Origin of the sequence: Roseovarius sp. (genome assembly GCF_040223625.1) — a bacterium.
GTDB lineage: Bacteria > Pseudomonadota > Alphaproteobacteria > Rhodobacterales > Rhodobacteraceae > Roseovarius.
The window spans coordinates 1-57,003 of the sequence record NZ_JAVKFX010000063.1 but is presented as its reverse complement, the minus strand read 5'-3'; the positions used below and the strand labels follow the sequence as shown (position 1 = coordinate 57,003).

The following is a 57,003-nucleotide window of genomic DNA, read 5'->3' as shown; positions in this document are numbered from 1 at the left end:
TCAACACGCCCGACGACCTCGAGGGTCTGCCGATGCGGATGCCGAAGATCCCGGTCTGGATCGACGTCTGGGAAGAGCTGGGTATCCAGGCGGTGGTGATCCCGTCGTCGGATATCTACCTGGCCATGCGCACGGGGCAGGTCGAGGCGCATGAAAACAGCCTGGCCTCGCCCTATACCCGCCAGATGTGGGAGGTGCAGGATTACATCATCGAGACCTCGCACCTGTCGTTCCCGTGGCACTGGGTCGCCTCGGCGCAGTGGTGGGACGGTCTGACCGAGGAGCAGCGCACGGCGATTGCCGAGGCGGCCGAGGAGGCGCGCCAGCACGGCACGCAGGTCGAGAACGAGAAGGATGACTTCTATCGCGAGGCCCTGATGGAGAAGGGCATGGAGTTCATCGAGGTCGACCAGGCGCCGTTCCGCGAGAAGGCCGCGCCGGCCATCGAACGGGCGATGTCGGGCATGGCCGACACCGTGCAGCCCGATATCGAGGCCAGCATCGAGGCCGCGTCGGAATGAGTGACGCCGACGGGCGCCGGCGCCCGTCCCTCGTGACGCGGGGGGCGGGCATACTGGAGAGCGTCGCCATGGTGCTCATGGTGGCGCTGGTCCTGTCGATCTTCTACTCGGTCGTGGCGCGGGAGGTGTTCAAGCTTTCCGTGCCATGGGCCGAGGAGGTGGCGGCGGGGCTTCTGGCGTGGAGTGTCATGCTGGGGGCCGCGGCGGCCTGGGGCCAGCGGCGGCATATCGTGATCGACGTGCTGCTGCGGCGGATCGCGCTGGGCGCACGGGTGTGGATCTCGGTGGTGATCGAGTGCGGCGCGCTGCTGTTGTTCTACGTGATCGCGCGGGGCGCCTACCTGATGATGTTCGCCAGCGCCAACAACACCACGACCGCGCTGGGCATCTCCTTCACCTGGCTTTACCTCGCGCTGTTGATCGGGACGGTGGCGATGATCCTGTTCAGCCTGGCCTACCTTGTCAGCCTGATCCGCAACGGTAAGGCCGTGATCGGCCAAACGGAAACGAAGAGCGAATGGACTACCTCCTGATATTTCTCGGTGTGATGATCTTCCTGTTCGCCGTGGGCGTTCCGGTTGCGATCTCCATCGGGCTGACATGCCTCGTGGTGCTGGTCGTGCAGGGCGGGATCGAGAAGATCCCCGAAGAGCTGTTCGCGATGCAGATGCTGAGCGGGATGAACAATTTCCCGATCATCGCGGTGCCGTTCTTCATATTGGCCGCGTCGCTGATGAATACCGGGTCGAGCAATGCGCGGCTGTTCAATTTCGCGACCGCGCTGGTGGGGCCGATCCGGGGCGGGCTGGGGCATGTGAACGTGCTGGCCAGCGTGATCTTTGCCGGGATGTCGGCCACGGCGGTGGCGGACGTGGCCGGGATCGGGCAGCTCGAGTTGAAGGCGATGAAGGAGCGGGGCTATCCGCAGCGCTTCTCGGTAGGGATCACCGGGGCGGCGTCGATCATCAGCCCGGTCATTCCGCCCTCGGTGGCGCTGGTGGTCTATGGGTGGCTCTCGGGCACGTCGATCGCGGCGCTGTTCATGGCGGGTGTGATCCCCGGCATCATCCTTGCGGTGGGCATGTCGCTGACGGTTCTGCTGACCTCGTTCTGGCTGGACCTGCCGGGCACGCAGCGGGTGCCGGGGGCGGAGCTCTTCCGCCTGTTCCTGAAGGCGGTGCCGCCGCTGCTGACGCCCTTCATCATCATCGGCGGCATCTGGAGCGGGATCTTCACGCCGACCGAGGCGGGGGCGGTGGCCTGCATGTATGCCTTCCTGCTGGGCGCGGTGATCTATCGCGACGTGACGCTGGCGGAGTTCGTCGAGGCGCTCAGGCGGACGGTGCGGTTCACCTCGGTGATCCTGTTCATCATCGCCATTGCCACCTTCTATGGCTGGCTGCTGGTGCGGGTGCGGATCCCGCAGGAGCTGGCGATGGCGCTGCTGGACCTGAACCTTGGCGAGACGCAGGCGATCCTGCTGATCCTGCTGTTCTTCCTGGTGATCGGCTGTTTCATGAGCGTGGTGGAGGCGGTGCTGATCTTCACGCCGATCTTCATGCTGACGGTGCAGTCGCTGGGGATCGACCCGGTGTGGTTCGGGGTGCTGATGGTGATGACCCTGTCGGTGGGGGTGATCACGCCGCCCTTTGGCAACGTGCTGTTCGTGCTGACGGAATTGACGGGGATGCCGTTCGAGAAGGTGGTGGTGGCGATCCTGCCGTTCCTGGTGCCGATCCTGCTGACGCTGCTATTGCTGGTGTTCGTGCCGTCGCTGGTGACGTTTTTGCCGGACGTGATGCACTAGGGCAGACCCGAGAACAGGAGAGGACAATGAGCGTACATTCCGGGAGCGGGAAACTGACGGCCATGTCGCTGGCGGGCCGGCGGGGGGAGACGCCGCTGGTGGGGCTGACGGCCTATACCGCGCCGATTGCGGCGGTGATGGACGAGGTGGTGGATTTCATCCTCGTGGGCGACTCGCTGGCGATGACGATCTATGGCGAGAGCTCGACCGTGGGGGTCGATCTGGACACGATGATCCGGCACGGGCGGGCGGTGGTGAAGGCCACCAGCCATGCCTGCGTGGTGGTGGATTTGCCGTTCGGATCGTATGAGGCGTCGCCCGAGCAGGCGTTCGCCTCGGCGAGCCGGGTGCTGATGGAAACCGGCTGTGACGCGGTGAAGCTGGAGGGCGGGGTGGAGATGGCCCCGACGGTGGCGTTCCTGGTCAAGCGGGGCGTGCCGGTGATGGCGCATATTGGCCTCACGCCGCAGGCGATCAACACCCTGGGCGGGTTCCGGACGCAGGGCAAGGACGAGGCCGCCGTCGAGATGCTGGTGGCCGATGGCCGCGCGATGGAGGAGGCGGGCGCGTTCTCGATCGTGATCGAGGGGGTGATGGAGAGCGCCGCGAAGGCGGTGATCGCGGCGACCAGCGTCACCACCATCGGCATCGGGGCGTCGGCCGAGTGCGACGGGCAGATCCTCGTGGTGGATGACGTGATCGGCCTCTTCGCGGCGTTCAAGCCCAAGTTCGTGAAGCGCTATGCCTCGATCCTCGGGGATATCGAGGGGGCGATTGCGGAGTTTGCCGAGGAGGTTCGGAGGCGGGAGTTTCCGAGCGAGGAGTTCTTGTTCGGAGCGGGGAAATGACCATGGATATCACGATCACCGAAGTGGCCCCGCGGGACGGGTTGCAGAATGAAAAACACGCCGTCAGCACCGAGCAGAAGATCGAGCTGATCGGGCGGATCGCGAAGGCCGGGATGAAACGGTTCGAGGTGACCTCCTTCGTGTCGCCGCGGGCGGTGCCGGCGATGGCGGATGCCGAGGAGGTGGTAAAGGGGGTGCCCGGCCGGGAGGGCCTGATCATCGAGGCGCTGGTGCCGAACCAGCGCGGGGCCGAGCGGGCGGCGGCGCTGGGCTTGGATGAATGGGTGTGTTTCGCCTCGGCCAGCGAGAGCCATTCGCAGGCCAATTCCAATAGCTCGACCGAGGAGGCGCTGGCGCGCTTGCAGCCGGTGATCGAGCTGGCCCGGCAGGAGGGCGTGGTGCCGGTGGGGGCGATTGCCACCAGTTTCGGCTGCCCGTTCGAGGGGGATGTGCCGGTGGCGCGCGTGGTCGAGGTGGCCAAGCGCATGGCGGATATGGGTGTCGAGACGATCAAGCTGGGCGACACGATCGGGACGGCGTGGCCGGCCCGGGTGCGCGAGCTGGTCAGGGCGATGCGGGAGGCGTTGCCGGAGACGGAGCTGGTGCTGCACCTGCACAACACGCGGGACATGTCGCTGGCCAACGTGCTGACCGGGATGGCCGAGGGGGTGGACCGGTATGAAAGCGCTTTGGGCGGTGTCGGCGGCTGTCCGTTCGCGCCGGGGGCGACGGGGAACGTGGCGACCGAGGATTTGGTGCATTTCCTGCATCTGGAGGGGCACGGGACGGGACTGGACCTGGGCCGGCTGATCGAGGCGGGGCACTGGTTCGAGACGGTGCTGGAGCGCAAGCTGCCGGCGCATCTGCTGCGGGCCAAGCCGGTGGGCGAGACGGTCGAGCTGGCCAGTACGCGGCGCGCGACGGGCTGAGGGCCCGGAGACGGAGAAGGAGTTGGCATGAGCCTTCGAGGCATCCAGGTGATCGACCTGACCCGGATTATTTCCGGACCGTTCTGCACGCAGTTGCTGGCGGATTTCGGGGCGGACGTGATCAAGATCGAGACGCCCTCGGGCGATCCGCTGCGCCTTCAGGGGAAGGGGCGGGACGGGCTGAGCTGGTATTTCGCCAGCTACAACCGGAACAAGCGGTCGGTGGCGCTGGATCTGCGGAGCGAGGCGGGGCTGGAGGTGCTGCGCGAGATGATCCGGGGCGCGGATGTGCTGGTGGAGAATTACCGCGCCGGGGTGTTGGCGAAGATGGGGCTGAGTGACGAGGCGCTGGAGGAGCTGAACCCGAAGCTGGTGGTGTGCCATATCAGCGGGTTCGGGGCGGACGGGCCTTATGCGCAACGACCGTCGTTTGACTTCATCGCGCAGGCGATGAGCGGGTTCATGGCCGTAAACGGCAACCGCGAGGACGACCCGCAGCGCAGCGGGGTGCCGATTTCGGACCTGGTGGCAGGGCTTTACGCGGCGCTGGGCGTCTCGGCGACGCTGGCGGGGGCGCGAGAGGAGCGGAGGTTCCGGAGTGTCGATGTGGGGCTGACCGACAGCCTGATCAGCCTTTTGAGCTACATGGCGAGCGATACGCTGGCCGCGGGCAAGCCGCCGGAGCGGAGCGGGAACGATCACCCGCTGGTGGCACCCTACGGGTTGTTCCAGACGGCGGATACGCCGATCGCGATCGCGCCGAGCAACGACATGATCTTTGCGCGTCTTCTCAAGGTGTTGGGGCGGGAGGAATTGCTGACCGATCCGCGGTTCGACACGAATGACAAGCGGATGGCGGACCGGTCTGCGATCCGGGCCGAGATCGAGCCGATTTTCCTGACCGACAGCTGTGCCAACTGGATCGACCGGCTGAACGAGGGCGGGGTGCCCGCCGGGCCGGTGATGTCGGTGCCCGACGTGTTCGAGGACCCGCAGGTGCAGCATCGCGAGATGGTGGTCGAGGTGCCCCATGGGGAGCATGGGAATGTGCGGATGCTGGGGTTTCCGGTGAAGGTCAGCCCCGAGGGCTGCGAGATGCGGCATCCGGCGCCGGAGCTGGGCGAGCATGGCACTGCCGTGCTGCGGGCGCTGGGCTATTCGGCGGAGCGGATTGCCGAGCTGCGGGCGAGCGGTGTGCTGGCCGGCGGGGGCGAGACGGCCAGCGGGGCGTGAGGCCCGTCAGCCGGGGTGTGAGACCGGCGGGGTCGGTGGTGGCCGATCCCGTCGGTATCAGGGGGCGTAAGCCTCAGGCCGCGTGGGCCGGCTTGGTGAAGGCCGGGGCCGAGCGGCGGAAGACCGCGCGGAACAGGTCGCGGATATAGGCGGCGCGGTATTCGCGGGCGGCTTCGAGCAGGTCGTGGGTGTCTTTGTCGTACATTTCAGTGCCTCTTGGGGGGTATTGCGTCTTGCCCCATGCATATAGAAATTCTGCACCGCAGCATAACCCCGCAATGCGGCAATGCCGCATTGCAAGGATTGCAATTCACCCTTTGTTAAGAATGGTTAATGAATTGCCTTTTCGATGGCGGATTCGAGCTTGTCGGTCAGCTCGTCGAGCTGGGCGTCGGAGATGATGAAGGGCGGGGCTAGCATCACGTGGTCGCCATGCTTGCCGTCGATCGTGCCGGACATGGGGTAGCAGACCAGCCCCTCGGCGAAGGCGGCCTTCTTGATCTTGGCGGAGATGCCGAGGGAAGGGTCGAACGGGTCCTTGGTTTCGCGGTCGGCGACGATCTCGATGCCGTGGAACAGGCCGCGGCCGCGCAGGTCGCCGATATGGGGGTGCTGGCCGAAGCGGTCGGCGAGGCGGTGCATGAGCTTTTCGCCCTGGGCGCGGACGCGCGGCAGGAGGCCACGGTCGAGAATGGCGGAGACCACGGCGAGGCCGGCGGCGCAGGCTGTGGGGTGGCCGTTATAGGTGTGGCCGTGCTGGAAGAAGCCGGTGCCGTCTTCGATGGTCTTGTAGATTTTCGCGCTGCAGAGCATGGCGCCGATGGGCTGGTAGCCGGCGCCGAGCCCCTTGGCGATGCAGGTGATATCGGGGGCGATGCCATCCTGTTCGCAGGCGAAGAGCGTGCCGGTGCGGCCCATGCCGCACATCACCTCGTCGAGGATCAGGAGGATGTCGTACTGATCGCAGATTTCGCGGATGCGCTTGAAATAGCCGGGCGCGGGGGTGAGCGTGCCGGCGGTGGCGCCGACGACGGGCTCGGCCATGAAGGCCATGACGTTTTCCGGGCCAACGCGGAGGAGTTCGTCTTCGAGGGCCTGTGCGGCGCGCTGGCCGTAGGCTTCGAGGCTCTCGCCCTCATGGCGGAGGCGGTACTCGTAGCAGGGGTCGATATGGGTGACGTCGAGCAGGAGGGGGCCGAATTGCGCCCGGCGCCATTCGTTGCCGCCGGCGGAGAGGGCGCCGATGGTGTTGCCGTGGTAGCTTTGCTTGCGGGAGATCAGGCGGCTGCGCTGGGGCTGGCCTTTTTCCACCCAGTATTGGCGGGCGAGCTTGATCGCGGCCTCGGTCGCCTCGGAGCCGCCGGTGACATAGTAGACGCGGTCAAGATCGCCGGGGGCGTTGGCGATGAGCAGGTCGGCCAGTTGCTCGGCCGGCTCTGACGTGAAGAAGCCGGTATGGGCGAAGGCGATCTGGTCGAGCTGGGCCTTCACCGCGGCGATGATCCCTGCGTCGTTGTGGCCGAGGCAGGAGACCGCGGCGCCGCCCGACGCGTCAAGATATCGTTTACCGGCGGCGTCGATCAGGTAGCAGCCTTCGCCGCCCGTGGCGACCGGGGCGTTGAGGCGGGTGTGGCGCGGGAAGACGTGAGACATTCGGCAGGCTCCTGCAGGGGATCGGGCGGTTCGTCGGCAGTATTGCGCGGCGGGCGGGAGAGTCCAAGAGGGTGGCTGATTGGCCCAGTGTCGTTGCATATGGTTGCAGAATTTCCTTACGCACCGAACGGTGTGGTCAAATTGGCCGGCCGGGGCGGACGGTTAAGCCCCTTTCCATACAAAGCTTCCCTTGTCGGAACCACGGCTTCGGCGCTAAACTCGACCTGACGAGACAGGGAGGGTTTCGGAAATTATGCAGGATTTCGGGGAGGCATTTGCGCTGGCGTTCGGCCTTGTGCTGTCACCGACCGGCGATCTGCTGGAGATCGTCGGGCTGTCGCTGCGCGTCAGCCTGACGGCGACGGCGGTGGCCTGCCTGCTGGGCCTTCCGCTGGGCGCGCTGCTGGCGGTGACGCGGTTCCCGGGGCGGGGCGCGGTGCTGGTGGCGATCAACGCGCTGATGGGGCTGCCGCCGGTGGTGGTGGGCCTGCTGGTCTATCTCAACCTGTCGCGGGCGGGGCCGCTGGGGTTTCTGGGCCTGCTTTACACGCCCACGGCGATGATCATCGCGCAGACCATCCTGATCACGCCCATCGTGGCGGCGCTGTCGCGGCAGATCCTCGAAGATTTGAATGCCGAGTATGCCGAGCAGTTCCGGTCGCTGTGCCTGAGCCGGTGGCAGAGCGTGCAGGCGCTGTTGTGGGACGGGCGTTATGCGCTGCTGACGGTGGGGCTGGCAGGCTTTGGCCGGGCCGTGGCCGAGGTGGGCGCGGTGATGATCGTGGGCGGCAATATCGACCACCTGACACGGGTGATGACCACGGCGATCGCGCTTGAGACCTCGAAGGGGGAACTGGCGCTGGCGCTGGCGCTGGGGATCATCCTGATGGCGATTGCGCTGGGGGTGAATGCCTTGGTGCAGTCGCTGCGGATGTCGGCGGAAAGGCGGAATGTTTATGCGTGACCTTGTTTTTCCCGATGTGGTGCCGCGGACGGAGACGGACCTGATGCCGCTGGAGCTTGAGGGGGTGCGGCTTTGCCTTGATGGCAAGGCGGTGCTGGATGGTGTGGACCTGCGGTTGAATGGCACGGGATGCACGGTGATCATGGGGCCGAACGGGGCGGGCAAGAGCCAGCTTCTGAAGCTGATCCACGGGCTGAAGCGGCCGGATGCGGGGCGGATTTCGTGGAACGGTCGGGCGGCCGCGGCGGTGACGGCACGGCAGGCGCTGGTGTTTCAGAAGCCGGTGCTGTTGCGGCGGTCGGTGGCGGCGAACGTGGAGTTCGTGCTGAAGGCGCGGGGGCGGGACCGTGGCTTGCGGGACGGGTTGCTGGAGCATGTGGGCCTGCTGGACAAGGCGCGGCAGCCGGCGCGGCAATTGTCGGGCGGCGAGGCGCAAAGGCTGATGCTGGGCCGGGCGCTGGCGACGGAGCCGGAGGTGCTGCTGCTGGACGAGCCGACCGCGAGCCTTGATCCGGCCTCGGTGCTGGCGATCGAGCGGATCATTTTGCGCGCGCGGGAGCGGGGGGTGAAGGTGATCCTCGTGACCCATGACACCGGCCAGGCGCGGCGGATGGCCGACGAGGTGGTGTTCCTGCATCGCGGGCGCATCCTCGAGCATGTGCCGGCGGACGAGTTCTTCCCGGAGCCTGCGACCAGAGAGGCACGGGATTACCTGAACGGCAGGATTGTCGTTTAACATCGACCAGAGGAGTTTCCATGAAAATCAGAACGCTGATGGCCGCCGCCCTCGTGGCGCTGGCCCCTGTTTCCGCTGTCGCCGACGAGGCGATCATCGTGCAGTCGACCACGTCGACCGCCAATTCGGGGCTGTATGACTACCTGCTGCCGATCTTCACCGACAAGACCGGGATCACGGTCAACGTGGTGGCCGTGGGCACCGGGCAGGCGATCAAGAACGCGGCGAATTGCGATGGTGACGTGCTGCTGGTGCATGCCAAGCCGGCGGAGGAGAAATTCGTGGCGGAGGGCGGCGGGACCGCGCGGACCGACCTGATGTACAACGATTTCGTCATCGTGGGCCCGGCGGAGGACCCGGCGGGGGTTGCGGGGATGAGCGATGTGGAGGCGGCGCTGACCAAGATCGCCGAGAGCGAGGCGTTGTTTGCCTCAAGGGGCGACGATTCCGGGACGCACAAGAAGGAGAAGGCGCTGTGGGAGGCCGCGGGTGTGGCGCCGGGCGACGGGTCGGGCGAATGGTATCGCGAGACGGGTTCGGGCATGGGCGCGACGCTCAATGCCGGGATCGGCATGGGCGCGTATGTCATGACCGACCGGGCGACGTGGATCAGCTTTGCGAACAAGCAGGAATACGGGATCGTCGTGGAAGGGGATGATGATCTCTTCAACCAGTACGGCGTCATTCCTATCAGTCCGGAGGCGTGTCCCTCGGTAAATGTCGAGGCCGCTCAGACCTTTGCGGACTGGCTGGTGTCGGCCGAAGGGCAGGCGGCGATCGGCGCCTACGAGGTGGACGGGCAGCAACTGTTCTTCCCCAACGCGCCCGAACAGGGTAGCTAACGGGGGCCGGGGCGCTGGTTTCGTGGGCCTCGGGACAACTGAGGCGGCGAGATGAGCGACCCGGAATTCCTGACTGTGCCCGAGCTGGCCGCGTTGTTGCGGATCAAGGAGCGCAAGGTCTATGACCTTGCCGCTTCGGGCGAGGTGCCCTGTACGCGGGCGACGGGGAAGCTGTTGTTTCCCGAGCGCGGGATCCGGGCGTGGCTGGACGATCATTCGGACGGAGGGCTGGCGAAACCGCCGCGCCCCGCCGTGCTTTTGGGCAGTCACGATCCGTTGCTGGACTGGGCCGTGCGGGAGTCGCGCTGTGGCTTGGCGAGTTATTTCGACGGGTCGAGCGATGGTCTGACCCGGTTCCTGGCACGGGAAGGCGTGGCCGCAGGGCTGCACCTGCTGGATGAAGAAGGGCGGGAGTGGAATATCCCGACGGTGGCGCGGAGTTGCGGCGGGCGGAATGCCGTGCTGGTGAGATTTGCCAAGCGGGCCAGGGGGTTGGTGCTTGGCCGCGAGGTGTCGGGCGTGGCGGAGATGGCGGACCTGAAGGGCCGCCGGGTGGTGCCGCGGCAGCCGGATTCGGGGAGTGACGTGCTGTTTGCGCAGCTGGCGGCGAAGGCGGGGTTGCGGTCGGAGGACATGGAGCTGGCCGAGGTGGCGCGGACCGAGACCGAGGCGGTGCAGGCGGTGGCGCGGGGCGATGCGGAGGCGACGCTGGGGCTGGAGACGCTGGCGAAGGATTTCGGATTGCCGTTCGTGCCGCTGATCGAGGAAAGATTCGATTTGCTGGTGCATCGGCGGGCGTGGTTCGACACGCCGTTGCAGCGGCTGATGACGTTTTGCCAGTCGGAGGCGATGGCGGCGCGGGCCGAGCATATGGGGGGCTACGACCTGACCGGTCTGGGCACGGTGCGCTGGAACGCGTGATTCGAAGGTTAACGGCTTTGTTTTGCTGGGGTCTGGACGTCGGTATAACGTCGGTATTCTGTCGGTATCGCGTCGGTGTCGGGGGCGGTATCGCCAAGGGTTGATGTGGCGTTCCGGGCGCAACAGGCGAGATGTTGTGTGGGGCGCAACGGGAGAGGAGCCGCGCATCGCCGTGCCGTCGGGACGGCCCACCTCTCGGCGATTGCAAGCAATCGCCTGCCGGCCAGCGGTCGATGCGCGGCGGCCTTCGGCCTCGATTCCGCGCAGAGTCTTTGCCTCACCCTTCCCAGACCGCCACTTTCCTGTCGATCGTCTTGCGGGAGACGCCCAGCCGGCGGGCGGCCTCGGCGCGGTTGCCGCCGCAGAGGTCGAGGATGCGCAGGATATGGCGTTGCACCACGTCGTCGAGGTTTTCCATGGCGCGGGCGCCGGTGACGCGGCTGTCGCCGTCGAATTCGGGGGGGAATTCTCCGAGGATGACGGAGCGTTCGATCAGGTTCTTCAACTCGCGCACGTTGCCGGGCCAGTCGTAGCGGCGCATTTTCAGGAGCGTTTCGGCCGAGAGTTCCAGCGCGGGCAGGCCGAGGGTGGTGGAGAACTGCTCGATGAAGAGGGCGGCGAGTTCGGTGATGTCCTCTGACCGGTCCTTCAAGGGGGGCATGTGGATGCGGACCACGTTCATGCGGTGGTAGAGGTCGGCGCGGAAGCGGCCCTGTTCGACCGCTTCCTCGAGATTGGCATTGGTGGCGAAGAGCAGGCGGAGGTTGAGGGGGAATTCCCGCTCGGCCCCGATGGGGCGGACGCGCTGATCGTCGAGGGCGCGGAGGAGGGCGGCCTGGGCCTGTTCCGGCATCTGGGCGATCTCGTCGAGGAAGAGCGTGCCGCCATCTGCCAGCAGGAAGAGGCCCGGCTTGAGGTCGTCGCTTGGGCCGTTGATGCCGAAGAGCTCCTCGGCGATGTGGTCGGGGGCGATGGCGGCGCAGTTGATGGTGACGAAGGGGCGCGACGCGCGGTCGGAGAGTTGGTGCAGGTGGCGGGCGGCCAGTTCCTTGCCCGTGCCGCTGGCGCCGGTGAAGAGGACGGGCGTGGGCAGGGGGGCGAGTTTCTTGAGCATGGCGCGGACCTCGGACATCACGTCGGAGGTGCCGAGGAGGCGGCCGGATTGCGGATCGCTGTTCAATTCGTGCCGGAGGAGCGTGTTGTCGCGGCGCAGGTACTTGCGGTCGAGGGTGCGGGCGACGGCGCTGACGATCTGGTTGGCGCGGAAGGGTTTGAGGACGAAATCGCTGACGCCCGCGCGGAGCGCGGCGATGGCGGTTTCGAGATCGGCATAGGCGGTGATCAGGATGGTGTCGGCGAGAAAGCCGAGGCGGCGCTGTTCGAGTACCCATTCCAGCCCCGTCTTGTTGGGCATGACATTGTCGAGGATCACGAGGTCGAAATGATGCTCGTCGAGCTTGGCGGAGGCCTCGTCGGCGGAGGCGGCCATCTCGATCCGCTTGACGCGGGGTTCCAGCGTTTTCAGGAGGAAGTTGCGCATGCCCGGCTCGTCGTCGATCACCAGGATCGAGGCGCCGGCAAGGTCGCTGCCGTAATCCTCGGGGGTTATGCGGTGGCGCGCCTCAGTCAAGGCGGACACTGTCGCCCGAGGTGCGTTGCCAGGTGGTGTAGTCGATTTCCTCGAGGGCGAAATATGCGCCCACGCCGATCACGGCAATCGCCGCGAAGCCAATCAACATCGCTTTCATTTCTCGCCCTCCTTGCTGGCGGTCTTGAGCCACGCGATCAGGTCGGCGCGGTCCGAGGGGCCGGCGATCACCTGCATCGGCATCTTCGAGCCGGGGATATAGTGATCGGGGCCTTGGTCGAACAGCGCGTCGATGGTGGTCTCGTTCCAGATGATATCAGATTCCGACAGGGTTTCGGAATAGGGATAGCCCGGCACGGTGCCGGCGGGGCGGCCGAAGACGTTGTGGAGCGTCGGGCCGGCCTTGCGCGAGGGGCCGGGGGTGACGGCGTGGCAGATCGAGCATTTGCGCATGAACTGGCGTTCGCCGTTGGGCATGGTGTCGGCGTCGCGCAGGAAACTGCGTTCGCCGGTGATGCCGGGGTCGAATTCGTCGAGGAGGGCGGTGGGCCAGCCATAGGCGACATCGTCGAGCCCGCCGGCCCAGATGGTGGTGCCGTCGGGGGAGAAAGCGAGCGCCCAGACCGGGCCTTGGCGGGTGGCGCGGAAGTCGCGGGCGATGCGCCATTGGGCGGTGTCGAGGACCATGATGTAGCCGTGGCCGTCGCCCACGGCGAGTTGCTGGGTTTCGGCGTGGTAGGCCATCGACAGGATCGGGCGGCGCTCGAGGGTGAAATCGGCGATCTCGGCGCCCTGGGCGTCGAGGATGCGGGTGCCGCCGTCGACGGCGCCGTAGGCGACCCATTCGGGGGTGGCGATGATCTCGTTGACGCCGAAGCCGTGGCGGGCGACCTGTATGGGCGGCGCGTCGGTCTCGAGGTCGTAACGCAGGAGCAGGCCGTCGGTGGTGCCGGCATAGAGGGTGGTGGGCGTGTCGAAGGCCACGGCGTTGACGCCGGCGGGGGCGTCGAGGGTGCGGGCCTCGCCGCCGTCGAGGGGCCAGAGGCCGATGGTGCCGTCCCACGAGGCGGAGGCGACGGTGCTGCCCGAGATGTCGAGGCCGGTGACCTTGCCCTTGTGGGTGCCGAGGATGCGGGGCGCGTCGGACCAGAGGCGGACGGTGAAGTCGTCGCCGCCGGAGACGAGGGCGCCCGCGCCGAAGGTGACGGCGTTGACGGCGGCGTCGTGGCCTTCGAGCCACTGGGGCGAGCGCCCCGTCCAGAGGCCCACGGAATTGTCGAAGCTGGCGGTGGCGACGCGGCCATCGGGGGCCGTGGCGAGCCCCATGACGGGGCCGCCATGGCCTTTGAGCGTGGTGAAGTCCTGCGCCTCGGCCGGCGAGAGCGTCGCCAGCAGGGCCGCGACGGCGAGAAGGCGCATCACTCGGCCGGGGCCGCGGCTTGTTTCGAGGTGGTCTCGTTCTTCTCCTTCAGCTCCTCGTACCAGATCGAGTGGTGCTGTTCGGCCCAGTTCTCGTCCACCTCGCCGGAGCCCATGGCGTCGAACGCGCCCTCCATCCCGAGGGAGCCGATGTAGATATGGGCGAGGATGATGGCCATCAGCACGAAGGAGACGATGGCGTGCCAGGCTTGCGCCAGTTGCATCTCCTCCTGCGGGGCCAGCGCCGTGGGCAGGGGATCGTAGCCCACGAGGCCGGGCAGGCCGAGGTCGTTGATGATGGTGAAGGTCTTGGCGAAGAGCTGCAGCTCGAACGGGAAGAGCAGCGAGAGGCCGGAAACGGCGATGGAGCTGCCGAGGAGGATGACGGACCAGAAGATGATCTTTTGCCCGGCGTTGAACTTCTTCGCGGGCGGGTGGGATTTGCCGATGATGCCGCCGGCCTGCCGGAACCAGGTCAGGTCGGTCCGGCTGGGCAGGTTGTGCCAGACCCAGAGGACGAAGATGAGGACGAGGCCCAGCATGAAGGCCCAGGCCACGTTGTTGTGGATGAACTTGGAATAGGTCAGCAGCGTGGCGTTGAATTCCTTGCCGAGGTAGGGGGCGATGAACTTGCGGCCCATGAGGGTGAAGAGGCCGGTGAAGGCCAGCAGGATGAAGGAACCGGCGAGCAGCCAGTGGGAGAAGCGCTCGAAGGCGGCGAAGCGGGTGACGGTCTGGCCGGTCTTGCCGCCGTCGATGCGGATGCGGCCGCGCAGGAGGAAGAAGACGGCGAGGAAGGCCAGCGTGCCGAGGAGGAGCCAGCCGCCGTATTTGAGCAGCGGGCCCTCGCGGAAGGTCCACCAGCGCATGCCGCCGTCCTGGACCAGTACCTTGGCCACGTCGCCGCCGGCCGAGACCTTCACGTCGGTCTCGTTGTAGCGCAGGGCGCGCCAGAGGTCGGGGTCGGAGGCGCCGCCGAGGGTGCCGAGCTGTTCGGCCATGGCGGCCGCGCTGTCGGGGTCGCCGGTGTTGTCGGCGCGGTAGCTGTCGTCGACCTCCTCGCCGCGCTGGCGGGCGAGGATGTCTTCGAGCGTGGTCGCGCCGCCGGTGGCGGAGCGGTCGGGCTGTGCGGTTTCGGCCTCTTGCGCCGTGGCGGCGGTGCCAAGGGGCAGGGCCAGCATCAGGATCAGCAGGACATGGACAAGGTAACGCATCCGTCTCTCCAAACTCGTGAGGAACGTTTCGGTGTTTGTTGTGCCCCGGTGGGGCGCATCACCGATCCGCGAGGGGGCGGATGGGTCATGCGTCCTGTGTCGTCGGGTGTGCGCGGAAGGTCCGCCCGGCCCGCGGTGAAGCGGGCCGGGCGGGGTGTTCGGTCAGCCGCCCTTCTGGTCGTAGGCGGTGCCCCAGCCCCAGGCGCCGGTGCCGAAGCCGCGGGCGACGACGCGCTCGCGGTAGATCGCCGAGACGACATCGCCGTCACCGGCCAGCAGCGCCTTGGTCGAGCACATTTCGGCGCAGATGGGCAGTTTGCCCTCGGCGATCCGGTTGCGGCCGTACTTGGAGAACTCCGCGTTGGAATTGTTGTCCTCCGGTCCGCCGGCGCAGAAGGTGCATTTGTCCATCTTGCCGCGGGACCCGAAATTGCCCGCCTGCGGGTATTGCGGCGCGCCGAAGGGGCACGCGTAGAAGCAATAGCCGCAGCCGATGCAGAGGTCCTTGGAGTGGAGCACCACGCCTTCCTCGTTCTGGTAGAAGCAATCCACCGGGCAGACGGCCATGCAGGGCGCGTCCGAACAGTGCATGCAGGCCACCGAGATCGAGCGTTCACCCGGTTTGCCGTCCTGGATCGTCACCACCCTGCGGCGGTTGATCCCCCACGGCACCTCGTGCTCGTTCTTGCAGGCCGTGACGCAGGCGTTGCATTCGATGCAGCGCTCGGCGTCGCAGAGAAACTTCGCTCTAGCCATTCTCTTTCCTCCTTACGCTGGCATGATCTTGCAGAGAGTCGCCTTCGTCTCCTGCATCTGGGTGACACTGTCATACCCGTAGGTCTGGGCAGTGTTGGTGGATTCCCCGAGGACATACGGATCGGCGCCGTCGGGATACTTGGACCGCAGGTCTTCGCCCTGGAAGTGGCCGCCGAAGTGGAAGGGCATGAAGGCCACGCCTTCGCCCACCCGTTCGGTGACCATCGCCATGACCCGGACCTTGCCGCCCTCGGGCCCTTCGACCCAGACCTGAGCGCCGTCCCGCACGCCGATATTGTTGGCGTCGCGCGGGTGGATTTCGACGAACATGTCCTGTTGCAGCTCGGCGAGCCAGGGGTTGGAGCGCGTCTCGTCGCCCCCGCCCTCGTACTCGACCAGCCGGCCGGAGGTCAGGATGATGGGATAATCCTTGGAAAAGTCCTGCTTCTGGATCGAGGCGTACATCGTCGGCAGACGATAGAACTTGCGATCCTCGTAGGTCGGATAATCCTCCACCAGGTCCCGGCGGTTGGTGTAGAGCGGCTCGCGGTGGACCGGCACCGGGTCGGGGAAGGTCCAGACCACGGTGCGGGCCTTGGCGTTGCCGAAGGGCGCGCAGCCGTGCTCGATGGCGACCCGCTGGATGCCGCCCGAGAGGTCGGTCTTCCAGTTGATCGACGCGGTCTTGTCGTTGAAGTCGGAGGGGAAGGGCGACATCGCCTGTTCTCCGACCTCCTCGTCCGCGCCCTGCGTGCCTTCGCCGGAGGTCAGGCCCTGGGCCGAGTCGGTGTCGCCATCGTCGCTTTCGCCGACGGCACCGTCGAGCTCGAGCCCCACGACACCGGCCATGGTGCGGCGTTCCTCGTCGGTGAGGTCACCGTCCCATCCGAGGTCGACCAGCATCTGCATGGTAAACTCGGGGTAGCCGTCCTGGATTTCCGAGCCGGGCGTGAATACCCCCTCGGCCAGCAGGTTGTCGCCCTCGTGTTCCACGCCGAAGCGGGCGCGGAAGGTGAGGCCGCCCTCGGCCACCGGTTTCGACATGTCGTAGAGGTTGGGCGTGCCGGGATGGTTCATCTCGGGCGTGCCCCATGACGGCCAGGGCAGCCCGTAATAGTCGCCGTCGGCCGGACCGCCGATCGCCTGGAGCGTGGTCCTGTCGAAGGTGTGCTGGTTCTCCATGTGCTTTTTCAGCCGTTCCGGGCTCTGGCCGGTATAGCCGATCGTCCACATGCCGCGGTTGATCTCGCGGAGCGTGTCCTCGACATTGGGCGTCACGCCGTCATCCTCGATCGCGATGTTGCGGAAGATGCGGTCGTGGAAGCCGAACTTCTTGGCGAAAAGGCCGATGATCTCCTGATCCGGTTTCGACTCGAAGAGCGGATCGACCACCTTCTGGCGCCACTGGAGCGAGCGGTTCGACGCGGTGACCGAGCCGTAGGTCTCGAACTGGGTGGCCGCCGGCAGGAGGTAGACCCCGTCGGTGCGGTCGTGGAGAACGGCGGAGACGGTGGGATACGGGTCGATCACGACCAGCATGTCCAGCTTCTCCATCGCCTTCTTCATCTCGACCATGCGGGTCTGGGAGTTCGGGGCATGGCCCCAGAGCACCATCGCCCGCACGTTGTTGGGCTGATCCATGTTGTCGGCGTCTTCAAGAATACCGTCGATCCAGCGCGACACGGGGATGCCCGTCTCGTTCATCAGGTTCTTGTCCTTGCCGTCGGAGCCTTTCATCGAGGCGAATTGGCCGCTGAGCCAGTCGAAATCCTCGCCCCAGACGCGCGACCAGTGCTGCCACGCGCCCTTGGAGAGGCCGTAATAGCCCGGCAGGGTGTGCGAGAGCACGCCGAGGTCGGTGGCGCCCTGCACGTTGTCGTGGCCGCGGAAGATGTTGGTGCCGCCGCCCGACACGCCCATGTTCCCCAGCGCGAGCTGGAGGATGCAATAGGCGCGGGTGTTGTTGTTGCCGTTGGTGTGCTGGGTGCCGCCCATGCACCAGATCACGGTGCCGGGGCGGTTGTTGGCCATGGTCCGGGCGACGCGCTTGAGCTGTGAGCCCGGCGTGCCGGTGACGCGCTCGACCTCTTCCGGGGTCCAGTTGGCGACTTCCTCGCGGATCTGGTCCATGCCCCAGACACGGGTGCGGATGAACTCCTTGTCCTCCCAGCCGTTGTCGAAGATGTGCCACAGGATGCCCCAGATCAGCGCCACGTCGGTGCCGGGCCGGAAGCGGACATATTCATCGGCATGGGCCGCGGTGCGCGTGAAGCGCGGGTCGCAGACGATGAGCGGCGCGTTGTTCTGTTCCTTGGCCCGCAGGACATGGAGCAGCGAGACGGGGTGCGCCTCGGCCGGGTTGCCGCCGATGATGAAGATGGCCTTGGAATTGTGGATGTCGTTGTAGGAGTTGGTCATGGCGCCGTAGCCCCATGTATTCGCAACCCCCGCCACGGTGGTGGAGTGGCAGATCCGGGCCTGGTGGTCGACGTTGTTGGTGCCCCAGTAGCCCGCGAACTTGCGGAAGAGATAGGCCTGTTCGTTGCTGTGCTTGGCCGAGCCGAGCCAGTAGACGCTGTCGGGGCCGCTTTCCTCGCGGATCGACATCATGCCGTCGCCGATCTCGTTGATCGCCTCTTCCCACGAAATGCGCTTCCACTCGCCGCCCTCTTTCTTCATCGGGTACTTGAGGCGGCGTTCGCCATGGGCGTGTTCACGCACCGAGGCGCCCTTGGCGCAGTGGGCGCCGAGGTTGAACGGGCTGTCCCAGCCGGGTTCCTGCCCGGTCCAGACGCCATCCTGCACTTCGGCGATGACGGTGCAGCCCACGGAACAGTGGGTGCAGACGGATTTCCTGAGGTCGACGGCGCCGGCCGCGGTGGAGGCGGCGTTGGCCTTCTGGACGGTTCCGCCGGTTGCGGCGACGGCGGCGAGGCCGCCGATGGCCAGACCCGAGCCGCGCAGGAAGGCGCGGCGGTCAACCGAGGTTTGCGCCACCTCGGACAGGATCGAAGTCCGCTGGGGGCGTCGCGCAACCCCGTTGGTCTTTTTCCTAAGCATGTTTCTCTCTCCCTTGCTCGCCCGGGCATCCCCGCCCCGGCTTGCTTGGCACTTACGGTGACCTTGGACAGTCGGGCGTCACGCAACCAGTCGCCTTCGGTCGGTTAAGCAGGTCCGCGGGATGCGGGCCGGCGGTTGGTTTCAGAACTTCGCCGAGGCGAAGTAGGCGCGGGTATGCGCGGTGTCCTGCATCTTGTCGGATGACAGGTCGGGCTCGGCCGCTTCCGCGTCCGATGTGCCGGAGGCAACAGCGACCGCCGCGATGGGCGCCGTGGTGCCGGCCAGCTTGAGGAAATCGCGGCGCGTGGCGCCGTCTTCCTTCTTCATGAGAGCCTCCTCTCTCTGGGTTGGGGGCGGGATGTGCCGCCCTTTGTGTGCCCGGGCCCGGCCCGGGCGGTGAATGTCAGGTGCCGCTCATCCGGAAGCCTTCGGTCTCGATCTCCATGAAGAGGCGGCCGACGGTGCCGACGGGGGCGTAGAAGACGGAGTTCTTCGCCGCCTCGAGGTCGGTGAAGAAATGGCCGGCCCAGGGGGCAATCTGGCGGTTGAAGAAGTCGCGCTGGGTGGCGATGGGAGCCGGCGTGCCGAAGCGGCCGACGATCATGGCGCCCATCATCTCCATCAGGCTGGCGATGTTGTCCTCGGGCTCGAAGACGGTGTCGGCGCGGGCAAGCCCGAGGCGCGACATGTCCTGCCGGAGGAGGGCGAGGGGTTTCTCGTTCAGGAAGCCGGTGAGGTAGTAGGAGGCGTAGGGAAGAAGTTCGCCCCGGCCGAGGCCGATGAAGAGCTTGTTGAACTCGCTTTCCACGGTTTTCGGCTTGGTGACCTTGGCCATGCGCGCCAGCGTGGTGATGGCCTGCCCCAGCGGGCCGTCATCGCCGGAGAGGCCGGCGGTCTGCGACAGCAGCATCTCGTCGGGCGGGCCGGAGAGGAGGACGCCGAGGTAGTTGTAGAGGTCGGCGCGGAGGCGGTCTTCCTCGGCGATGGGGGGTGTGGCGGGGTTTGCGGTCATGCGGTTTCCTCGGTCTCGAACCGGAAGCGCATCCGCCGCGTGTTGGCGGCGGGGGCCGGTTCGGTGTCGTCGGTGTCTGTGAAGGTGTAGCTGTAGGGCTCGACCGGGTCTTCGGGGGCGACCTCTTCTTCGGTCTCTTCCTCGGCCTCGGCGAGCAGGGGCTCTTCCTCGGGCTCCGGTTCCGGGTCGGGCTCGGCGAACTTGTCGAACATGCCCTTGCCCACCTGGTAGACGGTTTGCATGTTCTCGATGACGCGGGTGGCGTCGGTGTAATCCTCGCCGTAATCGACCAGCCCGTCGAGATTGGCCAGCACCGGGTTCAGCCGCCAGAGGCGGCGCAGCGCGCGGGCCTTGAGGCGCTGGGGCAGGGCGGTTTTCAGGAAGTCCTGCACCTCCTCGGCGGTGGTGAGGGTTTCGGGCTCGGGCATCCCGGCCTCGGCCAGAAGCTCGGCATCGGGGCGCTCGGCCAGGGCCTGTTCCTGCGCCTGGCGTTCGGCCGCGTCGCGGGCGGCGATCTCGGCCTGTTCCTCGGCGGCGACGGCGGCCTTGCGGCGGGTCCAGAATCCGGTGGATGCGGTCATTGCACGCGCCTCCGCTTGAGGGCGGGGGAGGCGTAGACATCGCCCGGCTTGCCGATGCGCGGGTCGCCGATGCCGTCCTGCACCTCGTCGATGCGCTTGCGGTCGCGCTTGCGTTTGACGAAGACCTCGTCCTGGTGGTGTGCCTCGACGAAGTCACGGACCCAGGCGACGAGGCCGTGGGGCATGGGGATCTTGCCGACCAGCTCCTCTCCGCTGTCGGTGTAATCCTGGGCCTGGTAGGGGGAGGCGGTGATCAGCAGCACCTCGTAGGGGACGGGGCCGGGCGTGCCGGTTTCGCGCATGACGACGTAGACGCTGGGCACCTCGGCGGAGAGGCCGTGGAGGTAGGCCTCGGTCTCGGCGCCGTGGAGTTCGAGGAGGGGCGTGGCGGCGTGGTATTCCACGGCTTCGCCCTCGCGCCGCAGCTCGCGCCAGTCGGCGGGGCCGGCGCCCGGAAGGACGGCGACGGCCGTCCAGTGCCATTTGGCCCACCGGGTCACACCGGGGGCACGGCGCATGACCACCCCCACCGGCATCGATCGATAGGCGTTCGGATTGTAGATCACGTTATCCTCCCTGGTCTTCAGGATGGCCGAGCGGGGCTTTGACGCGAAAGGGTTTTTGCGCCGGGTGGCCTGCAAACTGCCCGATCAAGTCATTTTGACCGGGTTGCGGGGGGCAGGGGTGGCCAACTCGTCTTTTTGTCCAAATTGACCGTTTTGGTCGGGAATCGGGATCGGGCGGTTCGGGGCGTGACGGGGTGCGAATCACCTCGCCGGGCGGGCGGGGTGTGGCGAATCGCGCGGTCCGAAACCGGTTGTGAGCGCGCTCGAATCATGTGTAGCTAACCGGTGCGGGCACGCTTGGAGGGCGTCTGCAAGCGCCGGTGAACGCAGGGAGGACACCATGGCCAAGTCATTGATAACATGTGATTGCGAGGGGAGTCAGCGCATCGATTCCGAGGCGCTTTCGCGGGTGACGGGGCTGGAGGTGAAGACCCCCTGTTCGGCGCTTTGCACCCGGCAGCTTGACCGCGCGGCGGAGGCGATGGCGCAGGGCGAGACGATTTTCTGCTGCACCCAGGAGGCACGGGTTTTCGAGGCGCTGGCCGAGGAGGTGGGGGTGGAGGCGCCCCCGGTTCTGGACCTGCGCGACCGGGCCGGATGGAGCGATGACCCCGCGTCGAATGTGCCCAAAATGTCCGCCCTGATCGCCGAGGCGCAATTGCCGGCGGCGGGCGAGAAGACGATGGACGTGATTTCGGAAGGCTTGTGCCTGATCGTGGGGGCGCCGGAGGTGGCGTTGCCGGCGGCGGAGCAGTTGCAGGAGCATCTGGGGGTGACGGTGTTGCTGCCCGAGGGGGCGGAGGTGCCGGATACGCGGGGTTATGACGTGGTGACCGGGCGGCTGCGGCAGGCCAGGGGGGCGCTGGGGCAGTTCGAGGTGGTGATCGACGCGCTGCGGATGGTGGAGCCGGGCGGGCGCGGCGGGTTCGGGTTGAGCGCGCCGAAGGATGGCGGGCGGTCGGAATGCAATATCCTGCTGGATCTGCGGGGTGACCTGCCGCTCTTCCCGGCGCATGAGAAGCGGGAGGGGTATCTCAGGGCCGATCCGGGGCATGGGCCGTCGGTTTCGGCGGCGGTGATGGCGGCGTCGCACATGGTGGGCACGTTCGAGAAGGTGCTGCATGTGAAGATGGAGCCGCTTCTGTGTGCCCATTCGCGGGCCGAGCAGACGGGGTGTACGCGGTGCCTGGATCTGTGTCCGACCGGGGCGATCCTGCCCGCGGGCGAGCATGTGACGGTGGACCCGATGGTGTGCGCCGGGTGCGGGGCGTGTTCGGCGGTGTGCCCGTCGGGGGCGATTTCCTATGACGCGCCGCCGGTGGACATGGTGATGCGGCGGGTGCAGGTGCTGGCGAAGACGTTTTTGGAGGCGGGGGGCGAGGCGCCGCGGTTGTTGGTGCATGACGCGCATGGGGCGGAGATGATCCGGCTTGCCGCGCGGCACGGGCGCGGGTTGCCGGCGGACGTGGTGCCGATGGAGCTGCCGAAGGTGGGCGCGTTCGGCCATGCGGAGATGGTGGCGGCGCTGGCCGCCGGGTTCGCGTCGGTTCGGCTGTTGGTTGACGCGGGCGCGGATATGGACGCGATCGGGGCGCAGGTGGAGCTGGCACGGGCGATTGGCGGGGAGGCGGTTGCGGTGATCGATACGCCGGACCCGGATGTGATGGCGGATGAGCTGTATGGCGAGGATGTGCCCGGCACGGTGGCGACGCCGGTGCGGCCCATGGGCACGCGGCGGCAGATCACGCGGCAGGCGGCGAAGGCGTTGCATCCCGAGACGGAGGTTCTGGCGCTGCCGGAGGGGGCGCCTTACGGGGCCGTGGTGGTGGATGACGGCAGTTGTACGCTGTGCCTGTCTTGCGTGTCGCTTTGCCCCTCGGGGGCGCTGGGGGACAATCCGGACCGGCCGGAGCTGCGGTTCCAGGAGGATGCGTGCCTGCAATGTGGGCTCTGTGCGAATGTCTGTCCGGAGGATGCGATTTCATACGAGCCGCGGCTCGATCTGACCGATGCGGCGCTGGGACAGCGGGTGCTGAAGGAGGAGGAGCCGTTTGCCTGTATCGAGTGCGGGGCGCTGTTCGGCGTCAAGAGCACGGTGGAGCGGATCACCGCGAAGCTGGAGGGGCATTCGATGTTCGGCGGCGACAAGCTGCGGATGATCCAGATGTGCGACGATTGCCGGGTGAACGCGCAGTTCCATTCCGAGGACAACCCGTTTGCCGTGGGCGAGCGGCCCAGGGTGCGCACGACGGAGGATTACCTGTCGAAGCGGCGGGATCACTGATGTTGCAGGGGGGCGCCGAGGTCGGCCGCGTCCATCGCGGCCACGTAGGCGAGCACGGCGTCGACCTCGTCGAGGGTCATTTCCATGGGCACGATGGGGCTTGGGTTCAGCTCGTCGAAGGGCGGCGTGACCTCGGCGATCTGGGTGAAGCTGGGGTGCGGGTTGAGGACGTAGAAGGCGGCGAAGCGCTGTTCCCAGTCGGGCAGGCTGCGCAACACGGCGAAGGACGGGGTGGAGCCGATGCCGGCCATGCGGGTGCTGTCGTCGACGGCGTGGCAGCGGGTGCATTTGGCCTTCGAGATGCACAGGCCGAGGGCCGGGTCGCCGGAGAGGTCGGCGGTGGCGGTTTCGGGTTCGATGGTTTCGGCCTCGGTGAAGAGGGCGTCGCCGTCGGGGGCGTAGGCGAGGATGGTATTGCGGCCGATCTCGTCCGTCAGCCAGTCGGCGAGGGTGGCGGTGCCCGGGTGATCGGGGTCGCGGATGTCCATGGCCCAGGTCTGCGAGGGGCCGGTGAAGAGCGGGCGGCCCTCGGGGCCGAGGGTGATATGCGCGTCGGCAGGCGTGTCGACGAGGGCCACGCGGATCCGGTGCTTGAGGGTGAAGCGGGGCAGGATGTAGTCGAAGAGGCCGGTGTCGACGAGGGCTGCCGGGGCATGGAGGCGGACCGGCCCGTCCTCCGCCGCTGCCTTGAAGGGCGCGAGCGAAAGAGCCAGTATCAGCAGAAGCCATCGCATGGCCCCAAGCCTACGGGGCGGGGCGTGCGGGCGTCAACGTTCAATGGAGAGAGACGATGAGCGACGATTTCAACATGTCGATGCGGAAGTTCCTGAAGCAGGTCGGCGTGACCTCGCAGCAGGCGATCGAGGAGGCGATGCGGGAGGCCGACACGGCCGGCAAGACCTATGCGATCAAGGCGGTCGTGACCATCGAGGAGCTGGACCTGCACCACGAGGTGACGGGCGAAATCAAGGGTCAGGAGTAATCCGCTTGGCAACACGGGACGAGGTTCTGGAGCTTCTGAAGGGCGTCGAGGCGCCGCGCGGCGGCGATATCGTGTCGGCGGGCGTGGTACGCGCGCTGACGGTGGGCGAGGGCGGCGCCGTGCGCTTTGTCATGGAGGTGCCGCCGAAGGAGGCCGAGGCGTGGGAGGCCGTGCGGCAGAAGGCCGAAGGCGCGCTGAAGGGCGCGGGCGTGGCGGAGGTGTCGATTGCGCTGACCGGCCATGTGGAGAAGGCGCCGCCGGAGCTGAAGCCGTCGAAGCCCGCGCAGACCGGGCCGGAACGGATCCCCGGCGTGGCGCATATCATCGCCATTGCCTCGGGCAAGGGCGGTGTCGGCAAGTCGACGGTGTCGGCGAATATCGCCTGTGCACTGGCGCAGCAGGGCAAGCGGGTTGGTCTGCTGGATGCGGATGTTTACGGGCCGTCGCAGCCGCGGATGATGGGGGTTTCGGGGCGGCCTGCGTCGCCTGACGGGAAGACGATTTTGCCGCTCAGGAACCACGGCGTCACGCTGATGTCGATCGGGCTCATGACCAACGAGGACCAGGCGGTTGTGTGGCGTGGCCCGATGCTGATGGGTGCGTTGCAGCAGATGATGATGCAGGTGCAGTGGGGGGCGCTCGACGTGCTGATCGTCGATCTGCCGCCGGGCACGGGTGACGTGCAGATGACGCTGGCGCAGAAGGCGGTGGTGGACGGCGCGGTGATCGTGTCGACGCCGCAGGACGTGGCGCTGCTGGATGCGCGCAAGGGGATCGACATGTTCAAGCAGTTGAACGTGCCGATCCTGGGCATGATCGAGAACATGTCGACGCATATCTGTTCCAAGTGCGGGCACGAGGAGCACGTCTTCGGCCATGGCGGCGTGGCGAAGGAGGCATCCGGCCTCGGCGTGCCGTTGCTGGCGGAGGTGCCGCTCGACCTGCAGATCCGGCTGGCCTCGGACGGGGGCGCGCCGATTGTCGTGACCCAGCCCGACAGCGCGCAGGCGCAGGCGTTTCATGCCGTGGCCAAGGCGCTGGTGGAGGCGGGGGCGGTATGAGTGCCGTGCTCGATACGCTGGTCTTTCCGCCCGCGATGGCGGGGGAGGCGGTGTCGGGCGACCCGGCGGAGGCGGCGGTGCTGCGGGCGATCCAGGGGGTCGATGCCGGGCTGGTGGTCTACCGGGTGGCGGCGGACCGGGTGGGCGCGGCGCTGGTGTTTGCGCCGGAGGTGCCCTTGGCCAAGGCGATGGTGATGTTGCCGCTGTGCCAGGTGGGGTTTCAGAACGCGCTGGGCGCGCTGGCGCCGCCGGAGGTGGCGGTGCACCTGGAATGGTCGGGCGGCGTAAGGGTGAACGGTGCGGGCTGTGGCCGGTTCCGGGCGTTCGCGTCGAGCGATGACGTGGAGGCGGTGCCGGACTGGCTGGTGGTGGGATGGGAGATGCCGCTTCTGCCGCCGGGCGAGGACACCGGGCTGACGCCGGAGGAGACGGCGCTTTACGTGGAAGGCTGTGCCGATGTGGATGCCGGGCAGTTGGTGGAGGCCTGGGCACGGCATACGCTGAACTGGATTGCCAAGTGGGAGGACGCGGGCGCCGGGCCGCTGCATGGCGAATGGCGCAGGCTGGCGCATGGCATGGGCGAGGATGTGATCGTGGACGGGGTGAGCGGCACGTTCCTCGGCCTTGACGAGAGCTTTGGCATGCTGCTGCGGCAGGGCGAGGAGACGGTGCTGATCCCGCTGACGAGAAACCTGGAGGAGAGCCCATGAAACTGGCCCGTGCGATCCATTTCGACGAGAGCGACATGAACGTGTTCGCCAAGCCCGCGCGCACCGGGGAATGGTGCGTGCCGGGGGGCTTCGAGTTTTCCGACTGGGGCGAGGGCGATCTTGTGGGCAAGGCGCGGCAGGCCTTTGCCAATGGCTGGCTGGGGCTGGAGACCTTCGGGCGGGTCACGTTCGTGGCGGTGACGCAGGTGGAGGAGGCCGAGCTCGACGTGCTGGAACGGGCGCTGGCGGAGCATTTCGTGGTCTATTATGGCGCGCCGTCGGCCGAGGCGGCCCTTCCGGTGGCGCGGGAGGAGATAAGGCACATGGCGGAGCTGTGTGACGAGCATGGGCCGAACACCCTGCTGACGGTGGCAAGAGAGCTGACCGAGGCCGGGGTGCGGGAGGTGTTCCGGGTGATCGAGCCGCAGGATGCCGGGCTGGAGCAATTCGCGATTCACGGATCGCTGGACGAGTGAAGGCGCTGGGCGTCTTCCGCTCGATCCGGGTACGCCTGCTTTTCCTTGCGCTGGCGCCGCTGGTGGTGCTGATGCCGATGCTGCTGCTTCTGGGGATGACCCGGTGGACGGCGGATTACGACAAGGTGTTGATCGCGAACGTGGAATCCGATCTGCGGATTGCCGAGCAGTACCTTGCCCGGATCATGGAGACGACCGGCGAGGAGCTGACCGGCGTGGCGGAATCGGTGCGGTTTGCCGAGGTGCTGGCGGCGGAGGGCGCGGCGCAGGCGCGGTTTCTTGAGGAGACGCAGGCGCGGCTGGGGCTCGATTTCCTGTATATCCTGCCGGAGGGGCAGGCGGGGCCGACCGCCGAGCGCTGGCCGGTGGTGGAGACGGCGCTGGGCGGGCGGCCGGCGACGGAGATCGACATCTTCCGGTCGGAGGAACTGGCGGCGTTCGACGCGGACCTTGCGGACCAGGCGCGGATCGACCTGATCCCGACGCGAGCCGCCGTGCCGACCGACCGGGTGGTCGAGAGCCGGGGCATGGTGGTGCATTCGGCGGCCCCGATCGACCGGGACGGGTTCGAGGGGGTGCTGGTGGGCGGTATCCTTCTGAACCGGAACCTGCAATTCATCGATACGATCAACGCGCTGGTGTACCTGAACGCCGTCACGGGCGGTGAGCGGCAGGGGACGGCGACGCTGTTTCTTGAGGATGTGCGGGTGTCCACGAACGTGCGGCTTTTCGAGGATGTGCGGGCGCTGGGCACAAGGGTGTCGGCGGTGGTGCGCGAGGCGGTGCTGGACGAGGGGCAGACGTGGCTGAATAGGGCCTTCGTGGTGAATGACTGGTACATTTCCGGCTACCTGCCGCTGCGCGACAGTTTCGGCGAGGCGGTGGGGATGCTGTATGTGGGCTTTCTAGAGGCGCCGTTCACGGCGGCGAAGCGGCAGGCGGTGCTGGTGATGTTCGCGGCGTTCAGCGGGGTGCTGCTGTTGTCGGTGCCGCTGTTTTTGTGGATGGCGAAGGGGATTTTCGCGCCGCTGGAGAAGATGAACCAGACGATGCGCCGGGTGGGCGAGGGAGACCTGAACGCGCGGAACGGGGTGACCGGGTCGCATGACGAGATCGGGCAGGTGGCGGGGCATCTGGACGATCTGCTGGACCAGTTGCAGGACCGGGATGCGAAGCTGCGCGCCTGGGCGGACGAGCTGGAGCAGCGGGTGGAAGAAAGGACGGCGGAGCTGCGGGATGCGAATGCCAAGCTGGAGGATACCTGGCAGCAGCTGGTGATGAGCGAGAAGCTGGCCTCGATCGGCGAGATCACGGCCGGGGTCGCGCATGAGATCAACAACCCGGTGGCGGTGATCCAGGGCAATCTTGACGTGATGCGCGAGAGCCTGGGCGAGCGGGCGGATAGCGTGGCGGTGGAGCTGGACCTGATCGACCGGCAGGTGGCGCGGATCAATGCCATCGTCGGCAAGCTGTTGCAGTTCGCCCGCCCGCACGAGTTTTCCGGGGCGGAGGAGGCGGTGGATTTGCGGCCGCTGGTGCATGACTGCCTTGTGCTGGTGGAGCATGTGCTGTCGAAGGCGGAAATCGAGGTGGAGACCGACCTTGCGGAGGCGCCGAGGGTCAGGATCGAGGCCGGGGAGATGCAGCAGGTTGTGGTGAACCTGCTGGTGAACGCGGCGCAGGCGATGAAGGAAGCGGGCACGATCCGGCTGCGGCTGCGCGAGGAGAGGCGCGAAGGGGTGAAAGGGTCGCTGTTGTCGGTGCAGGATACCGGGCCGGGGGTGCCGGATACGCTGATCGACAAGATGTTCGACCCGTTCTTCACCACCAAGCGGGCCGAGGGCACGGGGCTTGGCCTGTCGATCTCGCAGACGCTGATCCAGCGGGCCGGGGGGCGGATCACCTATCGTAACCTGCCCGAGAAAGGGGCGGAATTCTGTGTCTGGCTGCCCGCGGCGGAGGGCGGCGAGGGGTGACGGCAGAGGCGCCGGGGGATGGCCCGACTCGTCGCGGTTGTGCGCAAAATTGTTGATTTGCCGCGCAAGGTGATTAAAAGTTGAACGCTATCAACAAGCTGCTAACGTGGCAGTAAACTTGAGGCAGTCGCCAGGAAAGACCGAGCGGCGAACTGACATGCAACCAGGGAGACAGCATGAATATCTTCATCAAATCGGCCACGGCCGCGATTCTCGCAGTGACCGCCACCGCCGCCACGGCGCAGGAGCGGTTCATCACCATCGGCACGGGCGGGCAGACGGGCGTCTACTATGTTGTGGGCCAGTCGATCTGCCGTCTCGTCAACCGCGGCACGTCGGAGCACAACTTGAAATGCACCGCGCCGTCGACCGGCGGCTCGATTGCCAATATCAACGCCATCTCGGCGGGCGACATGGACATGGGCGTGGCCCAGTCGGACTGGCTGTACCACGCCTATAACGGCAGCTCGGAGTTCGAGGGCAAGCAGGTCGAGAAGCTGCGCGCCGTCTTCTCGGTGCATGGCGAGCCGTTCACCGTGGTGGCCCGCGCCGATGCCGGGGCGGAGAGCTTCGACGACCTGTTCGGCAAGCGCGTCAACGTGGGCAACCCCGGCTCGGGGCAGCGCGCGACGATGGAAGTGGTGCTGAACGCGATGGGCAAGTCGATGGACGATTTCGTCCTGGCGTCCGAGCTGAAGCCGGCGGAGCAGTCGGCGGCGCTGGGCGACAACAAGGTTGACGCGATCGTCTACACCGTGGGCCACCCCAACGGCTCGATCCAGGAGGCGACATCGACCGTCGAGGCGAAGATCCTGCCGGTGACCGGCGAGGCGATCGACACGCTGGTCGACGAGAACCCCTATTACGCCAAGGCGACCATTCCGGGCGGCATGTATGCCGGCACCGACGAGGATGTGGAAACCTTCGGCGTGAAGGCGACCTTCGTGACCTCGGCGGACGTGCCGGAAGACGTGGTCTACACGGTGGTGCAGGCGGTGTTCGAGAATTTCGACCGCTTCAAGGGGCTGCACCCGGCCTTCGAGAACCTCGCCGAGGAAGACATGATCTCGGCCGGCCTGTCGGCGCCGCTGCACCCCGGTGCGGAGAAATACTATCGCGAGCGCGGCTGGATCGAGTGATCCGGCGTTCGTGACACACCCTTGCGGCCCCGCCTTCGGGCGGGTCCGCCCATAACAAGCGACGTGCCGGCCATGACCGGGATGCGAGACAACCAACGGGGGACATGCGATGACCGATGACGACAAGCAGTTCGAGGCGTCTGCCGTCGAACAGGCAGCTTCGGGGAAGGGCGGGCTGAGCCAGTCGGAACTGGACGAGCTTGTTGCCTCTTCGGACACGGGCGGGCGGAGTGCCGGGCCCTTCATCACGCGGCTGATCATGGTGGTGGCGATCGTCTGGTCGCTGTTCCAGCTGTGGATCGCGAGCCCGCTGCCCTTCATGCTGGGCTGGGGCGTGTTCAACGATACCGAGGCGCGGTCGTTCCACCTGGCCTTTGCGCTGTTCCTGGCGTTCCTTGCCTATCCGGCGGCGCGCAGCCCGTTCCAGCTTGGGCTGGCGGTAGGCGTGCCGGCGCTGCTGACCTTCCTGTTCATCTATGGCGCCAAGGAGGGCACGCCGATCTGGTGGATTCCGGTGGTCGGGGCGGCGGTGATCGCCGCCGTGCTGCTGGGCTCGCCCAAGAACCGGGTGCCGCCGTGGGAATGGGGGCTGGCCCTCGCCGGGGCCGTGGCCTCGCTTTACATCTATTTCGCCTATCAGGGGATCGCCCAACGGGTCGGCGCGCCGATCCTGCAGGATTTCGTGATCGCGGTGATCGGGATCATGGTGCTGCTGGAGGCGACGCGGCGGGCGCTGGGCCCGGCGCTGATGATCGTGGCGTCGTGTTTCCTGATCTACACGTTCCTCGGGCCGCACATGCCCTCGATCATCGCCCACAAGGGCAACAACCTGTCGGAAGTGGTGAACCACCAGTGGATCACCACGGAGGGGATTTTCGGGATCGCGCTGGGGGTGTCGACCTCGTTCGTGTTCCTCTTCGTGCTGTTCGGCTCGCTGCTCGACAAGGCGGGGGCCGGGAATTACTTCATCCAGGTGGCGTTCAGCCTGATGGGCCACATGCGGGGCGGGCCGGCCAAGGCGGCGGTGGTGTCCTCGGCGATGACCGGGCTGATCTCGGGCTCGTCGATTGCCAACGTGGTGACGACCGGCACGTTCACCATTCCGCTGATGAAGCGGGTGGGGTTCAATTCGGAAAAGGCGGGCGCGGTCGAGGTGGCCAGTTCGGTCAACGGGCAGATCATGCCGCCGGTGATGGGGGCCGCGGCCTTCCTGATGGTGGAATACGTGGGCATCCCGTATTTCGACGTGGTCAAACACGCCTTTTTGCCGGCGGTGATTTCCTACATCGCGCTTGTCTATATCGTGCATCTCGAGGCGATGAAGGCCAACATGCAGGGCTTGCCGCGGGCCTATGAGCCCAAGCCGCTGGTGGCCTGGCTGATCTCGCTGGCGTTCACCATCGCGGCGATCTGTGCGCTTTCCTTCGCGGTCTATTACGGGATGGGCTGGATCCGGCCGGCCTTCGGCGCCTCGGCGGGGTACGTGGTGTTCGCGCTGCTGGTGGCGGTCTATGTGGGGCTGCTTTACATCTCGTGCCGCGAGGCGCGGTTGAAGATGGAGGACCCGAACGCGCCGGTCACCAAGCTGCCGGTGCCGGGGCCGACGATTCGGTCGGGCCTGCATTTCCTGCTGCCGGTGGTGGTGCTGGTCTGGTCGCTTATGATCGACCGGCTGTCGCCGGGGCTGTCGGCCTTCTGGGCGGCGGCGTTCATGGTGTTCATCCTGATCACCCAGCGCCCGATCGAGGCGATGTTCCGCGGCGAGGGCGATTTCGGCGGGGCGGTGGCACGCGGCTTCCGCGAACTGCTCGAGGGGCTGGAAGCCGGCGCGCGCAACATGATCGGCATCGGCATCGCCACGGCGACGGCGGGGGTGATCGTGGGCGCGGTCAGCCAGACGGGCGTGGGCTCGGCGCTGGCGGACGTGGTCGAGGTGCTGTCGGGCGGGAACATCATGGCGATCCTGGTGCTGACGGCGATCCTGTCGCTGATCCTTGGCATGGGGCTTCCGACGACGGCGAACTATATCGTGGTGTCGGCGCTGCTGGCGCCGGTGATCGTGACGCTGGGCCAGCAGAACGGGCTGATCGTGCCGCTGATCGCGGTGCACCTGTTCGTGTTCTATTTCGGGATCATGGCGGACGTGACGCCGCCCGTGGGGCTGGCCTCCTTCGCGGCGGCGGCGGTGTCGGGGGGCGACCCGATCCGGACCGGGGTGGTGGCGTTCTTCTACAGCCTGCGGACCGCGGCGCTGCCGTTCCTGTTCATCTTCAACACCGAGCTGCTGCTGATCGACGTGAACTGGGCGCAGGGGGTCTTCGTCTTCGTCGTGTCGACGATTGCCATGCTGCTTTTTGCGGCGGCGACGCAGGGGTGGTTCCTGGCCCGGAACCGGATCTATGAAACGATTGCGCTGTTGCTGATCGCCTTCACCCTGTTCCGTCCGGGCTTCTGGATGGACATGGTGGTGCCGCCCTTCGAGGACGTGCCGCCCGCGCAGATCGAGCAGGCCTTTGCCGAGGCGCAGGTGGGGCAGGATATCCGGATGACGGTCGACGGGATGAACGCCGTGGGCGACCCGGTGACCTTTACCGCGCTGGTGCCGGTGATGGCGGGCGAGACCGGGGCGGACAGGGTGCTGGCCGCCGGGATCGAGTGGATCGAGAACGATGGCAAGGTGATCATCGACAACGTCACCTTCGACAGCGCGGCGCAGAAGGCGGGGCTCGACTGGGATCAGGAGATCGTCGCGGTCAAGGCGCCGGCGCCGCAGCCGTCGAAATACTGGATGTTCATTCCGGCGCTGGCGCTGCTGGCGCTGGTGGTGGTCCTGCAGCGCCGGCGGACGCCGGTGCCGCAGGCGCAACCGGCCTGAGGAGAGGTGTGAGAGATGTTCGATAACGTCCTGCTGCCCATCGACCTGACCCACCCTGAATCGTGGGAGACCGCCCTGCCGCTGGCCGTGAAGATGTGCGGCGAGGGGGGCACGCTGCACGTTCTGGCGATCGTGCATGACGTGGGCTCTGCCATGGTGGCGGGGTACCTGCCGAAGGATTACGAGCGGAAGGCGCTTCAGGGGGCGAAGGCCGAGCTGGATGCCTTTGTCGAGAAGGAGGTGCCCGGGGGCGTGAAGGCGGTGGCGCATGTGGGGCACGGGCACGTGCCGGCGCATATCCTGTCGGCGGCCGACGACGTGGCGGCGGACGTGATCGTGATCGCCGCGAACCCGCCGAGCGAGTTGCGGACCTTCCTCGTGGGCTCGCATGTGGGCAAGGTGGTCAGGCACGCGACGCGGCCGGTGCTGGTGGCGCGCTGAGGGGCTATTCGGCGGCGCGCAGCTCTTCCTCCAGCGCCTGCGCGCTGGAGGCGCGGGAGCGGGTGGTGCTGGAGACCAGCGCGTAGGCGGCGGGGGTCAGGAAGAGCGTGAAGATGGCGGCCATGCCAAGCCCGCCGACGATGACCCAGCCGATCGAGGCGCGCGCCTCGGCCCCCGGGCCGGTGCCGAGGATGAGGGGCAGGCCGGACATCACGGTACAGATCAGCGTCATGGCGATGGGCCGCAGGCGGGCCAGCGCGGCCTCGTAGGCGGCGTCGGGGACCGAGCGGCCCTGATCGCGGAGCTGGTTGGCGAACTCGACCAGAAGGATGCCGTTCTTGGCCATCACCCCGATGAGCATGAGCACGCCGATCTGGCTGTAGATGTTGATCGTGGTGCCGGTAAGGAGCATGGCGTAGATCGCCGCGCAGACGCCGAAGGGGACGGTTGTCATGACGACGAGGGCGCTGGTGAGGCTTTCGAACTGGGCCAAGAGGACGAGGAAGACCACCAGCAGCGCGATGATGTAGGTGGCGGTCATGGCGGTGGAGGTTTCGTCGAGCGAGGCGGCCTCGCCGAGGAAGATCAGGCCGATGCCGTCGGGCAGGCGGTCCTGTGACAGGGCGCGCACGTCGTCGATCACTTCGCGCAGGGTGACCTCGGGGGCGACGGAGGCGTCGATCTCGATGGCGCGGCGCTGGGCGTGGCGGTCGAGCTCTGCGGCGACGCCTTCCTCTGTGAGCGAGACGATCTGGTTGAGGGGGACGAGATCGCCGGTGTCGGCGCGAACATAGAGGTTCATCAGGTCGGCCGGGTCGCGCACCGCGCCGGCGGCGGATTGCAGCAGGATCGGCACGGCCTCGTCATCTATGGTGAGCTCGGAAATCTCGTCTTCGTCGATCAGCGCGCGGAGGGTGCCGGAGAGGGTGGAGATCGGCACGCGCAGGTCGGAGGCGCGGTCGCGGTCGACGCTGATGGACAGCTGGGGCTGGGTGGCCTGGTACTGCACGCGGATGCCGGAGAGGCCGGTGACCTCGGCCAGGTCGCGGGCGAAGGTGTCGGCGGCGGCGGCGATGTCGGGGTAGTTCGGGCCGGTCAAAGCGATGCTGAGCCCGCCGCCCGAGCCGCCGCGCAGGCCGAGGCTGTTGCCGCTGCGGATGCGGGAATCGGCGCCGGGCAGGTTGTCGAGCTGGTCGCGGAGGGCATCCTCGATCTCGGCCTGGGTGGTGGTGCGTTCGGACCACGGGATCAGGCGGACGCCGATGCTGCCGCGGTTGAGGTCGTAGCGGCCGGTTATCGAATAAAGGCCCTCGGCGACGCCGTTATCCACAAATGGGCGCAGCATTTCTTCCACTTTCACGACCTGCCGGTCGGTATAGTCGAGCCCCGCGCCATCCGGCCCTTGGAGCCAGACGGAGACCATGCCACGGTCTTCCGGCGGGACCAGCTCTTCCCCCAGTTCGCCGTAGAAGAGGGCGGCGCCGGCGGCGAGGACGCCGGCGCCGACGATGGTGACGAGGGGCGCGCGGATCATCGGGCCGATCATGGCGGAGTAGAGCGCCATCAGCCGGCGGCCCAGCCCGGTGAAAAGCCCGCCGGAGCGGCCGAGGCTGTCGGAGAGGGAGGCCAGCATCGGGCACATGGTGAGCGCCACGAAGGTGGAGATGATGACGGTGATGGCGAGCGCGAAGCCGAACTCGGTGAAAAGCCGCCCGGCGTCGCTGGGCAGGAAGGAGATCGGCACGAAGACGGCGACGAGGGTGAGGGTGGTGGCGATGACGGCGAAGAAGACCTGCCCGGCGCCGAGGACGGCGGCGGCCTTTGGCCCCATGCCTTCTTGCCGGCGGCGCTGGATGTTCTCGGTCACGACGATGGCGTCGTCGACCACGAGGCCGGTGGCGAGGACGAGGGCGAGAAGGGTGATGAGGTTGATGGAGAAGCCCATCAGCCAGATGCCGGCGACGGAGCCGACGAGGGCGATGGGGATGGCGACGGCGGGGATGAGCGTGGCGGTGAAGCGGCCGAAGAAGATCCAGATCACCGCGATGACGATGCAGAAGGCGGCGGCCAGCGTCTTGAGTACCTCGGTGATGGCGCCGCGGATGAAGACGGCGTCGTCGCTGGTGACCTGAAACCCGAGGTCGGGGAAGCGGGTTTCGAGCCGGTCGATGGCGCGGTTGACCTCGTCGGAGATGCGCACGGTGTTGGATTGCGCCTGCCGGACGATGCCGAGGCTGACGACGAGGCGGCCGTTGAGGCGGGCGACGCTGTCGGGGGTGGCAAGGCCGAAATAGACATCGGCCACGTCGCCGAGGCGGACGCCCTCGCGCAGCATCAGGTCCTCGATGCGCCGGGGGTCGGCGACGGTGGCGTCGGCGCGGACCAGCACCTCGAGCGGGCCGGAGGCGAAGCTTCCGACGGGGACGTCAAACTGGGCCGAGTCGAGCGTGTCGGCCACCTCGCCGATCGACAGGCCGAAGGCGGCGAGGCGGTCGGGTTTGACCTCGACGCGGAGCACCTTCTGGCGGTCGCCGAAGAGCACCACCTCGGCCACGCCGTCGACGGCGGTGAACTCGGTCGCGATGGCGTCCTCGACAAGCTGGGTGAGCTCGTCGATGGAGCGTTCGTTGCTCCAGACGGTGACGTCGAGCACCGGGTCGGCGTCTTCCTCGGACTTGACGACGAAGAGGTCCTCGACCCCGTCGGGGAGGCGGTTTTCCACCCGGCTGACGGCTTCGCGCACGTCGTTGGAGGCGTTGGCGAGGTCGCGGGAGGGGCTGAATTCCACCCGCATGCGGAAATTCCCCTCTTCCGAGGAGGTGCGGACGGATTCGACCCCGGCGACGCGGGCCACCGCGCCTTCGACCAGCGAGGCCACCTCGGCATCCATGGTGGTGGGGGAGGCGCCGGGGTAGTTGGCGCGGACCGAGACGATGGGGCGGTCGACATCCGGCAGCTCGCGCACCTCGATGCCCCAGAGGGCGCCGATGCCGGCGATCATGATCAAGAGGCTCATCACCGCGGCGAGGTAGGGGCGGCGGACGCTGATGTCGGAAAGGCCGCGGCCGCCGGGCGTCATGAGCTGCCATCCGTGGCGGTGTTGAGCACGTTGACGGCGGCGCCTTCGCGCAGGCGCTGGGTGCCCTCGACGACGATGTGATCGCCCTCGGCGAGGGGGCCGTCGACGAGGACCAGCCCCTCGCGGCGGCGGACGAGACGGACGGTGACCTGTTCGGCGGTGCCGCCCGAGACACGCCAGAGGTTGAGCTCTCCGCGGGAGAATTGCAGGGCGAGTTCCGGGACGGCCGGGTAGGTCTTGCCGGGCAGGTCGATGCGGAGGCTGAACGAGGCGCCGGGGCGGAGGACGTCGGCGGCGTTGTCGATGGCGGCGCGGATGCGGGCGGTGCGGGTGGCGACGTCGACGCGGCTGTCGATGGCGGTGATCTCGCCGTCGAAGCTGCGGTCTTCGACCGCCGGTGTGGTCGCGGTGACGGTCTGGCCGATCTCGACGCGGCCAAGGAGTGCCTCGGGGAGGTCGAACTCGACGAGGATGCGGCTGCGGTCGTCGAAGCTGGAGACGGTTTCATCCGTGGCGATCCGGTCGCCGGTTTCCACCGAGGCAAGGCCGGTGACGCCGTCGAAGGGGGCACGCAGGGTGCGGCGGGCAAGGTCGGCGCGGGCCTGATCCAGCTCGATCTTCGCGACCTTGAAATCGGTCTGGGCCTGTTCGAAGCGGGCGGTGGCGGCGGCGCCGGTATCCTGCAGCGCCTGGTAGCGGTCGCGTTCGGAGGTGGCGCGGGAGAGGCGGGCCTCGGCCAGCGCGACGGCGAGGCGTTCGTCGGTGTCGTCGAGCTGCATCAGCGTGTCGCCGGCGGCGAACTTGGCGCCGGGTGCGATTTCCAGCGCCGTGACCTCGCCCGAGGAGGGGGCGCGGAGGGTGACGGAGCGCAGGGCGAAGCCGGTGCCGATGGCGGAGAAGGCGAGGTCGTCCTGCACGAAGCGGACATCGGCGACGATGACGGGCGTGCCGGGGCCCTGGGCTTCGGCGGTCTGCCTCTGGTCGGGGGCGGTGCCGGTGGCCCAGAGGGTGCGCAGCGCGTCCCGGTTCTGCCACGCCAGCACGGCGCCGCCGATGAGCACGGCGGAGACGAGCGCTTGTTTCCAGAAGGCGGTTTTCCTCAACGGCGGTTCCCTGCGGCGTGGGTTTGGGCTGGACCTAGCCCGAAATGCCGCCCCGTCACGTTCCGGGAGCGGCCGGCGGGGGGAGCATAGCACGAAGGCGGCGCCTGGCCGAGGCGCGCGGGGGCGGATCGGCGCGGATGCCCGTTTTTGCGGCAGAGTGTGCCAATGTTGCGCCGGGCCCTTGGCGATGCCGGGCGGGGGGATTAAAGCGGGTCATGCCCGTTTCGCGATTTCCCGGAGCCTGATGCCCCCGAACGCTTTCATCGACCGTGCCGCCGCCGGGCTGCTGATCGTGCTGACGGCGCTGTTCGCGGCGAGGGAATGGGGCGCGGGGGTGCCGGGGGGGATCGTCGAGGGGCTGACGCTGGCGGTGCTGGGGCTTCTGGGGGTGAATGTCCGGCTGACTCGGAAGGCGTTCATCCTTGTGGGACTTGCGCTGACGCTGTGGCTGGCGCTGGCCGGGGAGGACTGGCTGGGTCAGGCGCGGCGAGGGCTGGAGAAGGCGGCGTTCGTCGCGTCGTTCTTCGTGGCGCTGTCGAGCTTGCGGAACGTGGCCGAGACCTCGCCCGCGCTGCGGAAGGGCGGGGCGTTCCTTGCGGCGCAGCCGCCGGGGCGGCGCTACGGGGCGCTGACGGTGGGCGGGCATCTTTTCGCGCTGCTGATCAATTACGGCTCGATCTCGCTTCTGGGGAGCCTCGCGTCGAATGCGGCGCGGGCGGAGGCCGACCCGGTGGTCCGGGGCCACCGGACGCGGCGGATGCTGCTGGCGATCCAGCGGGGGTTCATCGCCTCGCTGCCGTGGTCACCGCTGGCGTTTTCGCTGGCCATCACCATCGCGCTGATCCCCGGTGCCACATGGGCCGGGGCGGTGCTGCCGGGGTTGGGCACGGCGGTGATCATCACCATGACCGGCTGGGCGATGGACGCGATCTTCAAGCCGCGGCTGGGGCGGCCGCCGCCGAAGCGGGAGGTGGAGGGATCGTGGAGCCTGATGCTGCCGCTGGTGTTCCTTTTGGTCCTGCTGGCCTGCGCCATCTCGGGGGCGCATTTCCTGACCGGTATCCGGGTGGTGGGCGTGGTGATGGTGGTGGTGCCGGCGATCGCCGCGGTCTGGGCGGTGATCCAGCGGATCGGGCTGGGCCGGGAGGGCAGCCTGCGCGGGCGGGCGCGGGGGTATGTGACGGGCGAGCTGCCGGGCTACCGGGGCGAGATCGTGCTGCTGATGATGGCGGGGTATATCGGCACGGTGGGCGCGCCGGTGCTGCAGCCGCTGCTGGTCTCGCTGGGGTTCGCGCCGGAGGCCCTGCCGACATGGGCGGTGCTGGCGATCCTTGTCTGGATCGTGCCGGCGCTGGGGCAGGTGGGCATGAACCCGATTTTGGCGGTGACGCTGATCTCGCCGCTGTTTCCCAGCCCCGAGGCGCTGGGGATCGCGCCGAGTGCGATGGTGGCGGCGATCACCGCGGGCTGGGCGATGAGCGGGGCGACCTCGCCCTTCACCGCGACCACGCTGCTGATCGGCTCGTTCGGCGGGGTCAGCGCGACCCATGTGGGGCTGCGCTGGAACGGGGTGTATTTCCTCGTCGCGACCGCGATCCTGACGGGCTGGGTGTTGCTTTACGGGCTGGTGCTGGGCTGAGGGTCAGGTGGTGACCATGGCCCTGTCCATGATGGTTCTCGCGGTGGCCTGCGTCACCGGCCGGGCGAGGGTGCCGAAATGCGCGCCCCATGTGCCCGGCGTGCCGGGGGTGCGGGTGGCGAGGAAAGTATCCGCGACCTCCTGCGTGCTGGCGCGGAGAAGCTCGGCGCCCTGCAGGAGGCGGGCCACGGCCTCGGTCATGGGGCGGGCGTAGAACTCGTCTTCGCGGGCCGCGTCGATCAGGCTGTCGGTGTGGCGGATCATGGCGTCGAAGCGGTCATCGCTGCCCTTGAGCGGGGAAACCTCGTCATGCAGGGCGTCGAGGGTGGCGGAGTCTTTCAGCATGGCGCGGCGGACGTCCATGCACATCATGTTGGCGGTGCCTTCCCAGATCGAGTTAAGCGGCGCCTCGCGGTAGAGGCGGGCCATCGGGTTTTCCTCGATGAAGCCGTTGCCGCCGTGGCATTGCAGCGCCTCGTTGGCGATGGCGGGCACGCGGGAGCAGTTGAAATACTTGGCCGCGGGCGTGGCGAGCCGGGCGAGGAGGCGGTCATGCGCGTCGTCCTCCAGCCGGTCGGTGGCCTTGGCGACGCGGAGCGCCATGAGGGTGCAGGTCTCGACCTCGACCGCCATGTCGGCCAGCACGCTGGTCATCATCGGCCGGTCGGCGATGGAGGTGCCGAAGGCGGTGCGGGTGGAGGTGTGGGTCATGGCGAGCGTCAGCATCTGGCGCATGAGCCCCGCCGAGCCTATGGCGAAGTCGAGCCGGGTGAGGTGGGAGTGGGAGAGGATCTCGCGGATGCCCTTGCCCTCCTCGCCCACGCGGATGGCGAGGGTGCCGTTGTATTCGACTTCGGAGGAGGCGTTGGAGCGGTTGCCGGCCTTGTCCTTGAGCCGCTGGATGTTGAAGCGGTTGTAGCTTCCGTCGGGCAGGGTGCGTGGCAGGAAGAAGCAGGTCACGCCGCCATCGACCTTGGCCAGCGTGAAGAAGCCGTCGGATTGGGGGACGGAGCAGAACCACTTGTGGCCGGTGAGTTCGTACCAGTGGGCGGGTTTGCCGTGGTAGTCTTCGGTATGGAGGAAGCGGGCCGTGGTCTGGGTTTCGCGCAGGTCGGAGCCGCCCTGTTTCTCGGTCATGCCGTAGCCGATGACGACGGAGGGTTTGTCGGCCACTTCGCGGCGGCTGAACTCGTACTCGGTGCCCTTGACCTTTTCCGCCCAGATGCCGAGGGCCGGTTCGGCCTCGAACCCGGCATAGGCGGCATAGGCCATGCCGGTGGGGCAGCCGGTGCCCTGTTCGACCTGGTTCCAGACGTAGGAGAGGACGGCGCGGGCGTAGTGGCCGTTCTTCTGGTTGGTGCGCCATGTGAGGTTGGGCACCTCGTGCTTCCAGGCGAGCGCCATGAGGTCGTGCCAGCTTTGGTGGAACTCGACCCAGTCGATGCGGTTGCCGAAGCGGTCGTGGGTTTTCAGCTCGGGCGAATGGCGATTGGCGAGGTGGGCCAGTTCCTGCACATGCTCGTCGCCCGCCATGGCGCCGAGGGCGGCGCATTTGTCGGCGGCCCACGGCGCCTCGCGGGCGATGGCCTCGCGCAGGACGGCGTCGCCGGTGAAGGCGTTGAATCCGGTGGCGGGGCGGGCCTGGTTGCGGACCTCGTGGGTTGTGAAGGTATCGGGCATGGGGGTTATTCCGCGGCTTCGGTGGAGATTTTCTCGGGCGGCTGGCAGCCGGTGGCGCAGCAGCGGCCGGGCTGGCGGGAGACCTTGCGGCCCTCGGCCAGAACGCCGCGGTCCATCAGGTCGGAGACCAGCTCCTGCCGTTCGGCGACGGGGTAGTTGCGCCAGATCTCGCGCTTCATGGCCTCGGGCGAGCCGCCGCCGTGCAGCGAGATGACGGAGTACCAGTTGCCTTGATTGGAGACGGTGAGGTCTTCGATCATGCGGGAGATTTCCATGCGCCGTTCCGCCGGGATGTCGGGGCGGCCGCCGAGGACGGCGGTGAGGTCGGCGCGGGTTTCGGGGTTGTGATCCTCATCCGGCCCCGGCAGGGCGACGATCAGGCCGCCGGAGACGTAGTGGGCGACGCGGTGCATGTCGTAGATCTTGGTGGCGAGCAGCAGCTTGCCGATGTTGGAGAAGACGGCGTCGGGCATGACCGAGCCGGCGGGGTCAGCCTCGCAATAAACGCAGGCCGCGACGCCGCAGGCGTAGAAGCTTTCGGTGATGGTGATGAGGTCGACCATCGCGTCGCGGATATGGGCGTGGCGGTCGACATCGAGGCCGTTGGCGTCAACCATCATGGCGCCGGCGCCGATCAGCAGGTCGCCGAAGCCTGCCCGCGCGCCGATGCAGGAATGGCGGTGGTGGGTGGCGTAGGAGGTGGTGAGGAAGCCGCCCTCGGTCGTCTCGCCGGCAAGGAAAACGCGGTCATGTGGGACGAAGACGTCGTCGAAGATCACCACGCCGGTGGACTGGCCGTAGCGGGCGGAGAACTTGGCCGCGGCCTCGCCCGGGCGGCCGGCGGGTTTGGCGACGATGGTCACGCCCTCGGCATCGACGGGGACGGCGCAGCAGACGGCATAATCGGCGTCGTCCGCCGTGTGGGTGCGGCAGGGCATGACGAGGAATTCGTGCATGTAGGGCGCGCCGGTGACGATGGCCTTGGTGCCGCGGATGACGATGCCGTCGGGGCGGCGTTCCTTGATGTGGACATAGACATCGGGGTTCGCCTGTTGGCCGGGGCGTTTGGAGCGGTCGCCCTTGGCGTCGGTCATGGCGACGCCGAGGGTGAGGTCGCGGTCCTGCACGTCATGCAGGTAGGCCATGAAGCGTTGTGCATAGTCGGTGCCGTGGGTGGCATCGGTGCGGTGGGTGGCCTGGTAGATGCCGTTCAGCGCGTCGTGGCTGAGGTAGCGCTGGGCGCAGCCGGAGACCTTGCAGACAAGTCGGACGGCTTCGAGCTTTTGCAGGAGGTCGTCGCTACTCTCGTTGATGTGGAGCATGCGGTTGACGGTTTTGCCGCTGGTCGACTGGGTGGCGGTGAGCAGGCGTTCGGACTCGGGCCGGTGGGCGAAATCGTAGGTGATGCCGACGCCGTTGATGCCGGGGGCGAGGCGGGGTTCGTCGGCGACGCTGTCGATGCGGTCACCGTCGATGAAGACGCGGGGAGAATAGGCGCGAAGGGAGTCGCGGTAGGCTTCGGCGGTCATGAGCATGTGGTGGTCCTCCCGTGGGTTGCGGCGAAAATTAAACACTGTTAGATTTTGCGTCAAGTGTTCGAATTGGAGGGTGCCCGGTGGAGGATCGGAAGGCGGCGCGGCAGAGGCGGCTGGCGGAGAGCAAGCGGCAGATCATCCTCGACGCGGCGCGGGAGGCATTTGCCGAGGACGGGCTGGAGAAGGCGAGCCTGCGGGCGATTGCGACCAAGGCGGGGTATACGCCGGCGGCGCTGTATTTCCATTTTGCGTCGAAAGAAGCGATTTATGCAGAGTTGTTGCGCACATCCTTGCACTCATTGGGCGAGAGCGTTGCAGCGGCGGTGGACGGGGCCGACACGGCGGAGGCGCGGTTTCGCGCGGCTGGGATGGGGTTCTTCGGGTATTACGCGGCGAACCCGAGCGAGCTGGACCTGGGGTTCTACCTGTTTCGCGGGGGCATGAAGCCCGCCGGGCTGGACCGAGACACCGACCGCGAGCTGAACGCGGCGCTGGAGGGGGCGTTGCGGCCGCTGGCGGCGGCGGCGCGGGATATGGGCGCGGGGGAGGAGGCGGCGGGGCTGTCGATGGTGAATATCTTCGCCCATGCCACGGGCTTGCTTTTGTTGCTGCACACCGGGCGGATCCGGATGTTCGGCGCCTCGGCGGAGGCGCTGATGGGGCAGTATGTGGAGCAGCAGGTGGCGGTGTTGCGGGCGGGGTAGAGTCGGGGGCTTTACCGGGCCTACTACGGACATATCCGGCAAGCGCCTGCGCGGAACCAAGGGCTTTAGCCCGCCGCGCATCGCCGGGCCGTACCGACGGCACGGCGATTTGGCAAATGGAGTGCCACGCTCGTGGGTTGGATGTGCTTGGCAGGGATAAAGTGGCAGCTACGACCGTCGGTTCGCCGTACCACGGCCCGTCGATGCGCGGCTCCGCACCGGCGGGGCGGGCCTTAGCCCGTCTTCGCGTTGCCGATCTGCCAGTCTGTCCCCGGCACGGCGGCGAGGAGGGTGCGGGTGTAGTCCTTCTGCGGGCGCAGGAAGACCTCGGCGACCGGGCCGATCTCGACCAGCTGGCCCTTCTGCATCACCGCCACCCGGTCGCAGAGCTGGGCCGCGACGCGCATGTCGTGGGTGATGAACATCAGCGACAGGTGCAGGCGGGTCTGCAGGTCGCGCAGCAGTTCGAGCACCTGCGCCTGGATCGAGACGTCGAGGGCGGAGACCGCCTCGTCGGCGATGATCAGGTCGGGGTCCATGGCCAGCGCGCGGGCGATGCCGATGCGTTGGCGCTGGCCGCCGGAAAACTCGTGCGGGTAGCGGTCGGCGGCGCCGGCGTCGAGCTCGACGATCTCCAGCAATTCGCGGGCGCGGGCGTGGGCCTTTTCCTTCGCCACGCCCTGCACGATGGGCCCTTCGGAGAGGGCGTGCAGGATCTTCTTGCGCGGGTTGAGCGAGGCGTAGGGATCCTGGAAGATCATCTGGACGCGGCGGCGGGCGGATCGGAGTTCCTCGGTCGTGAGCGAGTTCATGTCCTTGCCGTCGAGGATGATCTCGCCGCTGTCGGCCTCGACCAGCCGGACGATGGCGCGGCCGACGGTGGATTTGCCCGAGCCGGATTCGCCGACGATGCCCAGCACCTCGCCCTTGGCGATGGTGAAGGAGATGTCGTCGATCGCCGTCACGCTGCGCTTGGGTTTGAAGAGGCCGCCGGAGGTGACGAAGGTCTTGCGGAGGTTGCGGACCTCGAGCACCGGTTGCTCGGTGATGGGCGTGGGTTCGGGCACGTGGTCCGACGGGATCGCCTCGAGCAGGGCCTTCGTGTAGCTGTGCTGCGGGTTTTCCAGCACCTCGCTGGCCGCGCCCTGTTCGACGATCTCGCCGTAGCGCATGACGATCACCCGGTCGGCGATTTCCGCGACGACGCCGAAATCGTGGGTGATGAACATCACCGCCATGCCGTGTTTCGACTGGATCGACTTGATCAGGTCGAGGATCTGGGCCTGCGTGGTGACGTCGAGCGCGGTGGTGGGCTCGTCGGCGATGAGGATCGCGGGGTCGAGGGCGAGGGCCATGGCGATCATGGCGCGCTGGCGCTGGCCGCCTGAGAGCTGGAACGGGTAGGCGCGGATGATCTTCTCGGGGTCGGGGAGGCCGACCTCGCGGATCAGCGCCAGCGCCTTTTGGCGGCGTTCGGAGGTGGTGTGGAGGTTGTGGGCCTCGAACACCTCGGCGATCTGGTCGCCGATGCGCATGAGCGGGTTGAGGGCCGTCATCGGCTCCTGGAAGATCATGCCGATGCGGGCGCCGCGCAGCTTGCGGCGCTCGTTGTCGGGGAGGGCGAGCAGGTCGCGGCCCTCGAACTCGGCGGAGCCCTTGGCGACCTCGACCTGGTCGGGCAGGAGGCCCATGAGCGCGTTGGCGGTCATCGACTTGCCCGAGCCGGATTCGCCCACGACGCAGAGGATTTCGCCGGAGTTCAGGTCGAAGTCGATGTTCTGGACGGCGAATTCACGGTCGGCGCCCCGGGGGAGCGAGATCGCAAGGTCGCGGATGGCGAGAACGGGGGTGGTCATGATCAGCGCCCCTTCCGTGCCAGCCGGGGGTTCAGGGCGTCGTTGAGCCCCTCGCCGATGAGGTTGAGCGACAGCACCGTCAGCAGGATGGCGACGCCGGGGATGAAGCTGAGCCACCATGCGGTGCGGATCACGGTGCGGGCGGCGCCGATCATGTAGCCCCAGCTCATGATGTTCGGGTCACCGAGGCCGAGGAAGGAGAGCGAGCTTTCCAGCAGGATGGCGGTGGCGACCATGAGGGAGGCCATGACGATGATCGGCGACATGGCGTTGGGCAGGACGTGGCCGAAGAGGATGCGGATGTTCGACAGGCCCGCCAGACGCGCGGCATCGACGAATTCGCGTTTTCGCAAACTCAGCACCTCGGCCCGCACGAGGCGGGCAACGGGGGGCCAGCTGACGATGGCGATGGCGAGCGTGATGGTGGGGAGCGTCGGTTCCATGATCGCGACGAGCACGATGGCGAGCGCGAAGTTGGGGATGGTCTGGAAGAACTCGGTAAAGCGCATGGCGCCGTCATCCACCAGCCCGCCATAGAAGCCCGCGAAGGCGCCGAGCGGCACGCCGATCAGCAGGGCCACGAGGGTCGAGACCAGCCCGACGATGAGCGAGACGCGGGCGCCGTGGACCAGCCCGGCGGCCACGTCGCGGCCCAGCGTGTCGGTGCCGAGCGGCAGGCCGTCGGTGGAGAAGGGCGGCAGGAAGGGGCGCTGGACCATCTTCCACGGACTGTCGGGGTAGATCAGCGGCGCGAAGATGGCGAGCAGGATCACCACGATCAGGATGATCATCCCGAAGAGCGCGCCGCGGTTGCGGGAGAAGCGTTTGAGGAAGTCGATCATGGCTGGCTCCTCATATCCGCGGGTCGATCAGCCGATAGACGATATCGGTGATGATGTTGAAGGCGATGACCATGGCCGCCGAGACGAGGAACACGCCGAGAAGGGTGTTGTAGTCGCGGGCGGTGAGGCTTTCGAACATGAGCCGGCCGATGCCGGGCCAGGCGAAGACCGTCTCGGTCAGGACGGCGCCGCCGACAAGCTGGCCGGCCTGAAGGCCGGCGAGCGTGACCACCGGCAGCAGCGCGTTGCGCAGGATGTGGCGGCGGCGGATCGTGCCTTCGCCGAGGCCCTTGGCGCGGGCGGTCTTGACGAAATCCATCTGGCTGACCTCGAGCACCGAGGAGCGGGTCATGCGCAGGTAGACGGCCATGAAGAAGAGGCCCAGCGTGAGGGCGGGCAGGAACAGGTGCTTGAGCCGGTCGAGCACCAGGTCGAGGCCGGTATAGCCGGCGCCCACGGTCTCGTAGCCGAAGGCGGGGAACCAGCCGAGCTTGACCGAGAAGAGCACCACCGCCATCAGCGCCACCCAGAAGAGCGGCGTGGCGTAGAAGAGAAGTGCCATCGAGGTGATGGCGGTGTCGCCCATCCGGCCCTGGCGCGCGGCGGCGGCGAGGCCGAAGGCGATGCCGAGAAGGAGCGACATGAAGAAGGCGGTCAGCGTGAGCAGCAGGGTCGCGGGCAGGCGGTCGAGGATCAGGTCGAGGACCGGCATCTGCTGGCGGTAGGAATAGCCGAGGTCGAGCTGGAGGACGCCAGAGACGTAGTTCCAGAACTGGACGTAGAGGGGCTGATCGAGGCCGAACTGTTCGCGAAGCTGCTGGATGAACTGTTCGTCGGCGGCGCCCGCCTCGCCCGCCATCACCATGGCCGGGTCGCCGGGGGCGGCGTGGATCAGGAAGAAGTTCAGGATGACGATCAGCAGGAGCGTGATCGCCGCCTTGGCAAGGCGCCCGAGGATGGCGGCGGCAAGTGTCATGAGATCAGGCTACCCGGTTTGTTGAGGACGTCGGTCGCCGAAAGCGGCCGGCCCGCGAGAGGTGGGGCCGGCCGCGATCTTTTCGGAGTTATTGCTCGATCCACGCGTCGCGCAGGCCGTCATTGACGCCGATCGCGGTGGTCACGAGATCCTGCACCTCGCAGCGGTAGATCGTCGGGAACTCGATCTCGAGCAGCCAGGCCACGGGCACGTCGTCGACGAGCTGTTTCTGGATCTCGGTGTAGATCTCCTGACGCTCTTCGGCGCTGGGGGCGACGGCGGCCTCGGCGAACATCTCGTCGATTTCCGGGTTCTCGTAGCCGGCGACGTTGTTCCACGGGCTGCCCTTGGCGATGTTCGAGGACAGGTAGCTGCGGGCCACGCCGAGCGCCGGATCACCGTACTGGTAGAGGTAGGTGAAGGCGATGTCGAAGTCCCACTCGGCCTGTTTCTGGTTCCAGCCGGCCACGTCGGTGGCGACCATCTCGACATTGATGCCGACCTCTTCGAGGTTCTGCTTCATCGCCTCGGCCCAGCGCTGCCAGGTTTCGCCGTAGGGCAGGGGCAGGATGCGGACGGTTTCGCCGTCATAGCCCATTTCCTCGAGCAGCTCTTTCGCCTTCTCGGGGTTGTGGTCGTACATGATCGTGTCGTCGGTGTAGAAGTTGGTCTTGGACGACACGGGGCTGGTGGCGACGGTGCCGAAGCCGTTCCAGATCACGTCCTTCACGAAGTTCCGGTCCATCGCGTACATGACCGCCTTGCGGAACAGCTTGTCAGAGGTCGGGCCCTCGCGGTTGTTCATCCAGGCCATGGCGTGGGGGGCGAAGTATTCCCAGCCCTTGCCGGTCGAGCAGACGCCCTCCATCTCGGTCAGGCGCTTGACGTCCCAGTTCTCGATCGAGCCGCCGGGGAGGACATCGACCTCGCCGTTCTCGAAGGCCACGGCGCGCGAGGCGGCGTCGGGAATGACGCGGTAGTAGACTTCATCCAGGTAGGGCTGGCCGTCGAGGTAGTAATCCTCGTTCTTCACCAGGTGGATGTAGCTGCCCTTTTCCCATTCCTCGAACTTGAAGGGGCCGGTGCCGATGGGCGTGTTGTTGGCCGGGTTGTTCGCGAAATCGGTGCCTTCGTAGATGTGCTTGGGCACGATCGGCATGGTGCCGACCTCGAAGACGCCCATGAAGGGCCCGAACGGGTTCTTCAGCTTGAAGACGACGGTGGTGTCGTCGGGCGCGGTGACCGACTCGACATGTTCGAGGCTCACGCGCAGGCGGGCATGGGTTTCGCGCAGGAAAGTGTCGACGGAGAAGACCACGTCTTCTGCGGTGAAGGGCTCGCCGTCATGCCATGTCACGCCGTCATGCAGCTTGAACGTGTAGGTGAGCCCGTCGTCCGAGGCTTCCCACGACTTGGCGAGCGACGGCTGCGGCTCGAGATCGGTGTTGTAGCGCAGCAGGCTTTCGTAGATGTCGCCCGCGACAAGCTGGGTCGGGCCGTTCTGGACGAGGCCCAGCATCAGGCTGGGCGGCTCGGGCTGTACGACGATGTCGAGACGGCCGCCCGAATCCTGTGCGGCGGCGGGCATGGCCAGCCCGAGGCCCAGGATCGAGGCTGTGAGTAGTTTCTTCATCTGTGGCTCCCTGAGTTGGTTTCGCGGGTGCCGGTTCGTCCGGCCAGTGCCAGGCGCCGATGGTGTGCGCCGGCCCCGCTTCGTTCGTCCTTGCGCGCCCTGCCGGTTTTGTCCGGTCTGCGGCGCAGGTTGTCACGTGGCCGGACAGGGTTCCCCCGGCCGGCCACCATGGGGCAACTTCATCGGCTGGCCTGCGTCGAGTCAAGCTAAATTGTCGACAACCGACAATCCGGCGGCTAGTTTGAGGCCATGACATCCAGGTCCGAACGCCTCTTCCAGCCGCTTGCGCGCGATGCGCTGTCGCAGCAGATCGCGAGAATGCTGACCGATGCGATCGTGTCGGGCAAGCTCAAGCCGGGGGACAGGGTGGCGGAATCGGTCATCGCCAAGGAGGTCGGTGTCAGCCGCGCCCCGGTGCGCGAGGCGGCGCGGCTGCTGGAAAGCACGGGGCTTCTGGTGTCGCATGCGAACCGGGGGTTCTTTGTCCGGACGATCGACGCCGAGGATATCGATTCGCTTTACGAGCTGCGGCTGTGCATCGAACGCGAGGCCGCGGCGCGCGTGGTGCGCGAGGGGAAGGTGGCCGGCATCATCGACCGGCTTCGGGCCCAGATCGAGGACATGGTGGGCATGTCCGAGGAGAACCAGCTGATCCTGCAGATCGGGGTCGACCTGCAGTTTCACCGGCTGATCGTGGAGAGCAGCGGCAACAAGCGGTTCCTTGCGGCGTTCGACAAGCTGGCCTCGGAAATCCAGGCTTGTACGGCGATGATCGAGACGGTGTTCGACGAGCCGGGGCTGGTGGCGCGGAACCATTACCTGATCATCGATGCGCTTCTGTCGGGCGACGAGGACGAGGCGCGCGCGGCGCTGGACTATCATATCGGCGTGGCGCGGGAGACGGTGGTGGGCCGGTTCCGCAAGCTGGAGGCCGAGGAGCCCGCGAAGCGCTGACGGGCGGGGTAGCGGTGGCCGATGGCCGGGAAGCGGTGCCGGTCGGCTGCCGCAGCGTCAGGTCGGGGTGATATTTAGCTTGGTGATTTGCATATAGAGGTTGTGATATAGGATAGAGTCACAACCTTGAGGTGTGTTGATCGGTATCTGCTGTCAATTTGCGCAGATGGATTATTGGGCAAGAAGAATGGTTTGTGCGCCAAAGTACCAAACTTCATGAAAAAGTCGCATACAAACCTTGAATAGTCGTACCTTGCCGGTGATAACTCTAGGCACATCGAGTCGGGACCTGAAATGCTTCGACAAGGAAAGCATCCCGACCCTCGGCGGCAAGGCGTGTGACGCCGGCCGCGCGGGCTGAAAAGCCTTGCATCCGACCAGAGGTGCGGGGCGAAAACAACGACACTGATGGCGACGCTTCCGTGTTCCGCATTGCGGATCGCGGGAGGCTCACGAGCGCCCGCCTCGGGGCGCGCGCCGTCCAGATAGCGGAGAGAAACACATGACCAGCGACCTCGCCGAAAATGCCGAACTGACCATGACCCAACAGGCCTACAGCAAGGACCCGCTGGCGGATCGTGAGACCGGGCACTATCGGAAGGAATACGTCACCCCGTTCGTCGACAAGTGGGACGAGCTGATCGACTGGGACGGCCGCGCGCAGAGCGAGGGCCAGTTCTTCATCGACATCCTCAAGGCCCGCGGCAAGGAGCGGGTGCTGGACGTGGCGTGCGGGACCGGCTTCCACTCGGTCCGTCTGACCGAGGCCGGGTTCGACGTGACCGCCTCGGACGGCAATGCGGCGATGGTCGCCAAGGCCTTCGAGAACGGCCAGAGCCGGGGCCTGATCCTGAAGACCTCGCAGGCCGACTGGCGCTGGCTGAACCGGGACATTCACGGCAAGTACGACGCGATCATCTGCCTCGGGAATTCCTTCACCCACCTGCACAAGGAACAGGACCGGCGCCGCGCGCTGGCCGAGTTCTATGCGGCGCTGAAGCATGACGGGGTGCTGATCCTCGACCAGCGGAATTACGACCACATGCTCGACCACGGGTTCTCGAGCAAGCACAAGTACTATTACTGCGGCGACGACGTCAGCGCCGAGCCCGAGCATATCGACGAGGGGCTGTGCCGGATGCGTTACGACTTCCCCGACGGGGCGTCCTACACGCTGAACCTGTGCCCGATCCGCAAGGATTACATGCGCCGCCTGTTCCGGGAAGCCGGGTTCGAGCGGGTGCGCACCTATGGCGATTTCCAGGAGACCTATGCCGAGGAGGAGCCCGATTTCTTCATCCACGTCGCTGAGAAATCGGCCGAGCACGTGGCGCGTTGGGGCGGCAACGGGGCCGATGGGGAGGCCGATATCCGCGATATCACCGAGACCTATTACGACAGCGACGATGCCGACACGTTCTATTCCACCATCTGGGGTGGCGAGGACCTGCATATCGGGCGGTACGAGACGACCAAGAACATCCGCGAGGCGAGCGACCTGTCGATCGACGCGATGATCGAGGCGCTGCCGGAGCTGAAATCGGGCTCGCGGGTGCTGGACCTCGGGGCCGGCTATGGCGGGGCGATGCGGCAACTGGTGAAGAAGACCGGGTGCGAGGCCGTCTGCCTGAACATTTCCGAGACGCAGAACGAGTACAATCTCGGCAAGGTCCGGGCGGCGCGGCTGGCCGGCAAGATCGGCATCCGCCACGGCGTGTTCGAGGATGTGCCCGAGGCCGATGACAGTGTCGACGTGGTCTGGAGCCAGGATGCGTTCCTGCATTCGGACCAGCGCGACCAGGTCCTGGCCGAGGCGTTCCGCGTGCTCAAGCCCGGCGGGCACCTGATCTTCACCGACCCGATGCAGGCCGACGACGTGCCCGAGGGCGTGTTGCAGCCCGTCTATGACCGGCTTCAGCTCAACAGCCTCGGCTCGCCCGCCTTCTATCGCGAGACGGCCGAGAAGCTGGGCTTCGAGACGGTCAAGCAGGAAGAGGCGGTCGCCGACCTGCGGGCGCATTACGATCGGGTCCGCGAGGAGCTTCTGGCCCATTACGACCAGCTTCGCGAGAAAGGCTGTTCGGCCGAGTATCTCGACAAGATGGCGACGGGTCTGCAGAACTGGGTCAAGGCTGCGGATGACGGGCATCTCGCCTGGGGCATCCAGCAGTTCCGCAAGCCGGTGCGGCACTGACCTGACCTGACGGGGCGGGGGTGTAATGGCACCCCCGCCGCCCCCCGATTTCTTCCTTCCCGGTCCCCGAGATGGAGACCCCGCACATGACAGGAATGTCCGACGATCTGTCGATATCCTTCGAACTTTTCCCCCCGAAGACCGAGGCCGGCGTGGCCCGCCTTCGGGATACCGTGACGCAGCTGAGCGCGGCCGATCCGAAGTATTTCTCGGTCACATACGGTGCTGGTGGCACGACCCGCGACCGCACCGCGCGCATGGTCGAGATGGTGGCGAACCGGACGGGCCTTCCCGTTGCGCATCATTTCACCTGCGTCGGCGCCAGCCGGGCCGAGATCGACCGGCAGGCCGAGGGGTTCTGGGAGAGCGGTATCCGCAAGATCGTCGCCCTGCGCGGGGACCTGCCGGATGGCGAGACGGTGCCCGAGGACGGCTATCGCGATGCCGCCGAGCTGGTCGGGGCGCTGCGCCGGGTGGGGGATTTCGACATTTCCGTCGCGGCCTATCCGGAGGTGCATCCGGAGGCGCGTGATGCGAAGGGCGACCTTGACCATCTCAAGCGCAAGATCGACAACGGCGCGGCACGGGCGATCACGCAATATGCCTTCGATACCGACACGGTGCTGCGGTTCATCGACCGCGCCCGGGCGGCCGGTATCGAGGCGCCGATCGTGCCGGGGATCATGCCGGTGTCGAACTTTGCCGGGCTGAAGCGGTTCTCGGAAGGGTGCGGCGCGTCGATCCCCGACTGGCTGGGCCAGATGTTCGACGGGCTGGACGATGCGCCCGAGACCCGCGCCATGGTGGCCACCGGCGTGGCCGCCGAGCAATGCCGCCGCCTGATCGACGAAGGCGTGAGGGAGTTCCACTTCTACACGCTGAACCAGCCCAAGGTGACCCTGGCCGTTTGCAGGACATTGGGGCTGACACCAGATATACCTGCGGAAGACGCCGCTTGAAGGATTGAAGGACGCATGACCAACACCAACGACATAAGAGCCGCGATCGAGGACCGTATCCTTGTGCTGGACGGGGCCATGGGCACGATGATCCAGCAGGGAAAACCCGACGAGGCGACCTATCGCGGGGAGCGGTTCAAGGATCATCCCAGCGACGTGGGCGGCAACAACGAGCTGCTGACGCTGACGCAGCCGGACATGATCCGCAAGATCCACGAGGAATTCCTGGAAACCGGCGCCGATATCCTTGGCACCAACACCTTCGGGGCCAACGCGATCAGCCAGGCGGATTACGACATGACCGACCTGGTGGTCGAGATGAATGTCGAGTCGGTGAAGCTGGCGCGCGAGGCGGCGGACGCGGTGGCGACGCCCGAGAAACCCCGCTGGGTGGCGGGGGCCATCGGGCCGACCAACCAGACCGCCAGCATTTCGCCGGACGTGAACGACCCCGGTTTTCGTGGTGTGACGTTCGATGATCTGGCCAGGGCGTATGGCGAGGCGGCGCGGGCGCTGATCGAGGCGGGCGCCGACCTGCTGCTGATCGAGACGATCTTCGACACGCTCAACGCCAAGGCCGCGCTTTTTGCCATCGACAGCCTGTCGGACGAGGGGCTGACCATTCCGCCGCTGATGATTTCCGGCACGATCACCGACCGGTCTGGCCGGACGCTGACCGGCCAGACGCCCGAGGCGTTCTGGGTCTCGATGAGCCATGCGCGGCCGTTTTCCATCGGGCTCAACTGTGCGCTGGGCGCGGGCGAGATGCGCCAGCACGTGCGGACGCTGTCGGAGGTGGCCGACACGCGGGTCAGTGCCTATCCCAACGCCGGCCTGCCCAACGAGATGGGCGGCTATGACGAGACGCCGGAGGAGACCGCCGAGCACCTGGAAGAGTGGGCCCGGTCGGGGCTGGTCAATATCGTCGGCGGCTGCTGTGGCACCACGCCAGAGCATATCCGCGCCATCGCGCAGGCGGTCGAGGGCAAGAGCCCGCGCAAGATACCGCAGAAGGTGCGCCGGATGCGCCTGAGCGGGCTGGAGATGTTCGAGGCACAGGGCGCGGCCACCAAGGAGGGCGCGGCATGAGTACAGGCGTTTCCAGCTTCATCAATATCGGCGAGCGGACCAATGTGACGGGCTCGGCCAAGTTCAAGAACCTGATCATGGACGGCGATTATGCCACCGCGCTCGACGTGGCGCGCCAGCAGGTCGAGAACGGTGCGCAGATCATCGACGTGAACATGGACGAGGGGCTGCTCGACTCGGAAGAGGCAATGAAGACCTTCCTGAACCTGATCGCCTCGGAGCCCGATATCAGCCGCGTGCCGGTGATGATCGACAGTTCCAAATTCGAGGTGATCGAGGCCGGGCTGAAATGCGTGCAGGGGCGGGCCGTGGTCAACTCCATCTCGCTCAAGGAGGGCGAGGACGCGTTCCTCGAACAGGCCCGCACCGTGCGCCGCTATGGCGCCGCCGTGGTGGTGATGGCCTTCGACGAGAACGGGCAGGCCGAGACGGCGCAGCACAAGTTCGAGATCTGCAAGCGGTCGCATGACCTGCTGGTGGAAAAGGCGGGGTTCGAGCCGTGGGATATCATCTTCGATCCCAACATCTTTGCCGTGGCGACGGGGATCGAGGAGCACAACGACTACGCCAACGCCTTTTTCGAGGCGACCCGGATGATCAAGGAGGCGATGCCGCATTGCCATGTCTCGGGCGGGCTGTCGAACGTGTCGTTCAGCTTCCGCGGCAACAATGCCGTGCGCGAGGCGATGCATTCGGCGTTCCTGTACCACGCGATCCCGCTGGGCATGAACATGGGGATCGTCAATGCCGGGCAGATCACCGTCTATGACGACATTCCCGAGGAGCTGCGCGAGCGGGTCGAGGATGTGCTGCTGAACCGGCGCGACGACGCGACCGAGCGCCTGCTCGAGATTGCCGACAAGTACAAGGGCTCGGGCGAGGCGTCGAAGAAGGAAGACCCGAAATGGCGCGAGCAGGAGGTCGAGAAACGGCTTGAGCACGCGCTGGTGCATGGCATCACCGATTACGTGATCGACGACACCGAGGAATGCCGGCAGCGCGCCGAGAAGCCGCTCGACGTGATCGAGGGGCCGCTGATGGACGGGATGAACGTGGTCGGCGACCTCTTCGGCGACGGCAAGATGTTCCTGCCGCAGGTGGTGAAATCGGCCCGGGTGATGAAGGCCGCGGTGGCGCATCTTCTGCCCTTCATGGAAGAGGAGAAGCGCAAGTCGGGCGATACCTCGGCCAAGGGCAAGGTCATCATGGCCACGGTGAAGGGCGACGTGCACGATATCGGCAAGAACATCGTGGGCGTCGTGTTGCAGTGCAACAATTACGACGTGGTCGACCTTGGCGTGATGGTGCCGGCCGAGGATATCCTCGAGGCGGCCAAGAAGGAGAAGGCCGATATCATCGGGCTTTCCGGGCTGATCACGCCGTCGCTTGACCGGATGGTCGACGTGGCCGCCGAGATGAAGCGGCAGGGGCTGGACCTGCCGCTGCTCATTGGCGGCGCGACCACCTCGAAGAAGCACACCGCGCTGAAGATCGCGCCGGAATATGAGCACGGGGTGATCCATGTCGACGATGCGTCGAAGGCCGTGGGCGTGGTGTCGCGCCTGCTGTCCAAGACGGCGCGGCCCGAGTATCTGGCCGGCGTCGTCGAGGAGCAGGAGAAGCTGCGCGACGGCATGAAGGGGCAGGGCGACCGCCCGACCGCCCCGCTGGCCGAGGCGCGGAAGGAGAAGTTCGACGGCGGATGGGAGGATTACACCCCGCCCGCGCCGCAGACGCCGGGCCTGACGGTGATCGACGACATGGGCATCGCCAAGCTGCGGGAGTTCATCGACTGGACGCCGTTCTTCAACACCTGGGAGATGAAGGGCAAGTTCCCGAAGATCTTCGAGGATCCCGACAAGGGGCCCGCGGCGCGCGAGCTGTATGACAACGCGCAGAAGATGCTCGACCGGATCGAGAAGGAAGACTGGTTCAGCCCGCGGGGCGTTGTGGGCCTGTGGCCTGCCAACGCGCAGGGCGACGATATCGTGGTCTGGGCCGACGAGAGCCGCAAGACCGTGAGCGCCCGGATGCCGCAGCTGCGCCAGCAGCGCAGCAAGTCGAACGGCCGCCCGCAGATGTGCCTGGCCGATTTCGTGGCGCCCGAGGGCACCGACGACTGGGTCGGCGCCTTCACCGTCACCGCCGGGCCGGAGGTGCATGACATTGCCGACCGGCTGAAGGCCGAGGGCAACGATTACGACTCGATCATGGTGCAGGCGCTGGGCGACCGGATTGCCGAGGCCTTCGCCGAGGCGCTGCATGCCCGCGTGCGGCGCAGCCTGTGGGGCTATGCCTCGGACGAGGGGCTGGATAACGAGGCGCTGATTTCCGAGCAGTATCGCGGCATCCGCCCGGCGCCCGGCTATCCGGCGAACCCGGACCACACCGAGAAGCGCACGCTGTTCGACCTGCTGAACGCGCCCGAGCATACCGGCGTCACGCTGACCGAAAGCTGCGCGATGTGGCCGGCCTCGGCGGTGTCGGGGCTGTATTTCGCCCACCCGGACTCGGCCTATTTCGGGATCGGCCGCATCGGCCCCGACCAGGTGGCCGATTACGCCGAGCGCAAGGGCATGAAGATTGCCGAGGTGGAGGCGTGGCTGCAACCCAGCCTGTCCTACACGCCCGACAAGTCATCGGCCGATCGAAAGATCGCCTGACCCCCGCAAAAATACGGTTTTTGCCAAAAGCGACCCAACCCCACGACAGTGGAGAAAGGAACGATTATGAGCGACAAGTCATGGCTTTTCACCTCCGAGTCGGTGTCTGAAGGGCACCCTGACAAGGTTTGCGACCGGATCTCGGACGCGGTGCTCGATGCCTATCTCGCCGCCGATCCGCAATCGCGCGTGGCCTGCGAGACGCTGGCCACCACGGACCACGTGACCATCGCCGGCGAAGTGCGCGGCCCGGAAAGCGTGCTGAAGGATGTCGAGCAGATCGCGCGGGATGCGATCAAGGATATCGGGTACGAGCAGCACGGGTTTTCGTGGAAGGACGCCGAGATCGTCTGCCGCCTGCACGCGCAATCGGCCGATATCGCCATGGGCGTCGACGAAGGCGACAAGGGCGAGGAAGGTGCCGGCGACCAGGGCATCATGTTCGGCTATGCCTGCAACGAGACCGAAGAGCTGATGCCGGCGCCCATTCAGTTCGCCCACAAGATCCTGCGCACGATGGCCGAGGACCGGAAATCCGGCAAGCAGCCGAATTTCGGGCCGGATGCCAAGAGCCAGGTGACGCTGAAGTACCAGAACGGCAAGCCGGTGGGGATCGATACGGTCGTCGTCTCGACCCAGCACGCCGAAGGCCTGAGCCAGGATGACGTGCGCAAGCTGGTGGAGCCTTACATCACCGACTGCTTCAAGGAAGAGGGCTGGAGCCTGCCGTCGCAGGACAAGATCATCGTCAACCCGACGGGCAATTTCGTGATCGGCGGGCCGGATGGCGACGCGGGTCTGACGGGCCGCAAGATCATCGTCGACACCTATGGCGGCGCGGCACCGCATGGCGGCGGGGCGTTCTCGGGCAAGGACCCGACGAAGGTCGACCGTTCGGCGGCCTATATCTCGCGCTACATGGCCAAGAACGTCGTGGCGGCGGGGCTGGCCGACAAGTGCCAGATCCAGCTCGCCTATGCGATCGGCGTGCCGGAACCGGTGGCCGTCTATGTTGACACGCTGGGCACCGGCCGGGTGGACGAGACCAAGCTGGCCGCGATGCTGCGGGAGATGGTGCGCCTGACCCCGCGCGGCATTCGCGATCACCTCGACCTGCTGAAGCCGATCTATGCCCGCACCGCGGCCTATGGCCATTTCGGGCGCGTGCCGGCCGATGACGGCAGGTTCAGCTGGGAACGCACCGATCTGGCCGACGAGCTGGCGCGCACGTTTGGCGCCTCTGCCGCGGCCGAGTGACGGAACAGGACAGATAGAAAGGACACGGGACATGAACAAGCCGGAAAGCTTTGCACCCGAAGACAGCGCAATCCGCGACATCAACCTCGCCGGCTTTGGCCGGCGGGAGCTGGACATCGCCGAGACGGAGATGCCGGGGCTGATGGCCCTGCGCGAGGAATACGGCGAGGCCAAGCCGCTCAAAGGGGCGCGGATCGCCGGGTCGCTGCACATGACGATCCAGACCGCCTGCCTGATCGAGACGCT

At 67.0% G+C, this 57,003-nt stretch carries 47 protein-coding genes and 1 pseudogene (1 of these 48 only partly in view); 27 read left to right on the top strand and 21 right to left on the bottom strand.

The features are described from left to right. The 6 genes in view from RLN94_RS18015 to RLN94_RS17990 are tightly spaced (at most 27 nt apart) and all read left to right on the top strand, a layout consistent with a single transcriptional unit that may run on beyond the window. Nucleotides 1–521: the 3' portion of a TRAP transporter substrate-binding protein gene (locus RLN94_RS18015; protein WP_350125224.1), read on the top strand. It extends 478 nt beyond the left edge of the window; the window shows 521 of its 999 coding nt (coding positions 479–999); its start codon lies beyond the left edge, outside the window; the stop codon is at nt 519–521. Next, a complete protein-coding gene (locus RLN94_RS18010) occupies nt 518–1,054 on the top strand; it encodes a TRAP transporter small permease (RefSeq protein ID WP_350125221.1) in 537 nt (178 codons plus the stop codon). The genes RLN94_RS18015 and RLN94_RS18010 overlap by 4 nt, the downstream gene beginning before the upstream one ends. Beyond that, nucleotides 1,039–2,328, top strand: coding sequence for a TRAP transporter large permease (locus tag RLN94_RS18005; RefSeq protein ID WP_350125218.1), 1,290 nt, complete (start codon nt 1,039–1,041; stop codon nt 2,326–2,328). The genes RLN94_RS18010 and RLN94_RS18005 overlap by 16 nt, the downstream gene beginning before the upstream one ends. Nucleotides 2,329–2,354: 26 nt before the next feature. After that, entirely contained in the window at nt 2,355–3,176 is an 822-nt protein-coding gene (gene panB / locus RLN94_RS18000; RefSeq protein WP_350125215.1) for a 3-methyl-2-oxobutanoate hydroxymethyltransferase, read from the top strand. A 2-nt stretch (nt 3,177–3,178) separates the two neighbouring features. After that, nucleotides 3,179–4,105, top strand: coding sequence for a hydroxymethylglutaryl-CoA lyase (locus RLN94_RS17995; protein ID WP_350125212.1), 927 nt, complete (start codon nt 3,179–3,181; stop codon nt 4,103–4,105). 27 nt (nt 4,106–4,132) lie between these two features. Continuing rightward, nucleotides 4,133–5,338: a CaiB/BaiF CoA transferase family protein gene (locus RLN94_RS17990; RefSeq protein WP_350125209.1), complete on the top strand. Its 1,206-nt coding sequence runs from the start codon at nt 4,133–4,135 to the stop codon at nt 5,336–5,338. 73 nt (nt 5,339–5,411) lie between these two features. Here RLN94_RS17990 and RLN94_RS17985 read toward each other — a convergent pair whose 3' ends face one another. Beyond that, the gene (locus RLN94_RS17985) at nt 5,412–5,543 is read right to left on the bottom strand and encodes an RSP_7527 family protein (protein ID WP_350125206.1); all 132 of its coding nucleotides are present in this window, start codon (nt 5,541–5,543) and stop codon (nt 5,412–5,414) included. A gap of 125 nt (nt 5,544–5,668) precedes the next feature. Then, nucleotides 5,669–6,991 carry an aspartate aminotransferase family protein gene (locus RLN94_RS17980; RefSeq protein ID WP_350125203.1) on the bottom strand — a complete coding sequence of 441 codons (1,323 nt, stop codon included), beginning with the start codon at nt 6,989–6,991 and terminating at the stop codon, nt 5,669–5,671. Nucleotides 6,992–7,244: 253 nt separating this feature from the next. Here RLN94_RS17980 and RLN94_RS17975 point away from each other — a divergent pair, with 253 nt between their 5' ends. Genes RLN94_RS17975 through RLN94_RS17960 form a run of 4 tightly spaced genes read left to right on the top strand, consistent with a single transcriptional unit; the run spans nt 7,245 to nt 10,454 of the window. Then, complete coding sequence (locus tag RLN94_RS17975) at nt 7,245–7,955, top strand: ABC transporter permease (protein ID WP_350125200.1); 711 nt, start codon at nt 7,245–7,247, stop codon at nt 7,953–7,955. Further along, nucleotides 7,948–8,691 carry an ATP-binding cassette domain-containing protein gene (locus RLN94_RS17970; RefSeq protein WP_350125197.1) on the top strand — a complete coding sequence of 248 codons (744 nt, stop codon included), beginning with the start codon at nt 7,948–7,950 and terminating at the stop codon, nt 8,689–8,691. Before RLN94_RS17975 ends, RLN94_RS17970 begins: the two co-directional genes overlap by 8 nt. 20 nt (nt 8,692–8,711) lie before the next feature. After that, nucleotides 8,712–9,533, top strand: a complete 822-nt coding sequence (locus RLN94_RS17965; RefSeq protein WP_350125194.1) for an ABC transporter substrate-binding protein — start codon at nt 8,712–8,714, stop codon at nt 9,531–9,533. A gap of 51 nt (nt 9,534–9,584) precedes the next feature. After that, nucleotides 9,585–10,454: a substrate-binding domain-containing protein gene (locus tag RLN94_RS17960; protein ID WP_350125191.1), complete on the top strand. Its 870-nt coding sequence runs from the start codon at nt 9,585–9,587 to the stop codon at nt 10,452–10,454. Nucleotides 10,455–10,731: 277 nt separating this feature from the next. On the opposite strand, the gene RLN94_RS17955 is transcribed toward RLN94_RS17960, so the two are convergent. The 10 genes from RLN94_RS17955 to RLN94_RS17910 all read right to left on the bottom strand — a co-directional run bounded on the left by RLN94_RS17955 (nt 10,732) and on the right by RLN94_RS17910 (nt 20,620). Beyond that, nucleotides 10,732–12,084, bottom strand: a complete 1,353-nt coding sequence (locus RLN94_RS17955; protein ID WP_350169373.1) for a sigma-54-dependent transcriptional regulator — start codon at nt 12,082–12,084, stop codon at nt 10,732–10,734. Next, nucleotides 12,077–12,202, bottom strand: coding sequence for a hypothetical protein (locus RLN94_RS17950; RefSeq protein ID WP_350125187.1), 126 nt, complete (start codon nt 12,200–12,202; stop codon nt 12,077–12,079). Before RLN94_RS17950 ends, RLN94_RS17955 begins: the two co-directional genes overlap by 8 nt. Beyond that, nucleotides 12,199–13,461, bottom strand: a complete 1,263-nt coding sequence (locus tag RLN94_RS17945; protein WP_350125184.1) for a c-type cytochrome — start codon at nt 13,459–13,461, stop codon at nt 12,199–12,201. Before RLN94_RS17945 ends, RLN94_RS17950 begins: the two co-directional genes overlap by 4 nt. Beyond that, nucleotides 13,461–14,675 carry a formate dehydrogenase subunit gamma gene (locus RLN94_RS17940; protein WP_350125181.1) on the bottom strand — a complete coding sequence of 405 codons (1,215 nt, stop codon included), beginning with the start codon at nt 14,673–14,675 and terminating at the stop codon, nt 13,461–13,463. The genes RLN94_RS17945 and RLN94_RS17940 overlap by 1 nt, the downstream gene beginning before the upstream one ends. A gap of 162 nt (nt 14,676–14,837) precedes the next feature. After that, nucleotides 14,838–15,431: a formate dehydrogenase FDH3 subunit beta gene (gene fdh3B / locus RLN94_RS17935; protein WP_350159018.1), complete on the bottom strand. Its 594-nt coding sequence runs from the start codon at nt 15,429–15,431 to the stop codon at nt 14,838–14,840. Nucleotides 15,432–15,443: 12 nt separating this feature from the next. Continuing rightward, nucleotides 15,444–18,491 carry a formate dehydrogenase subunit alpha gene (locus tag RLN94_RS17930; RefSeq protein ID WP_350159017.1) on the bottom strand — a complete coding sequence of 1,016 codons (3,048 nt, stop codon included), beginning with the start codon at nt 18,489–18,491 and terminating at the stop codon, nt 15,444–15,446. A gap of 141 nt (nt 18,492–18,632) precedes the next feature. Beyond that, nucleotides 18,633–18,818: a twin-arginine translocation signal domain-containing protein gene (locus RLN94_RS17925; protein ID WP_300893219.1), complete on the bottom strand. Its 186-nt coding sequence runs from the start codon at nt 18,816–18,818 to the stop codon at nt 18,633–18,635. Nucleotides 18,819–18,894: 76 nt separating this feature from the next. After that, nucleotides 18,895–19,503, bottom strand: coding sequence for a TorD/DmsD family molecular chaperone (locus RLN94_RS17920; protein WP_350127467.1), 609 nt, complete (start codon nt 19,501–19,503; stop codon nt 18,895–18,897). Beyond that, entirely contained in the window at nt 19,500–20,084 is a 585-nt protein-coding gene (locus tag RLN94_RS17915) for a DUF3306 domain-containing protein (RefSeq protein WP_350127464.1), read from the bottom strand. Before RLN94_RS17915 ends, RLN94_RS17920 begins: the two co-directional genes overlap by 4 nt. Next, nucleotides 20,081–20,620 carry a DUF3305 domain-containing protein gene (locus RLN94_RS17910; RefSeq protein WP_350127477.1) on the bottom strand — a complete coding sequence of 180 codons (540 nt, stop codon included), beginning with the start codon at nt 20,618–20,620 and terminating at the stop codon, nt 20,081–20,083. Before RLN94_RS17910 ends, RLN94_RS17915 begins: the two co-directional genes overlap by 4 nt. A 370-nt stretch (nt 20,621–20,990) precedes the next feature. On the opposite strand from RLN94_RS17910, the gene RLN94_RS17905 reads away from it, so the two are divergent. Then, a complete protein-coding gene (locus tag RLN94_RS17905; protein WP_350127461.1) occupies nt 20,991–22,934 on the top strand; it encodes a 4Fe-4S binding protein in 1,944 nt (647 codons plus the stop codon). Here RLN94_RS17905 and RLN94_RS17900 read toward each other — a convergent pair. Next, the gene (locus tag RLN94_RS17900; protein WP_350127458.1) at nt 22,928–23,668 is read right to left on the bottom strand and encodes a hypothetical protein; all 741 of its coding nucleotides are present in this window, start codon (nt 23,666–23,668) and stop codon (nt 22,928–22,930) included. The two genes, RLN94_RS17905 and RLN94_RS17900, sit on opposite strands and share 7 nt — an antisense overlap. A 56-nt stretch (nt 23,669–23,724) precedes the next feature. Here RLN94_RS17900 and RLN94_RS17895 point away from each other — a divergent pair, with 56 nt between their 5' ends. From RLN94_RS17895 to RLN94_RS17860, 8 genes are all read left to right on the top strand, one after another. After that, nucleotides 23,725–23,916: a DUF6494 family protein gene (locus RLN94_RS17895; protein WP_300893249.1), complete on the top strand. Its 192-nt coding sequence runs from the start codon at nt 23,725–23,727 to the stop codon at nt 23,914–23,916. A 5-nt stretch (nt 23,917–23,921) separates the two neighbouring features. Then, nucleotides 23,922–24,977, top strand: a complete 1,056-nt coding sequence (locus RLN94_RS17890) for an Mrp/NBP35 family ATP-binding protein (RefSeq protein ID WP_350127454.1) — start codon at nt 23,922–23,924, stop codon at nt 24,975–24,977. Next, nucleotides 24,974–25,687, top strand: coding sequence for a biotin/lipoate--protein ligase family protein (locus RLN94_RS17885; protein WP_350127451.1), 714 nt, complete (start codon nt 24,974–24,976; stop codon nt 25,685–25,687). The genes RLN94_RS17890 and RLN94_RS17885 overlap by 4 nt, the downstream gene beginning before the upstream one ends. Next, nucleotides 25,684–26,163, top strand: a complete 480-nt coding sequence (locus tag RLN94_RS17880; protein ID WP_350127448.1) for a DUF6505 family protein — start codon at nt 25,684–25,686, stop codon at nt 26,161–26,163. The genes RLN94_RS17885 and RLN94_RS17880 overlap by 4 nt, the downstream gene beginning before the upstream one ends. A gap of 71 nt (nt 26,164–26,234) precedes the next feature. Next, on the top strand, nt 26,235–28,139 hold the full coding sequence (locus tag RLN94_RS17875; protein WP_350127474.1) for a sensor histidine kinase: 1,905 nt from the start codon (nt 26,235–26,237) through the stop codon (nt 28,137–28,139). A gap of 176 nt (nt 28,140–28,315) precedes the next feature. Then, nucleotides 28,316–29,278, top strand: coding sequence for a TAXI family TRAP transporter solute-binding subunit (locus RLN94_RS17870; RefSeq protein ID WP_350169367.1), 963 nt, complete (start codon nt 28,316–28,318; stop codon nt 29,276–29,278). Nucleotides 29,279–29,387: 109 nt separating this feature from the next. Continuing rightward, on the top strand, nt 29,388–32,153 hold the full coding sequence (locus RLN94_RS17865; protein ID WP_350127442.1) for a TRAP transporter permease: 2,766 nt from the start codon (nt 29,388–29,390) through the stop codon (nt 32,151–32,153). 15 nt (nt 32,154–32,168) lie between these two features. Then, the gene (locus RLN94_RS17860; RefSeq protein WP_350127439.1) at nt 32,169–32,594 is read left to right on the top strand and encodes a universal stress protein; all 426 of its coding nucleotides are present in this window, start codon (nt 32,169–32,171) and stop codon (nt 32,592–32,594) included. Nucleotides 32,595–32,598: 4 nt separating this feature from the next. Here RLN94_RS17860 and RLN94_RS17855 read toward each other — a convergent pair whose 3' ends face one another. Together RLN94_RS17855 and RLN94_RS17850 are read right to left on the bottom strand one after the other, a co-directional pair. Next, nucleotides 32,599–35,673: an efflux RND transporter permease subunit gene (locus RLN94_RS17855; protein ID WP_350169364.1), complete on the bottom strand. Its 3,075-nt coding sequence runs from the start codon at nt 35,671–35,673 to the stop codon at nt 32,599–32,601. Further along, entirely contained in the window at nt 35,670–36,776 is a 1,107-nt protein-coding gene (locus RLN94_RS17850; protein WP_350127433.1) for an efflux RND transporter periplasmic adaptor subunit, read from the bottom strand. The genes RLN94_RS17855 and RLN94_RS17850 overlap by 4 nt, the downstream gene beginning before the upstream one ends. A gap of 244 nt (nt 36,777–37,020) precedes the next feature. On the opposite strand from RLN94_RS17850, the gene RLN94_RS17845 reads away from it, so the two are divergent. After that, nucleotides 37,021–38,415 (top strand): hypothetical protein, encoded by a 1,395-nt coding sequence (locus RLN94_RS17845; protein ID WP_350127430.1) that lies wholly within the window; start codon nt 37,021–37,023, stop codon nt 38,413–38,415. Nucleotides 38,416–38,418: 3 nt separating this feature from the next. Here RLN94_RS17845 and RLN94_RS17840 read toward each other — a convergent pair whose 3' ends face one another. Together RLN94_RS17840 and RLN94_RS17835 are read right to left on the bottom strand one after the other, a co-directional pair. After that, nucleotides 38,419–40,095, bottom strand: coding sequence for an acyl-CoA dehydrogenase family protein (locus tag RLN94_RS17840; protein WP_350127427.1), 1,677 nt, complete (start codon nt 40,093–40,095; stop codon nt 38,419–38,421). Nucleotides 40,096–40,100: 5 nt separating this feature from the next. Further along, complete coding sequence (locus RLN94_RS17835; RefSeq protein ID WP_350127424.1) at nt 40,101–41,630, bottom strand: 4-hydroxyphenylacetate 3-hydroxylase family protein; 1,530 nt, start codon at nt 41,628–41,630, stop codon at nt 40,101–40,103. An 80-nt stretch (nt 41,631–41,710) separates the two neighbouring features. Here RLN94_RS17835 and RLN94_RS17830 point away from each other — a divergent pair, with 80 nt between their 5' ends. Beyond that, nucleotides 41,711–42,334 carry a TetR/AcrR family transcriptional regulator gene (locus tag RLN94_RS17830; protein ID WP_350127421.1) on the top strand — a complete coding sequence of 208 codons (624 nt, stop codon included), beginning with the start codon at nt 41,711–41,713 and terminating at the stop codon, nt 42,332–42,334. Nucleotides 42,335–42,567: 233 nt separating this feature from the next. Here RLN94_RS17830 and RLN94_RS17825 read toward each other — a convergent pair whose 3' ends face one another. From RLN94_RS17825 to RLN94_RS17810, 4 genes are all read right to left on the bottom strand, one after another. Beyond that, nucleotides 42,568–44,190, bottom strand: coding sequence for an ABC transporter ATP-binding protein (locus RLN94_RS17825; protein WP_350127418.1), 1,623 nt, complete (start codon nt 44,188–44,190; stop codon nt 42,568–42,570). Between the two features lie 2 nt (nt 44,191–44,192). Then, a complete protein-coding gene (locus tag RLN94_RS17820; protein ID WP_350127415.1) occupies nt 44,193–45,032 on the bottom strand; it encodes an ABC transporter permease in 840 nt (279 codons plus the stop codon). 10 nt (nt 45,033–45,042) lie between these two features. Further along, the gene (locus RLN94_RS17815) at nt 45,043–46,008 is read right to left on the bottom strand and encodes an ABC transporter permease (RefSeq protein ID WP_350127412.1); all 966 of its coding nucleotides are present in this window, start codon (nt 46,006–46,008) and stop codon (nt 45,043–45,045) included. Nucleotides 46,009–46,096: 88 nt separating this feature from the next. Further along, a complete protein-coding gene (locus RLN94_RS17810; RefSeq protein WP_350127409.1) occupies nt 46,097–47,641 on the bottom strand; it encodes an ABC transporter substrate-binding protein in 1,545 nt (514 codons plus the stop codon). A gap of 249 nt (nt 47,642–47,890) precedes the next feature. On the opposite strand from RLN94_RS17810, the gene RLN94_RS17805 reads away from it, so the two are divergent. From RLN94_RS17805 to RLN94_RS17780, 6 genes and pseudogenes are all read left to right on the top strand, one after another. Beyond that, nucleotides 47,891–48,595, top strand: a complete 705-nt coding sequence (locus RLN94_RS17805) for a GntR family transcriptional regulator (protein WP_350127406.1) — start codon at nt 47,891–47,893, stop codon at nt 48,593–48,595. A 502-nt stretch (nt 48,596–49,097) separates the two neighbouring features. Continuing rightward, nucleotides 49,098–50,789, top strand: coding sequence for a glycine/sarcosine N-methyltransferase (locus RLN94_RS17800; RefSeq protein WP_350127403.1), 1,692 nt, complete (start codon nt 49,098–49,100; stop codon nt 50,787–50,789). An 86-nt stretch (nt 50,790–50,875) separates the two neighbouring features. Continuing rightward, on the top strand, nt 50,876–51,748 hold the full coding sequence (metF, locus tag RLN94_RS17795) for a methylenetetrahydrofolate reductase [NAD(P)H] (RefSeq protein ID WP_350127400.1): 873 nt from the start codon (nt 50,876–50,878) through the stop codon (nt 51,746–51,748). A 15-nt stretch (nt 51,749–51,763) separates the two neighbouring features. Continuing rightward, nucleotides 51,764–55,500, top strand: a pseudogene (gene metH, locus RLN94_RS17790) (methionine synthase). A 66-nt stretch (nt 55,501–55,566) separates the two neighbouring features. Continuing rightward, nucleotides 55,567–56,757 carry a methionine adenosyltransferase gene (metK, locus tag RLN94_RS17785; RefSeq protein WP_350127397.1) on the top strand — a complete coding sequence of 397 codons (1,191 nt, stop codon included), beginning with the start codon at nt 55,567–55,569 and terminating at the stop codon, nt 56,755–56,757. A 31-nt stretch (nt 56,758–56,788) separates the two neighbouring features. Further along, the coding region (locus RLN94_RS17780) for an adenosylhomocysteinase (RefSeq protein WP_350127394.1) at nt 56,789–57,003 on the top strand (215 nt) is incomplete at its 3' end.

What these genes read in the sequence shown, in the direction of transcription:
- RLN94_RS18010 (WP_350125221.1), top strand. Translation starts at nt 518, where the DNA reads ATGAGTGACGCCGACGGGCGCCGGCGCCCGTCCCTCGTGACGCGGGGG.
- RLN94_RS18005 (WP_350125218.1), top strand. Translation starts at nt 1,039, where the DNA reads ATGGACTACCTCCTGATATTTCTCGGTGTGATGATCTTCCTGTTCGCC.
- panB (WP_350125215.1), top strand. Translation starts at nt 2,355, where the DNA reads ATGAGCGTACATTCCGGGAGCGGGAAACTGACGGCCATGTCGCTGGCG.
- RLN94_RS17995 (WP_350125212.1), top strand. Translation starts at nt 3,179, where the DNA reads ATGGATATCACGATCACCGAAGTGGCCCCGCGGGACGGGTTGCAGAAT.
- RLN94_RS17990 (WP_350125209.1), top strand. Translation starts at nt 4,133, where the DNA reads ATGAGCCTTCGAGGCATCCAGGTGATCGACCTGACCCGGATTATTTCC.
- RLN94_RS17985 (WP_350125206.1), bottom strand. Translation starts at nt 5,543, where the DNA reads ATGTACGACAAAGACACCCACGACCTGCTCGAAGCCGCCCGCGAATAC.
- RLN94_RS17980 (WP_350125203.1), bottom strand. Translation starts at nt 6,991, where the DNA reads ATGTCTCACGTCTTCCCGCGCCACACCCGCCTCAACGCCCCGGTCGCC.
- RLN94_RS17975 (WP_350125200.1), top strand. Translation starts at nt 7,245, where the DNA reads ATGCAGGATTTCGGGGAGGCATTTGCGCTGGCGTTCGGCCTTGTGCTG.
- RLN94_RS17970 (WP_350125197.1), top strand. Translation starts at nt 7,948, where the DNA reads ATGCGTGACCTTGTTTTTCCCGATGTGGTGCCGCGGACGGAGACGGAC.
- RLN94_RS17965 (WP_350125194.1), top strand. Translation starts at nt 8,712, where the DNA reads ATGAAAATCAGAACGCTGATGGCCGCCGCCCTCGTGGCGCTGGCCCCT.
- RLN94_RS17960 (WP_350125191.1), top strand. Translation starts at nt 9,585, where the DNA reads ATGAGCGACCCGGAATTCCTGACTGTGCCCGAGCTGGCCGCGTTGTTG.
- RLN94_RS17950 (WP_350125187.1), bottom strand. Translation starts at nt 12,202, where the DNA reads ATGAAAGCGATGTTGATTGGCTTCGCGGCGATTGCCGTGATCGGCGTG.
- RLN94_RS17945 (WP_350125184.1), bottom strand. Translation starts at nt 13,461, where the DNA reads ATGCGCCTTCTCGCCGTCGCGGCCCTGCTGGCGACGCTCTCGCCGGCC.
- RLN94_RS17940 (WP_350125181.1), bottom strand. Translation starts at nt 14,675, where the DNA reads ATGCGTTACCTTGTCCATGTCCTGCTGATCCTGATGCTGGCCCTGCCC.
- fdh3B (WP_350159018.1), bottom strand. Translation starts at nt 15,431, where the DNA reads ATGGCTAGAGCGAAGTTTCTCTGCGACGCCGAGCGCTGCATCGAATGC.
- RLN94_RS17930 (WP_350159017.1), bottom strand. Translation starts at nt 18,491, where the DNA reads ATGCTTAGGAAAAAGACCAACGGGGTTGCGCGACGCCCCCAGCGGACT.
- RLN94_RS17925 (WP_300893219.1), bottom strand. Translation starts at nt 18,818, where the DNA reads ATGAAGAAGGAAGACGGCGCCACGCGCCGCGATTTCCTCAAGCTGGCC.
- RLN94_RS17920 (WP_350127467.1), bottom strand. Translation starts at nt 19,503, where the DNA reads ATGACCGCAAACCCCGCCACACCCCCCATCGCCGAGGAAGACCGCCTC.
- RLN94_RS17915 (WP_350127464.1), bottom strand. Translation starts at nt 20,084, where the DNA reads ATGACCGCATCCACCGGATTCTGGACCCGCCGCAAGGCCGCCGTCGCC.
- RLN94_RS17910 (WP_350127477.1), bottom strand. Translation starts at nt 20,620, where the DNA reads ATGCCGGTGGGGGTGGTCATGCGCCGTGCCCCCGGTGTGACCCGGTGG.
- RLN94_RS17905 (WP_350127461.1), top strand. Translation starts at nt 20,991, where the DNA reads ATGGCCAAGTCATTGATAACATGTGATTGCGAGGGGAGTCAGCGCATC.
- RLN94_RS17900 (WP_350127458.1), bottom strand. Translation starts at nt 23,668, where the DNA reads ATGCGATGGCTTCTGCTGATACTGGCTCTTTCGCTCGCGCCCTTCAAG.
- RLN94_RS17895 (WP_300893249.1), top strand. Translation starts at nt 23,725, where the DNA reads ATGAGCGACGATTTCAACATGTCGATGCGGAAGTTCCTGAAGCAGGTC.
- RLN94_RS17885 (WP_350127451.1), top strand. Translation starts at nt 24,974, where the DNA reads ATGAGTGCCGTGCTCGATACGCTGGTCTTTCCGCCCGCGATGGCGGGG.
- RLN94_RS17880 (WP_350127448.1), top strand. Translation starts at nt 25,684, where the DNA reads ATGAAACTGGCCCGTGCGATCCATTTCGACGAGAGCGACATGAACGTG.
- RLN94_RS17875 (WP_350127474.1), top strand. Translation starts at nt 26,235, where the DNA reads ATGCCGATGCTGCTGCTTCTGGGGATGACCCGGTGGACGGCGGATTAC.
- RLN94_RS17870 (WP_350169367.1), top strand. Translation starts at nt 28,316, where the DNA reads ATGAATATCTTCATCAAATCGGCCACGGCCGCGATTCTCGCAGTGACC.
- RLN94_RS17865 (WP_350127442.1), top strand. Translation starts at nt 29,388, where the DNA reads ATGACCGATGACGACAAGCAGTTCGAGGCGTCTGCCGTCGAACAGGCA.
- RLN94_RS17860 (WP_350127439.1), top strand. Translation starts at nt 32,169, where the DNA reads ATGTTCGATAACGTCCTGCTGCCCATCGACCTGACCCACCCTGAATCG.
- RLN94_RS17855 (WP_350169364.1), bottom strand. Translation starts at nt 35,673, where the DNA reads ATGACGCCCGGCGGCCGCGGCCTTTCCGACATCAGCGTCCGCCGCCCC.
- RLN94_RS17845 (WP_350127430.1), top strand. Translation starts at nt 37,021, where the DNA reads ATGCCCCCGAACGCTTTCATCGACCGTGCCGCCGCCGGGCTGCTGATC.
- RLN94_RS17840 (WP_350127427.1), bottom strand. Translation starts at nt 40,095, where the DNA reads ATGCCCGATACCTTCACAACCCACGAGGTCCGCAACCAGGCCCGCCCC.
- RLN94_RS17835 (WP_350127424.1), bottom strand. Translation starts at nt 41,630, where the DNA reads ATGCTCATGACCGCCGAAGCCTACCGCGACTCCCTTCGCGCCTATTCT.
- RLN94_RS17825 (WP_350127418.1), bottom strand. Translation starts at nt 44,190, where the DNA reads ATGACCACCCCCGTTCTCGCCATCCGCGACCTTGCGATCTCGCTCCCC.
- RLN94_RS17820 (WP_350127415.1), bottom strand. Translation starts at nt 45,032, where the DNA reads ATGATCGACTTCCTCAAACGCTTCTCCCGCAACCGCGGCGCGCTCTTC.
- RLN94_RS17815 (WP_350127412.1), bottom strand. Translation starts at nt 46,008, where the DNA reads ATGACACTTGCCGCCGCCATCCTCGGGCGCCTTGCCAAGGCGGCGATC.
- RLN94_RS17810 (WP_350127409.1), bottom strand. Translation starts at nt 47,641, where the DNA reads ATGAAGAAACTACTCACAGCCTCGATCCTGGGCCTCGGGCTGGCCATG.
- RLN94_RS17805 (WP_350127406.1), top strand. Translation starts at nt 47,891, where the DNA reads ATGACATCCAGGTCCGAACGCCTCTTCCAGCCGCTTGCGCGCGATGCG.
- RLN94_RS17800 (WP_350127403.1), top strand. Translation starts at nt 49,098, where the DNA reads ATGACCAGCGACCTCGCCGAAAATGCCGAACTGACCATGACCCAACAG.
- metF (WP_350127400.1), top strand. Translation starts at nt 50,876, where the DNA reads ATGACAGGAATGTCCGACGATCTGTCGATATCCTTCGAACTTTTCCCC.
- metK (WP_350127397.1), top strand. Translation starts at nt 55,567, where the DNA reads ATGAGCGACAAGTCATGGCTTTTCACCTCCGAGTCGGTGTCTGAAGGG.